Origin of the sequence: Pseudomonas guariconensis, from assembly GCF_015680235.1 — a bacterium.
GTDB classification, from domain to species: domain Bacteria; phylum Pseudomonadota; class Gammaproteobacteria; order Pseudomonadales; family Pseudomonadaceae; genus Aquipseudomonas; species Aquipseudomonas guariconensis_A.
The window spans coordinates 1-48984 of the sequence record NZ_JADLJL010000036.1 but is presented as its reverse complement, the minus strand read 5'-3'; the positions used below and the strand labels follow the sequence as shown (position 1 = coordinate 48984).

Below are 48984 nucleotides of genomic sequence, written 5' to 3'. Positions count from 1 at the left end.
ACGTGAGGGCAACCCTCCGGCGGTGCGGGTGTACTGCTTCGGTGGCGACGCCGTGCCCCAGGCCAGTTTCGAGCTGGCACGCCGGGCGCTGTGCCCGACCTACATCATCAATGGCTACGGCCCCACCGAGACGGTGGTGACGCCACTGATCTGGAAGGCCGGGCAGGGCACCGACTGCGGCGCGGCCTATGCGCCTATCGGCGAGCGCATCGGCCGGCGCAGCGCGTACGTGCTGGACGGCGAGCTGAACCTGGTGCCACAAGGCATCGCCGGGGAGCTGTACCTGGGCGGCGAAGGTCTGGCGCGGGGCTACCTGGGCCGTGCCGGCCTGAGCGCCGAGCGCTTCGTGGCCGACCCGTTCAGCACGGGCGGGCGGCTGTACCGCACCGGTGACCTGGTGCGCCAGCGCGCCGACGGGGTGATCGATTACCTCGGGCGGGTGGACAACCAGGTGAAGATCCGTGGTTTCCGTATCGAGCTGGGCGAGATCGAGGCGCGCCTGCTGGAGCAGGTTGGGGTGCGAGAGGCGGTGGTGCTGGCCCGTCCGGGGCTGAGCGGTCAGCAACTGGTGGCGTATGTGGTGCCCAGCGAGGCGGGCGAGCCGACGCTACGGGAACGCCTGCGCCAGGCCCTGCGTGCGCTGCTGCCGGACTACATGGTGCCGACCGCCTGGCTGCTGCTCGAGCGCCTGCCGCTGACCCCGGCCGGCAAGCTCGACCGTAAGGCCTTGCCGGCGCCAGACCTGGCCCAAGCCCAGGAAACCTACGAGGCGCCCCAGGGCGAGCTGGAAATGCGCCTGGCCGAACTCTGGGCGCAGGTGCTCAAGCTCGAACGGGTAGGGCGTACGGACAACTTCTTCGAGCTCGGTGGCGATTCGATCGTCTCTATCCAGCTGGTCAGCCGCGCACGTGCCCAAGGTCTCCATTTCACGCCCAAGGACCTGTTCAACCAGCAGACCGTGCAGGAGCTGGCTCAGGTCGCCCAGCAAGGGGGGGCGCCTGCAGTGATCGACCAGGCGCCGGCCCGTGGCGAGCAGCCGTTGCTGCCGGTCCAGCAGTGGTTCTTCGAGCAGGCGATCCCTGACCGTCATCACTGGAACCAGTCGGTACTGTTGCGCCCGCGGCAGACGCTGGACACCGAGCGCCTGGCGCAGGCCCTGCACGCCCTGGTCGCGCACCACGACGCCCTGCGCCTGTGCTTCAGCGAGCAGGCCGGTGGCTGGCAAGCCGAATACCGCAGCGCCGCGCAATTGCCACAGGACCTGTTGTGGTGCGTTCAGGTGCAAGACGCCCAGGCGCTGGAGCAGGCCTGCGAACAGGCTCAGCGCAGCCTCGACCTGCAGACGGGGCCGCTGTTGCGCGCCGTGCTGGCGACCCTGGCCGATGGCTCCCAGCGTCTGTTGCTGGTGATCCACCACCTGGTGGTCGACGGCGTATCCTGGCGCATCCTCTTCGACGACCTGCAAGCGCTCTACCAGCAACCGGATACCGCCTTGCCCCCACGCACCAGTTCGCTCAAGGCCTGGGCCGAGCGTTTGCAGGCCTGGGCCTCGGGGCCCGGTGCCGACGAGGTGGCGTTCTGGCAGACGCACTTGGATGGTGTCACTGGCCAACTGCCGTGCGATCACCCAGGTGGCAGCCTGCAAGGGCGTTTTGCCGCCAGTGTGCACAACCAGCTCGATGCCGACCTGACCCAACGCCTGCTGCAACAGGCGCCGGCGGCCTACCGCACCCAGGTCAACGACCTGCTGCTGACTGCCTTGGCGCGGGTCATCGCACGCTGGAGCGGGCAGGACCACGTGCTGGTGCAGCTCGAAGGCCATGGTCGTGAGGACCTGTTCGACGACATCGACCTGACGCGCACCGTCGGCTGGTTCACCAGCGTCTTCCCGGTCTGCCTGCGCCTCTGCGCGGACCTGCCGGGTTCGCTCAAGGCGATCAAGGAGCAGCTGCGGGCGGTGCCGGGCAAGGGCCTGGGCCTGGGCGTGCTCCAGCGGTTTGCCGCCGACGCCACCCGCGCGCAGCTGGCGGGCCTGCCGCAGCCGCGCATCACTTTCAACTACCTGGGCCAGTTCGACAGCAGTTTCGATCAGGAGCAAGGCGTGTTCGTTCCGGCCGAGGAAAGCGCCGGTCGCCAGGAGCACGCCGACGCCCCGTTGGGCAACTGGCTGTCGATCGGTTGCCGGGTATTCGCGGGGGAACTGGGCATCCACTGGACCTTCAGCCGCGACCTGTTCGACGTGGCCACGGTCGAGCGCCTGGCCACGGCCTTCCGTGAGGAACTGGCGGCCCTGGTCGCGCACTGCTGCGACGAAGCCCAGGGTGGCCTGACCCCTTCGGACGTGCCGCTGGCTGGGCTGAGCCAGGCACAACTGGACGCCTTGCCGGTGCCGGCGCGGCAGATCGAGGACCTCTACCCGCTGTCGCCCATGCAACAGGGCATGTTGTTCCATGCATTGGCCGACGCCCATAGCGGCGACTACGTGAACCAGATGCACGTGGCGGTCAGCGGCCTGGACGAGCAGCGCATGGCGGCGGCCTGGGACGCGGCGCTCGGGCAACACGAGAGCCTGCGCAGCCTGTTCCTCTGGCAGCTGGAGCAGCCTCGGCAATTGGTTTGCCGGCATGTGCCCGGCGGCCTGCAGGTGCTCGACTGGACGCACCGCGACGTATCGGACGCAGACCTTGCGCAACTGGCACGCCAAGAGCGCGAGCGCGGCTTCAAGCTGGACCAGGCGCCCTTGCTGCGCCTGTGCCTGGTGCGCCTGGGCCAGGGGCGCCACCACCTGATCTACACCAGCCACCACATTCTCATGGACGGCTGGAGCAATGCCCAACTGCTGGGCGAAGTGCTGCAGCGCTACAGCGGCGAGGCGGTCGCCGCGCCAACGGGGCGCTACCGCGACTATATCGCCTGGTTGCAGCGCCAGGACCTGGCGGCCAGCGAAGCCTTCTGGAAAGGCCGGGTGGCCCGGCTGGGCGCGCCGACGGCACTGGCCCAGGCGCTGCCCAAGCCTGCCGGCACGGGGCATGGCGACCACTACCGCACCTTGAGTGCAGGACACTGTGAGGGCCTGGAGCGGTTCGCGCGTCAGCAGAAAGTCACCCTCAACACCTTGGTGCAGGCCGCCTGGCTGGTGTTGTTGCAGCGCTATACCGGCCAGCAGACGGTCGCCTTCGGCGCCACCGTGGCAGGCCGACCACCGGAGCTGCGGGGTATCGAGCGGCAGGTGGGGCTGTTCATCAACACCCTGCCGGTGATAGCGACGCCGGATATCGACCAGCCGTTGTTGCCTTGGCTGCAGCAGTTGCAGCAGGACAACCTGGCGGCCCGGGAACATGAGCACACGCCGCTGTTCGAGATCCAGCGCTGGGCAGGCCAGAGCGGTGTGGCGCTGTTCGACACGCTGCTGGCCTTCGAGAACTACCCGGTGGCCGAAGCGCTGGCCCAGGGGCCGGACATCGGCCTGGCGTTCGGCGAAGTGCAGAACCAGGAGCAGACCAGCTATCCGCTGTGCCTGGCGGTCAACCTGGGGGCGCAGCTGTCGTTGCATTTCAGTTATGACCAGGCGTGCTTCGACGGCGCTACCGTGGCGCAGATCGCAGGCAGCCTGGAGACGCTACTGGAGCAATTGGTGCGCAGCGATGCGCAGACGCGCCTTGGCGAACTGGCCTTGCTGTCGTGCGCTGCGGCCGAAGATCAGCAGCTTGCCTGGAACTCGACGTCTGTGACCTATGACCTGGCGTGCACTGTGCACCAGCGCTTCGAACAGCAGGCCGCGACCCAGCCCCAGGCACCAGCCCTGACCTTTGCTGGCCGACAGCTGAACTACGCCGAGCTCAACGCCCGGGCCAACCAGCTGGCGCACCTGCTGATCGCCCGTGGCGTCGGCCCGGACGTGCTGGTCGGCATTGCCGCCGAACGTTCGCTGGCCATGGTGGTGGGCCTGTTGGCCATCCTCAAGGCCGGTGGCGCCTATGTACCGCTGGACCCGGAATACCCGCGCGAGCGCCTGGCCTATATGCTCGAGGACAGTGGCGTGAAGCTGCTGCTGACCCAGCGTCGGCTGTTGGCCGATCTGCCGGTGGAGGGTGTGGATTGCCTGCTGCTCGATGAGCTTCAGCTGGGCGCGCAACCGACCCATAACCCGGACGTGGCCGTGGACGGCGAAGGGCTGGCCTATGTGATCTACACCTCCGGTTCCACCGGCAAGCCCAAGGGCGCCGGCAACCGCCACGCCGCGCTGGTCAACCGCCTGTGCTGGATGCAGGAGGCATACGGGCTCACCGCTGCGGACACCGTATTGCAGAAAACCCCGTTCAGTTTCGACGTGTCGGTGTGGGAATTCTTCTGGCCGTTGATGGAAGGTGCGCGGCTGGTGCTGGCAGCCCCGGGCGACCACCGCGACCCGGCGCGCCTGGTCGAGCTGATCGAGGCCGAGGCGGTGAGCACGCTGCACTTCGTGCCGTCGATGCTGCAGGCCTTCCTGCAAGACCCTGGTGTCGAACGTTGCCGCAGCCTGCGCCGCATCGTCTGCAGCGGCGAGGCGCTGCCGGTGGATGCGCTGCAGCAGGTGCTGGCGCGGCTGCCCTGGGCCGGGTTGTACAACCTGTACGGCCCGACCGAGGCGGCCATCGACGTGACCCACTGGACGTGCGTGGACGAAGGCCGCGACAGCGTGCCGATTGGCCGACCGATCGCCAACCTGGCCTGCCATGTCCTGGATGCGAGCCTGGAGCCGGTACCGGCGGGCGTGCTGGGCGAGCTGTACCTGGCCGGCACCGGCCTGGCCCGGGGTTACCACCGCCGCCCTGGGCTGACCGCCGAGCGCTTCGTCGCCAACCCGTTCGTGGCCGGTGAGCGGATGTACCGTACTGGCGACCTGGCACGCTACCGGCCTGATGGCGTGATCGAGTACGCCGGGCGCCTGGATCATCAGGTCAAGCTGCGCGGCCTGCGCATCGAGCTGGGCGAGATCGAGGCACGGCTGCTGGAGCATGCGTGGGTGCGCGAGGCGGTGGTGATCGCCGAGGATGGCAAGCGCCTGCTCGGCTATGTGGTGCTGGTGCGCGAAGAAGCGGGTTGGCAGCAGGCGTTGGCCGATCACTTGGCCGGGCATTTGCCCGAGTACATGGTGCCGAGCCAATGGTTGGCCCTCGAACGCATGCCGCTGAGCCCGAACGGCAAGCTGGAGCGCCGTGCCTTGCCGAAGATCGAGGCGGGCGCCCAGGCAGCCTACGTGGCGCCGCAAGGCGAACGGGAACAGGCCCTGGCCGCTGTCTGGGCACAGGTGCTGCAGGTGTCGCAGGTAGGGCGTGACGACAACTTCTTCGAGTTGGGCGGCCATTCGTTGCTGTCGCTCAAGCTGCTCGATGCCCTACGTCGACAACTGGGCATCGAGGCGTCACTGAGCCACTTCATGGCCAACCCGAGCGTTGCCCGCCTGGCCGCGAGCCTGGCCGCGCCGGCCGCGCAGGCACCTTCGTTGCTGGTGCAGTTGGGGGGCGATCCGGTGCGCCAACCGTCGTTGTTCTGCTTCCATCCAAGCTACGGCTCGGTCTATTGCTACCAACCGCTGGCCCAGGCCATGCGCGATCTGTTCTGCGTGCAAGGCGTGGTGTGCGAGGCGTTCGTCCAGGGCCACTGGCAGCCCACCACCTGGGGCGGCATGGTCCAGCGCTATACCCGGCAGTTGCTCCAGGCCCAGCCTGAGGGGCCGTTCCACCTGCTGGGCTGGTCGCTGGGTGGCAACCTGGCGATGAGCGTGGCACGGCAGCTCGAGCTGGCCGGGCGGGACGTGGCCTTCCTTGGCATGCTCGACGCACCGCCACCGGCCGAGGTGAAGCCGTTCTGGGACCTGCTCGCCGAGGCCAAGGCCCAGGCGCCGCGTCATGAACAGGACGATCACGGCCAAGGGTGTGTGGCCTTGCTGTCGCTGCTGTTCCCCGAGTGTGAAGCCCAGTTCCGCGACCTGGCCGCCAGCCTGGTCGGCCAGCCGCTGGAGACGGTGCAGGCGCAGGTGCTGGCTTGGGCGCGTCGGGAGCTGCCGGAGCAGTTCGAGCTGATCGAAGGGCTGATCCTGCAGAACCGCGACCTGGACAACGCCCTGCGCATCAAGCCACAGCTCGATGCCTTGCTGCAGGCGTTCCGCTATGAACCAACCGAAGTCGCCCCGGCGTGCTGGTGGGCCGGCCGCGACAAGCCACAGGCGTTGGTCGAGGTCATCGAGGCGCACCTGAAGCAGGCCCTGGCGCCGGTGGCGTTGGCTCATTCGCAGGTGCTCGACAGTGACCATGACCAGATCGTCAACAGCGCGCAGTGGCTGGCGTCGCTGCGCCAGTTGCTGGAGCGCAGCTTGCAAAGCGCATGACCTTTGCCTCCTGTGAGAGCGGGTTTGTCCCGCCCTCACAGGGGGGCGCTGATTTAGCGATGGCCGCTGTCGATCAGTGCTTTTGTCGACTTGGACAATGCGTCGCTGAAGGCTTTGAGCGCAGGCGGCAGGTCGCCTTCGTGCGCGGCTACATGGTCGTTGATCACATCCTGGGCGCGCTTTAGCCGGGGGTTGCTGTTGAGCACGATTTCCCGAGCCGAGAGTTCCTTGAGCAGGTTCAGGCACAGGTGGCGCCCTTGATCGGAAATGCCTCTATACAGCGAGATGAGGTGCTCGTTGGTCTGCACCCTGATGAAATGCACGTGCTCGGCGAAAGTATGGAACCGCGGGTGGTACATCTCAGTGAAAGCGCCAGGTTGCGGATAGGTTTCCTGGCCCATTTTCTTTGCATCGGCCCAAACCGTGTCGGACTTGATCTGGTTGCAATCGAAGCAGGCCACTGCCAGGTTCCAAAAATGGAAAGTGTACTGGACGAAATCGGCACGCGGCAGGATATGTTCGATGGGCTTGGCGTGGGCGATGTTGACCAAGGGGCGCTGGCAGTAACAACACAGGTAGTTTTGTTCTTTTTCCAGGAAGCTGCGTAACGCCTTGCGGATCAACGGGCCGGTTACACCCGATGTCTGGCGTTGGTTGAATTTGCTCAGCTCGGTCCACAAGTCGACCGCAGAGGGTGCCAAGCCTTTTTTCCGTCGTTTGAACTCGGCGATGGCCAAGGCATTTTGCTCGACGAGATGCTGCCATGCCTTGGGCCGATGTATCTGCCGCTCATGACAGTCATCCTTGTAGCGGGCCTCTATGGCATCCATCTGCTTCTGGGTCAAATCAGCCATGCTGAGGCTCGCTTTGCGCACGCAGCATCAAGATCGCGCCCAAGGTCTTTTCGATCAGGTCGATATCGTTGGCCGGGCGTGTTTCGCTACCGATCTGGCCGCTCTTGCGAATGGTCGTCTTGAACGCTTCCAGCTTCTCGATGGCTTTGTTGGCCTGGTCGATGACGGTGACGCCGGCTTGTTCATTTTCATTCACCGCTTCGATCAGCGAGGCCACCAGCTTGGCGCAGCGTTCATGCACTTCCCGGTTGTGCGGGGTGTAGGTTTCGAAACCGTCCATCAACAGGGTTTCGACCGAATGGCGTTCCTCGACGGGGATCTCGTCCAGTACACCGACCCGGTATACGTAGCAGAGGTCCTGTGCGGCGGCATTGGCGATCAGGATCGGCGAGTGGGTGGCGACCACGAAGGCGGTCTGCAGGCGTTCGCTCAGCACGCTCAAGACTCGAGGGAGCCGTTGCTGCCAGCTGACGTGCAGGCTGATTTCGGGTTCATCGATCAGGAACGTCGCATCCCGGGCATCCGAAGCGATGATCCGAGTCAGCAGGTTGAGAATGCTTTGCTCGCCGGAACTCAAGTTTTCGAAGGCGATGGTGCGGTGGCCTTCACGGATGAAGTTCACGTCGTAATGCTTGATCAGGCCTTTTTCATGGTTGAGGTACGCCCGGTCATCGCTATCCGATAGATCGAGGGTATCGGGACGCCGGTCGCCATGTTGGTCATGGCTGAGTTCGGACTTCAGGGTCAGATAGATCTTGGAGTTGAACCCGATCAATTCCAGGCATTCGCTCAGCAGTTGGACGTGAGCGCCGTACTTCGTGATGGCGGCTGTTTCCTTGGCGATAGAGCTTTTGCGTGCACCTTTGTAGGTAAAGAGATGGCGTTCGTCAGGAAAGCGATCGGCATGGGACATGGGCAGGCCAATGGTACGCTTCTTGGCAGCCTGCAATTGGTACACGATGTCCCTGAGCAGGAAACTTTTGCCCTCGCCATTGTTGCCGATGACATAGATGCAGCGATGGCCATCGCTGCGCTCCAGTGCCTGGGCGATCAATCGGCTGTTATCCGACAGCGCCGGCCGAGAGGGCTCGCCAGGTGCGGCCTTGAGGTAGGGGCGGCTGGCCAGGCGTGTCCTGCTGAGGCGCTTCGGCCTTTTGTCCATGGCGTTGCACAGCCCGGTGATCGGTCGGAAGCCATCATGGAAGTAGCTGTTGACGAACTTCAATACATCGCGGGAAAGAAAGTCCAGATGGCTGTGCGCTGCACGGCCTTGCCAGAGATTGTAGATACAGCCGGCCACCAGCATGCGCTCGATACCGTCCAGCGGGGGCAGTGCGGTGTTCGAAACGGAGACATCAATGTAGAGCGTATCGTCCTGGAGTGGCTGCGTATTGATGATGATCGCGGTGCAATGATCCGAGGGCGAGGGCAGGCTGCTGAAATTGATCAGCGCCTCGATACGTGCGCGCCCCTCGGTCAAGGCGAGCAAGCGCTCCCAGGTGCCGGTCGTTTCTGCGTGGGTCCAGTTCACGATCAGCACGAGCCGGGCATTGCCGATGTCCAGTACGTTCTCGAGCGTTGACAGAAACGCTGTGTGGTCGGCTAGCGGCCAGTCCAGCAGAAAGGTCGGCTGGCCGAAGCGGTAGTCCACGGCTTGGGTGAACGTGGCATCGATTCCATTGGCCGCCAGGCGCAGACTGATGAGGTTTCGATGGCGGTCGGATAGGTTTTCGGACATGGGAAACGATGGCTTGGGCGACTGACCCAACAACCCGAGTGAGAGTTCGGCGGTGTTGGGGAGCGCTTCGAACAACGGGGTCGACAACGTCGCTTGCAGGGTGCCGACCAATGCGGCAACCAGTTTCGGGTGGCGGTAATCGATACCGACTACCTGCGAAATGGATCTGGCGGCCAGGTGTGTAATCAGGAACGCGGTATCTTTGCGTGATTTGAGAAGCCGTTCGGCCTTGTTCTTCAACTGATTGTGGATATCGATGGCGACCTGTTCGAGCAACGGGTCGTCCATCAGCCATGTCGCGAATTGGTATTGGTCGAAGGAAGGCACCCCGACACGGGCGACCGCAACCAGCATCAGTAGGAGTCGAGCATCCTGCGAAAGATCGGTAATCGCTTTCACGTCCTGTTCGAGCGCTTCGATCAACTTCTCTGCCGCGATTTCGCGGTCGTCATGGTACATGGTAGGTCCTGATCGGGTTGGAAAGAGCGTCCGTGGCGAGTGGTGGCGTGTGGCCATCTAGGCGCTATTTGATCAGGTTTGTCGGGTTGGATTCAATGACGCAGGGGCCGCTTTGCGGCCCTTTCGCGGCGCAAGGCCGCTCCTACAGGTGTATGCGAACCTCTGTAGGAGCGGCCTTGTGCCGCGAAAGGGCTGCGCAGCAGCCCCAGGTTTCGATCAGTAGCTGTACTTCAAAGTCATCAGCACGTTACGCGGATCGCCATAGAAGTTGTGGTCGTAGTCGATGGCCGAGTAGTACTTCTTGTCGAAGAGGTTGTTGACGTTCAGCGCCGCCGACAGGTTCTTGTCGATCTGGTAGGCGATGCGGCCGTTCCAGATCGAATAGCCACCCTGTTCGCGCCCGTAGTAGCCAAACCCTGCGGACGAGCTCTGGCTGTTGACGCCGGCACCCACCGAGAACTTGCTCCAGTCACCCGGCAACTGATAGTTCGCCCAGGTGCGCAGGATGTGCTTGGGGGTCTGGGTGTTGGCCGAGATGTTGCCGGCGGTCGCCGGTTCCTCGTCCTTGTATTTGAGCAAGTTCAGGGTATAGGCGGCATACAGCTGCAAACCCTCGGCTATCTCGCCGCTGACCTCGGCCTCGAAACCGCGGCTCAGGATGGTACCGGAGGGGCGATAGCAGGTGCCGCCGCAGGATGCGTTGGCCACATCGCTCGGGATGCTGGAATCCGGCATCGGGATATTGTCCTGCTCCATCTGGTACAGCGCGAAGGTGGTGATCAGGCGGCCTTCGTTGTGTTCGCCCTTCAGGCCGATCTCGTAGCTCTTGCCGGTGCGTGGGTCGAGCAGGCTGCCCTCGGCGGTGCGCTGGGTCTGTGGCTTGAAGATCTCGGTGTAGCTGGCGTACGCGTTCCAGGTCGGGTCGAGCTTGTACACAAGGCCGGCATAGGGAGTGACCTTGCCATGCTTCTGCGCCACGCTGCGGCTCGCGCCCCAAGGGCCGTCGGAGGTGAACACGGTGCGGAAGTCCGACACCCGGCTGCCGACGATCAGCGACAGGTCGTCGGTCAGCGCATAGTTGGCCACCCCGTAGACGCCTTTCTGGGTGGAGTCGTAGGCGTCGTCCCACTTGTTGGCCGCGTAGATCGACTCATCGCTCGGCGCCTCGCGGTTGGGCACGTAGTCGAAGATATCGATCGGCGTGACCCAGTTGTAGCGCGCGCCCCACACATCGTGGCTCTTGAGCTTGGAGGCGTTGGCACCGAAGGTCAGGCCGAGCTTGCGGCCGAACAGCTCGGTATCGCCGCTGGCATTGATATCGCCGCCCCAGTGTTCGGAGAAGTAGTCGAAGACATAGGCATCGCCCACCAGGGTATTGGGTGGGCCGAGGCGGCCACGGCGTTGCAGGTACTTGAAGTCGTTGAACTCACGGACATTGATGAAGGTGCCCTTGAGCTTCCAGTTGTCGTTGAGCTGGTGGGTGATGTCCAGGTAGTAGGTGTCCTGGGTCTTGTCCCAGTTGTCCCAGGTGGTGCCCAGGTAGGTCGAGCGACCCAGCTTGGGCATCGAGCCGTTGCTGTAGTTGGGGATGCCCATGAAGTTGGGGGTGGCATCCACGCGTTCGTGGCTGTAGCCGATGCCGACGGTGGTGTCGGGGGTCAAGTCGTAGTCGAGTGCTGCGTAGATCGTCTGGTTGTCGGAGCCGACGTAGTCGACGAAGGAATTGGCCGTATCGTAGTCCAGGACGATGCGTCCGCGCAGCTTGCGTTGCGCATCCAGCGCCCCGGCCGCATCGACCTGGGCACCATAGCGATCCCAGCTGCCGGCCTTGGCGGTGATGTTGAGCAGCGGCTCGGCAGTGGGGCGCTTGCGCACCAGGTTGACTGCACCCGAGGGGTCGCCACCGCCCTCGAGCAGGCCCTGCGGGCCGCGCAGCACTTCGACGCGGTCGAGGATGGCGGTCTGGCCGCCGAAGCTCGAACCTCGGGCATACAGCTGGCGTTCCAGGGGGACGCCATCGTATTGGAAGCTGTTGATGAAGAAGCCGCGGGAGTAGAACTGGTGGCCGGTGAACGACGGCACGGCAGTGACGCCGGGGGAGGCGAGCAAGGCCTCGGTGACATTGGTGATGTCCTGGTCTTGCATGCGCTGCTGGGTGACCACGCTCACCGACTGCGGGATCTCCTTGATGCTCTTCACGCCCTTGCCGATGGTGGTCATGGGCGAGGCGTAGGAGTGGGAGCCCTCGGTGGTGGCGGTCATCTGCCGGCTGCTGATCAGCACGTTGTCCAGGTTGACTACATCCGCTTCGGCCCGGGGCGTGTTGAGGATGACCGTGTCGCCCGTGATCTGGTAACGGATGTCGGTGTGCTGCAGCAGCCGGTCGAGCACCTGGCTCGGCTCCATCTCGCCCTGCACGGCCCCTACTCGCGCGTCCTTGATCGCTTCGGGGCTGTAGAGGATCTGCAGGTTGGCCTGGCGGCCCAGGTCCTGCAACGACTTCGACAGGTTCTGGGCCGGGATATCGATCGCCACCGGGCGCGCGTTGGCCTGGCAGGCATAGCCGAGCACGACAGCGGCGGCCAGGGTCAGCAAGGGGCGGCGTGGGGCAAGGGTAGTGGATCTACGGGGTGGGTTAATGCGCATGGATGCTATCCGTCAAGTGCTGGCGTATGTAATTGAGAATTGTTATTGGTAGTGAGACGCATGCCTGCCGAAAAGCCGGAAACTTTTTTTCAAATTCGTTGCGGGCAAGAAAAAGCCCCTGGGTGCGAGGCCAGGGGCTTGTCGGGTGAAGGTCAGGCCAGGGCCTTTTCGCTGACGACCTGCCCGCCGTCCAGCATCACCAGCTGGTCGGCGATGTCGAAGTAGCGGTCATCATGGGTGATCACGATGAGGGTCTTGCCCAGGCGCTTGAGCTCTGGCAACAGCTCGGTGTAGAAGATGCGCCGGAACGCCGGGTCCTGGTCGGCGGCCCATTCGTCGAACACCAGCACCGGGCGCTCCTCCAGCCAGGCGCTGACCAATGCCAGGCGCTTGCGCTGCCCGGTGGACAGGTCGGTGGTGGTGAAGGCGCCGTCCTTGACCGTTACCTTGTGGCTGATCTCCAGGCGCTCGAGGTAGCGGTTGGCATCCTCGGGTACATGCCGTTCGCCCTGGACCACGTCATCGAACAGGTAGTAGTCGGCGAAGATGGTGGTGAACAGCTGGCGATAGTCGTCCCTGTCGCCGCTGCCGACCGCCACCCCGTTGAGGCGCACCTCGCCGGACTGTGGCGTGTACAGGCCCAGCAGCAGCTTGATCAGCGTGGTCTTGCCGCCGCCGTTCTGGCCGACGATGAAGACGATCTCGCCCTGCTCGATACGCAGGTTGACCGGCCCCAGGCAGAAGGGCGTGCTGCCTTCGGCTGCCGGGAAGCTGTAGCGCACGTCCTTGAGCTCCAGGCTGTGCAGGGCAGTGGCGCCTGGGCGTGGGTCATCGAGCAACAGGTGTGGCTCGGGGGAGGAAAACTGCTCCGAGAGCTCGGCGATGCGGCGAAAGGCGATCTGCGCCCGGCTGATGATCGGCAGGGTCACCACCAGATGCTCCAGCGGGCCTTTCATGTACAGCAGAACCAGCACGAAGCCGCTCATCACCGCCTTGTCGCTCGACGGCCACAGTGATTGCAGGGCGAGCGCCAGGCCGATCACCACGAAGAACAGCATCGAGCCGAAGGTCTTGGCCACCACGAACACGTTGATTGCGCGCACCTGGATGTCGCGGATGCCATAGGCGGTGCGGCGGATGCGCTGGGTGTACATGCGCTGGCGACGGGGTCGGTGGATACGCAGTTCCTTGGCGCCTTCGGCAAGGGCGGCGTAGTGCTTCTGCAGCTCGTCTTCGGCGTCCCGAGCGGCCAGGAAGCCCTTGATGCCCTTGCGCCGGGCCAGGTACTGGATGCCGATGCCGATGCCGATGGCCACCAGGATCATCAGGAACATCGGCCAGGACAACAGCGCCAGGTAGCCCAGGCAACCCAGGGTCACCGTCAGCGAGATCGCCAGAGGCGCGAAGGCGAAGGCGAAGTCGCTGATGGTGTCCACGTCGTGGGTCAGCACCGGGATCAGGCGATGGCTGCGGTAGCGCTCGATCTGTGCGATCGGTGCCGACAGCACCTTTTCGCCCAGGGCCAGGCGCAGGCGGGCGATGATGTGCTGGCCGACATAGTTGGTGCCGATGTCCGACAGGATCGAACTGCTCAGCGCCAGCAGGCACAGGCCGGCGAACAGGCCCACCACCTGCCGGCTGAGCCCGCCTTCGGCGTGCAGGGCGCCGTTGATGGTCGCCAGCAGCACAGTGACGCTCAGCCCGCCGACCATGCCCAGCAGGATAGAAAGGCTCACCACCGTGCGAAACGGTCTGAGCAGGGCCAGCAGCTCGCGCAAGGCCCCGCGTGGTTGCTTGGTCATTGGCAGGCCCCGCTCAGACGCGGCTCAGGGCTGCGACCGGCTGTGCGCCGAGGTGGTGACGGCTCAGGTCCTGGTAGAGCGCCTGGCCGATTTCCGCAGCGCGTACCGGCAACACCGACAACAGCGTATCGCTCAGTCCGTGGGACGCCTCGCAGAAGCCCTGCAAGTACACCGAGGCACGCAGGTCGGGCGTCGCCAGGGCGCGGTAGTTGCGGTCGACTTCGAAGTCCTTCAGGTGCTGCTGCAGAGGCGCCAGTAGCTCGCGGTGGGAGCGGCGTTCGTAACCGGTGGCAAGGATCACCGCGTCGTAGCGGTGGGTCTGGCGCACGTCGCTGGCCAGGTCGCGCAGGGTCAGCTCGATGCCCTCGGGTGTGCCCACCACGTCTTCGATGGTGCGCCGGCACAGCACAGCATGGCGCGGGCTATGGGCGACCTTCTGGCGGTAGAGGATGCCATAGATGCGTTCGATCAGGTCGACATCGACCACCGAATAGTTGGTGTTGTGGTATTCGGCGATGAGCTTGTCGCGCTCCGGGCGCGGCTGGTTGAACACCAGGTCGGTGTATTCGGGGGCGAAGATCTCGTTGACGAAGGGGCTGTCGTCGGCAGGCTTGAGCGCCGAGGCCCGCAGGATCATGTCGACCTTGACCGAGGGGTAGCTGTCGTTGAGGTCGATGAAGGCCTCCGCGGCGCTCTGGCCCGAGCCGACCACGGCGATGCGCATCGGCTTGCCCTCGTTGCATGGCAGGCGGCCGAGTGCGCTCAGGTACTGGGAATGGTGGAACACCCGCGCATCGTCCTTGAAGGCGCGGAACGCCGCAGGGATCTTCGGCGTGCCGCCACTGCCGACCACCACCGAGCGGGCTCGGCGCTGGTGCTCGCGGCCGTGCTGGTCGCGCGAGACCAGGCGCAGGTGGTCGACCCGGCCCTCATGCAGTTCAGGCTCGATGCGCAGCACTTCCTCGCCATACACCGCCTGGGTGGCGAAGTGCTCGGCGGCCCAGCGCAGGTAGTCGTTGTATTCCAGGCGGCAGGGGTAGAAGGTGCCCAGGTTGATGAAGTCGGCCAGGCGCTGCTTCTGGTGCAGGTAGTTGACGAAGCTGTAGGGGCTGGTGGGGTTGCGCAGCGAAACCAGGTCCTTGAGGAAGGAGATCTGCAGCTCGCTCTGGGTGGCCAGGGTGTTGCCATGCCAGCGGTAGTCGCTCTGCTTGTCGATGAACAGGGCGTCGAGTGCATGGCCGTTGGTTTCGGCGAGCTCTTCCAATGCAATGGCCAGGGCCAGGTTGGAGGGGCCGAAGCCTACGCCGATGAGGTCGTGGATTTTTTCGGGGCTAGCGGTCTGGCTCATGGGTAGGGTTCCTTGGGTGGTCGGGTGGGGGCGCCGTGTGAGGCGCCCCGGGTCCTGCGCAAGTACACCGTTTAGGACGAGCTGGGCAGCGGGGAATTTACCGCCACAAAGCGCTACAGCTCGCGGATCACGCGAAAGCCCAGCCAGTCGCCCAGGCGTTCGGGGAAGTTGTTGTTGCGGTTGCCCGAGCGCGAGAAGATCGGCGCCTCGCCCCAGTCGTTGCCGCGGATCGAGACGATCTTGCAGCCGGCTTGGGTCCAGGCGCTGCCATCGCTCGGCGCGCCCTGGTAGCTGTTGTGGTAGCAGTCCTCCACCCATTCGTAGACGTTGCCGTGCATGTCATGCACGCCGAAGGCGTTGGCTGGGTAGCTGCCCACCGGCGAGCTGTAGCTGTAGCCGTCCTTGGGGCCATAGACGTTGGCGTGGCGGCTGATCTCCAGCCCGGTACCGGGGTCGACGGGGAAGGGGAACATGCCGGTGCTGCCGGCCCGGGCGGCATATTCGCGTTCGGCCTCGCTGACCATGCGGTAGGTCTTGCCCGTCTTTTTCGACAGCCAGGCCACGTAGTCTTTTACGTCGTAATAGCTCATGCACACCGCCGGCTGGCGCGGGCTCTGCTTGTAGCTGGGCTTGCTGGCGGTGCAGCGCCGCCCAGGGCGGTCGTCGCCATCCTTGATCTGCGCCCCGCTTTGCTGGAGGTAGGCGTCCCACTCGCCCGCGGTGACCTGGAAGCGGCTGATGGCGAACGGCTTGGCGAAGGTGACAGGGTGCAGCGGGCCTTCATCGTCCTGGCGGCCCTGTTCGTCGGCGGGGGTGCCCATCATGAAGCTGCCGGCGGGCAGCACGACCATCTCCGGGCAGGTGCCAGCGCAGTCTCGGAACACCGTCCCGGGTTTGTCGCTGGGGGCGGCGGCCAGCGCCGGCAGGCTGCAGCCGGCCAGCAGGGCGGCCAGGGTCAGGCGGTACAGGGTAGGGGTCATCGCAAGTGCCTTGCTCAGAGTTTCTGGGCGACCAGGGCCATGACCCGGTCGATCTGCTGCTCATCGTTGAGCAGGCTGGGGGCGAGGCGGATCACCGGGCCTGCGTCGCGGTATACCGCATCGCTCATCACCTTGTTCGTCACCAGGTGGGCGGCGATGGCGTCCGGGTCGCGATCCTTGATTCGGAAGAAGGTGAAGCCGGCGGAGAAGGCCTCGCTACGAGGGGTCACCAACTCGACCTGAGGGTGTTCGGCCAGGCGCGCCTTGAGCAGGCTGTTAAGCTGGTGGATGCGTGCCTGGATGTCGGCCTTGCCCAGCTGCAGGTGCAGCTTGAAGGCTTCACCCAGGGCCCAGCGGTATTCGAAGGCGTGGTAGCCGCCGGGGGTCATGATGGTGGCGAAGTCCTCGTCACGGGAGAAGGTGGCGACGCTGGGGGTGAGGTTGTCCATCTTGGTCGAGGCGGCGCAGATGATGCCGGTGCCTCGCGGGCCGAACATCCATTTGTGGGTGCCGGCGATGAAGTAGTCGCAGTTGAAATCGGCGAAGCGCAGGTTTTCCACGCCGAAGCCATGCACGCCATCGACCACGTAGAGGATGCGCTCTGCCTCGCTGCGCTCGCGATTGTGCCGGCGCACCAGCTCGCCGATCTGGCCCACCGGCAGCTTGACGCCGCTACCCGAGTGCACCCAGGTCATGCCTAGCACGCGGGTTTCGGGGCGCAGGTTCTGCTCGATCGTGCTCAGCACCTGGTCGGTGGACACCTCCCAGGGCTTGTCGAACAGGCGGATCTTGCGCACCGGTGTGCCTTGACGCTGGGTGCGGAAGGCCAGGGCTTTATGGGTCGAGTAGTGTTCATGCTCGGTGGTGAGGATTTCCTGGCCGTGGGCGAGCTTCAGGCCGCCGTAGATCATGGCCAAGCCTTCGGTGGTGCTGCCGGTCAGGGCGATCTGCCGTGGGCCGACCTCCAGGTAGCGGGCGGCCCAGTCGCGCACCTCGTCCTCGCGCTGCCATTCGTACTGGCTTTCCCAATCCATCAGAGCGGCGGGGTTGCGGTCCAGGTCGGCGCGGTGGCGGTCGATGGCCGCCTGCACTGGGCGCGGGTGGGCGGTGACCAGGAAGTTGGCGAAGTGCGCCACCTGCGGGTCCAGGGGGAACAGCGTACGCAACTGGCGCCACTTGTCCGGGCCGGTCAACACCGGCGATGCGGGCTCGGCCGCCAGGGCGCCGGGCAGCAAGGGCAGGGTGGCAGTGACCAGACCGGCCTGCTTGAGAAAGGTACGACGGTTGTTCATGGGGCGGCGTGCCTAGTGGGGTGGGTGGAAGCTCAGTGGCTGGCGGCGACGGGGCGGCTGGCGTCCTGTACCTGCTGCCAGACCCGCAGGAAATTGCCGGCCCAGAGCTTGGCGATGTCGGCTTCGCTGTAGCCACGGGTGAGCAGCTCGGCGGTGACGTTGCGGATTTCGCTGACATCCTTCCAGCCGTCCAGGCCGCCGCCTTCGTTGAAGTCCGAACTGATGCCGACGTGGTCGATACCGACTTTCTTCACCGTGTAGTCGATGGCGTCCACATAGGCCTTGAGGCTGGCCTTGGGTTCTTGCTCGAGGATGCCGTAGAGCCCGCTGGCGTATTCGCCGAAGCGTTTGTCCGGCCAGATGGTGATCGCCGGGTCACCCGGCATCAGGGCGTAGTTCAGGTCCTTGAGCGGGCCAAGGTCGAAGCGCGCGCGCAAGGCGTCGAGCTTGTCCAAGGTCGATTGGCTCGGGGGTTGCAGATAACCTGAGAAACCGACCACCTGGACCAAGCCTCCGGTGCCTTTGATCAGTTGCAGTTCCTTGTCGCTGAGGTTGCGGCGGATGTCCACCAGCGCACGGGGCGCCGAGTGCGAAGCGACCAGCGGCGCACGGGTCAGGCGCGCGACGTCCGCCAGGGCCTGGCTGGACATCTGCGACACGTCGATGATCACGCCCAGATCGTTCAAGCGCCCGACCGCCTGCTCGCCTGTCTGCGACAGGCCGTCCAGTGCATCGGCGGTGTCGTTGAAGAACGGCATCGGCCGGGAGGAATCGGCCCAGCTGTTATTGCCGATGTAGCTGAAGCCGAACATGCGCACGCCGCGCTTGGCCCAGAGGTCGAGTTGCGAGAGGTCGTCGCCGAAGGGGTAGGCATTGAGCATGCTGATGAACACGGCGAACTTGCCTTCGCCGTTGAGCCGGCGGAAATCGTCCGGGGTATAGGCGATGCCGACCTGCTCGGGATGGTCGCGGACCATGTTGCGGATCACCTGGTAGCGCACCTGCTGCTGGTGGCGGGCTTCGTCGACGAAGCCTGGCGTGGGCTTGTGCGGGGCATTGGGGCCGTTCCACATTTCCGGCCAGGCCAGAATGGTCAGTGCTGCGCCCGATAGCCGCCCTTTGCCGGCCTTGACCAGGTCGAAGGGGTGCGGGCCGTCCTTGTCCACTTCCTGGCCGTGGCTGCCGAAGGTCAGCGGCACGGTGATGTGGCCGTCGAACGAGAGCATGTGTTCGTGCATGTCCTTGGCCTGTTCGACGATCTTGCGTGGGTAGCCGGCGTTGGCCTTCCAATAGAAGTAGCCGGCGGCCGCGCCTCCCATGGCGAGTGCAAGGGCCAGGGGCAGGCCGATGTAAAGGGCTTTGCGGGAACGGGTCTTGGTCATTGCCATCTCGTTGCAGGGCTGATCGGGCGGCCTGGTGGCGCAGCGCTGCGCCGAGCCAGGCGTGGGTATCAGGTGGACGAGTGGCGGTGCGGCAAATTTATTGGCTGCGCGCGATTCAAGAAGTGCGCCCGGTCGCCGATAGCGAGGTCAACGCGAAGACTTATTGCAAGGAAGGTATGACATGGTCGCAATCACCGCCGCCACCCTCAATATTCACGCCGCAGCTAGCGCTGCCGCGAAGGTCCCCGAAGATGAGGGCACGGAAAAGCACGACTCGACCGTGCAGGTCGATCTCTCTGGTTTGAAAGCCAACGACCAGGCGAAGTCGACCCAAAGCAGCCAGGAGAGTAACGAACCGCCGCATATCAAGCAGTTGCGCGAGATGATCCGGCAGTTGCAGAAGCAACTGGCCGAGGAGCAAAAGCAATTGGCCGAACTGATGCAGCGCGACATGGACGAAACCTTGAAACTGGCTGCCGTGACGGGGAAGCAGGCCAGTATCGCGACCCTTTCCGGTGAGATCCAGGCGGCCATGGCCTTGTTGCTCGAGGCCCTGAGCAAGAGCGGCGGCAGCAGCGCAGGAGGAATGGTCAGCGCCAAGGCCTGACTAAAAGGCGGCTTGGCTGTCCTGTGGGAGATTACCCAGCCCTTCGGCTGCATTGTCACGCAGAGAACAAGCGGTTAGCGCCGCCCCGCCTGTGGGAGCGGGCTTGCCCCGCGACCAGGGGCGAAGCCCTTGCCAGGCGACGGTGATATCCGGCCCGGCCCAATCGCGGGGCAAGCCCGCTCCTACAGGAGCGTGCGATAGCTAAAAGTTCTGTAGGAGCGGTGCACTCAGTCCGACGCCAGACGAGCGCGGTTCTGGCGTTCGGCCTTGTACTGCATGGCCACTGCCGGTGCCGGCTTGGCTGTGCCGGTTTCCAGCCATTGGCGCATGCGGCTGGCGTCGGCGAAGTGGGTGTACTTGCCGAAGGCATCCAGGATCACCATGGCCACCGGGCGGTTGTCCATCTTCGTCAGCAGCACCAGACAATGGCCGGCCTCGTTGGTGAAGCCGGTCTTGGTCAGCTTGATGTCCCAGTTGCTTTTGTTCACCAAGTGGTCGGTGTTGCGAAAGCCCAAGGTGTAGTTGGGCTTGCGGAACGCCACAGTCTTCTCGCGAGTGGTGGAAAGGTCGCTGAGCATCGGGTATTTGCGCGATGCCAACAGCAACTTGGCCAGGTCTCGGGCAGTGGACACGTTCTGGGTCGACAGGCCTGTGGGTTCGACATAGCGGGTATGTGCCATGCCCAGGCTGCGGGCTTTGGCGTTCATGGCCTTGATGAAGGCGCTGTAGCCGCCAGGGTAGTGGTTGGCCAACGAGTTGGCGGCGCGGTTTTCCGAGGACATCAAGGTGATCAGCAGGGTCTCGTGCCGGTTCAACTGGCTGCCGAGCCGTACCCGGGAATAGACGCCTTTCATTTCCGGATTGTTGGCGATGGTCATGGTGAGCATTTCGTCCATGGGCAGCTTGGCGTCAAGCACCACCATCGCGGTCATCAACTTGGTCACCGAGGCGATCGGCACCACGCGGTCGGCGTGGCTGGCATACAGCTCCCGGTTGGTGTTCAGGTCGACCAGCAGGGCGCTGCCGGAGGCCAGGTGCAGCTTGGCGGGATCGCGTTGGACCTGGGCCGGGGGTTGTGCAGCAGCGGTCGACGGAAGGGTCGCGGTTCCTGTGAGCAACAGCAGCAGGCTGAGGATGGACAGGGAAGTTTTCACGTTGAGGCTCACTAAAAGTTGGTATGTCGTTGGCTGTGCAAGGGTTTCCCCCAAAAAACCGTTGCATTGTGGAGTATGGCCGAAGTGCTGTCGAATGCTCGTTGATGGCGGGCCGGGAAATGAAAAAAGCTTCATGCTGGAACGGTTCCGCGGCCACCATTTGTCGGTTGGCGCGCGGGGCGGACACGCTCCGCACACGATGAGGCGGCTGAAATAAAAAAAGCCCGCCTGAAAAGGCGGGCAAGGAGAGCGTCAAGGGAGCAAACGCACAACGAAATTCGGTCAGGCGAGCAGGCTGCCGGCCTGCAGGCGGTCGGCCAGGGCTTGTGCCGTGGCTCGGGAGGTCAGCGGCCCGCTGACGGTCTCGCCATTGCGGGTCAGGTACCAACAGGCCAACAGCCCTTGTTCGCGCAGAGTGGCGGGTACGGCGCTGCCGATGACGGACATGATCTGAATAGTGGCCATGGGTGCCTCCTGTGTGACATGGCGCTACCTTAATCGGCACGCCATGGCCAGGTGAAATCAACTGCTTCGATAGTGGTCATTAGCTTTATCAACTTTCATGTGCGGGCCCTGGTGATCCCTGGCGGTTGCGTCTGCTACGCTGCGCAATCGATTCAGCCCAATGAGGAGCAGGCAATGGCGATTCCACCGAACAGAGATACCGTGCTGTGCATGTCACTGGCCGGGCGGCCCGGTACGTTCGGGGTGCGCTTTCACAACCACCTGTATGGGCAGTTGGGCCTGGACTACTACTACAAGGCCATGACCACCCAGGACCTGCCGGCGGCAGTGGCGGGTATCCGTGCGTTGGGCATCCGTGGTTGCGGTGTCTCCATGCCCTACAAGGAGGCCTGCATGGCCTTGGTCGATGAAGTCGATCCGTCCGCAGCGGCCATCGACTCGGTCAATACACTGGTCAATACCGACGGCCATCTGAAGGCCTACAACACCGATTACCTGGCGGTGCGCCAGTTGCTGGAGCGGCACCAGGTGGACCCGAAGACGGCATTCGCCTTGCGTGGCAGCGGTGGCATGGCCAAGGCGGTGGCCAGCGCCTTGCGCGATGCGGGGCTGCGTGAAGGGATCATCGTGGCCCGTAACGAGCAGGCGGGTCGGCAACTGGCCGATATGTGCGGGTACCGTTGGCAGGCCGAGCTGGGCGACCTGTGCCCGCCGATGCTGGTGAACGTGACGCCGATCGGCATGGCTGGCGGGCCCGAGGTGGATCAACTGGCCTTTGCCGAGCATGCCATTGCCGCGGCCGAGCGTGTGTTCGACGTGGTGGCGATGCCGGCGCGCACGCCGTTGATCCGCCGTGCCGAGGCGTTGGGCAAGCCGGTGATCACCGGGCTGGATGTGATCGCCTTGCAGGCGCTGGAGCAGTTCGTGCTCTACACCGGGGTGCGGCCAACCGACGCCCAGGTGGCGCAGGCGGTTGCCTATGCGCGGCAGCCTTGAGCCTTTGGGGCTTCTGTGGGAGATCACCTGGCCGTTCTCGCGCAGAGAACAAGCGGCCAGTACTATCTCGCCTGTGGGAGCGGGCTTGTCCCGCGATCAAGGGCAAAGCCCTTGCCAAGCGACGGTGATATCGAGCCCGGCCTAATCGCGGGACAAGTCGAAGCGCCGCTCCCATCAAAGATCGCGCTACTGCCTCGATAGCCGGATTAGAACACCTGGTGATCGCCGTCCAGCTGCTGGTCCACCAGCCATCGGCCATGGGCCAGGGCGGCGTGCTGGGCGTTTTCAAGATCGGACAAGAACGCCATCTTCATCGGCAGCGACAGGCGCCTGCTGGTGTGACCTTCCGGGTCGGTGATCCGGCAACCGGCGGCAAACGGCAGGGGCGACCCTGGGTGGGTCATCACGCTGGCGGTGATGGTGTGGTCGCGGTATTCACAGTGAAGGGTTTGCATCGTCCTTACCTCGCTGTGGCTTGGAACAGGTCTATTCCATATACCACAGCGAGGGGCCGGAGGTTCCCGGCCCGACGAGCGTGCCTTGTCGGCGGGCTCAGAGTTCGGTCGGCTGGATGACTTCCACCCAGTAACCGTCGGGGTCCTTGATGAAGGCCAGGTGCTTCATGCGGCCATCGCTCAGGCGCTTCTGGAAGGGCACCTGGAGGGCTTCGAAGCGCTCGCACGCGGCGCGTACGTCCGGAACCGAAATGCAGATGTGGCCGAAACCGCGCGGGTCGGTGTTGCCGTCGTGGTAGGCGAATTCCGGGTCGTGCTCGGTGCCATGGTTATGGGTCAGTTCGAGGATACCGGGGATCGACTTCATCCACTGGTGGCGCTGGGCGTCGTCGGCCGGAATCTGTGCGGGGTCCACCAGGGCCAGGAAGTACAGGCTGAAGGCCGCTTCCGGGAAGTCGCGCTTGTCCACCAGGCTGAAGCCCAGGACGCGGGTGTAGAAGTCCAGGGACTTTTCGATGTCCTTGACCCGCAGCATGGTGTGGTTGAAGACGAAACGGTGGGTAGCGGCGTCCGGCTTGGCGGTCACGCCTGGCAGGGTTTGCAGATCGTGCAGACTCATGGGTGCTCCAGGAACGAGGCCAGGGCACAGGGCCCCGGCGGTAAAGACAGGTGGGCCATGATACGGCAGTGAGGCGTGAGCGCAAATGAAAGCGCCCTGCACGAGTGCAGGGCGCTGGAATTAGAGGCCCGCATGTGCGGGCGCGTGATGGGGTCGCTAGTCCTTTAGCTGGTTCGATACTGCGCGTGTCGATGTGAAAAAAGTGTGAAGTACGCGTTGATGTTTCATGTGCGTACCCAGCTTTCCACCGTCTTGGCACCGTATTGCTCTTTCCAGGCCTTCAACCCGCGGTGGTTGCCGCCTTTGGTCTCGATCAGCTCACCGGTGTGCGGGTTTTCGTACACCTTCACCACGCGGGGGCGGCGCTGCTGTTTGGGCGCCGTGGCCGGGGCCCGGGTGGCCGCCTTCGGATCGAGGATGGCGATGATGTCGCGCAGGCTCTTGTCATAGCTTTTCATCAGGCCGACTAGTTTCTGCTCGAATTCGATTTCGCGTTTTAGGCCGGCGTCCTTTTTCATCGCCTCCAGTTGCGCCATTTGTTCCTGGAGAGCTTTTTCGGCAGCACGAAACTCTGCAAGTCTGGACACTGTCATCACTCCTGTAAGTGCCGTGGCGGGGCGTGACGAACATACAAGAAAGCGATAAACGCCGGCCACGAGGATGGGTATAGCTGTTCGCTGATATCGAGTGTAGTCTTCGAATTCACGAGGGTAAACCGCAAACTTTTTATAAGTAATCGCGGAACTTTGCTAGTTTTTCGTACGGTATTCGCGGCGGTCTTCATAGTGCTCTTGAGGCCTACCTAGACCATGGTCCTATGGCTTGGGCTAGAGCGGTTGGGCGATCATCCAAGATGCTGGCCGGGGTATTTGCCAACGGTCTTGTAGTGCCAGGGTGGTGTGCTGCCCTGGGTCGTTTTCGCTTTGTTCTGGATGTTCCTTTCGCATGTTTCCCCCGTTTCCCCTTGCCCCCGGGCGCCGTGTTGCCGGCCTGTTCTTCCTGTGCGTCGGTGCCCAGGCCCAGGCGGGTGGTTTTCTTGAAGACACGACCGCCAAGGTCGAGGCGCGTAATGTTTATTTCAACCGGGATTTCCGTGACGGCCACAGCAGTTCCAGCCAAGGCGCGTCCAAGCGCGAAGAGTGGGCGCAGGGCTTTATCCTGAATGTGCAGTCCGGTTATACCCAGGGCCCGGTGGGCTTTGGCGTGGATGCCCTGGGCATGGTTGGCTTCAAGCTCGACTCGAGCCCGGCCGACAGCAACAGCGGCCTGTTGCCGGCGTCCGGCCATGACCCGCGCCGCTCGACCGACCAGTACGCCAAGCTGGGCGTGGCCGGCAAGGTCAAGGTGTCCCGCACGGTGCTGCGCTATGGCTCGATGATGCCGGACATGCCCCTGCTCAAGTACAACGATGGTCGCCTGCTGCCGACGATGTTCCATGGTGCCATGCTCACCTCCGAGGAGGTGAGCGACCTGAAGTTCACCCTGGCGCGCCTGAACCAGTACACCGCGCGAGACTCGACCGACCGCCAGGACATTCGCGTGCATTGCAAGAACAAGCGCTACGCCTGCGACACCGAAGCCGATCACTTCGACCTGGCCGGTGTCGACTACCGTTTCAACGATCGCCTCAGCGGCCAGTACCAGGTATCGCGCTTGGAGAACATCTACCGCCAGCAGTTCCTGGGCCTGGTGGGTACCCAGCCGCTGGCGCTGGGCAGCGTGTCGGCGGACCTGCGCCTGATCAAGAGCGACGACATCGGCAATGCCCATGCCGGCGAGATCGACCACCGCGCCTTCAGCGGCATGCTCGGCTACAGCCTGGGCGGGCACAAGATCAGTGCCGGCTGGCAGCGCATGTATGGCGAGAACGCCATGCCGTACCTCGACGGCAGCAACCCGTACCTGGTCAACTACGCCCAGGTCAACGACTTCGCCGCCGCCCAGGAGCGCTCCTGGCAGGTACGCTATGACTACGACTTCAAGGCACTCGGCGTGCCCGGCCTGACCTTCTTCACCCGCTACATCAACGGCGACCATATCAAGGTCCCCGGCAGCAACGCCGAAGGCAAGGAGTGGGAGCGCGATACCGAGCTCAAGTACCAGGTGCAGAGCGGCACCTTCAAGGACCTGAGCGTGCGCCTACGCAACTCCACCTACCGCAGCAACTACGAGAAGTGGGCACGGGACATGGACGAGACGCGGGTCATCGTCAGCTACAACTTCTCGATCCTGTAGGGTGCTTTGCCAAACGCCGGCGGCCGGCTGACAATGGCCGCTGGCATCCGCACGAGCAGGGCGATGAAACACCTTCTGCTGATTGGCATCGGGCCTGGCGACCCCCGCCAGGTCACCTTCGAAGCCGTGGAGGCGCTGCGGCGCGCCACGGTGTTCTTCATCCTGGACAAGGGCCCCGACAAGGACGAACTGGCACGCCTGCGCACGATGATCCTGGAGCGCTACGTGCCGGACGGTGGCTACCGCCTGGTGCAGGTGGCGGACCCGAAGCGTGATGGCCAGGCGGCGGACTATGTGGGGTCGGTGCAGCACTGGCACCGGCAGCGGGCGGCCTTGTATGGCCGTCTGCTCGTGGATGAACTGAGGCCTGGCGACGTGGGTGCCTTCCTGCTCTGGGGGGAGCCTGGTCTGTACGACAGCACTTTGCGCGTGCTTGATCTGGTCCGAGCGCGCGGCATGACCCTGGCATTGGAGGTGATCCCGGGCATCAGCAGCGTGCAGGCCCTGGCTGCTCGTCATCAGGTACCGTTGAACCGCATCGGCGAGCCGTTGACCGTGCTGCCGGGCAGATGCTTGGCCAAGCAGGCGCGGATCGACAATGTGGTGGTGATGCTGGACGGGCAGTGCGCCTTTGCTGACTTGGACGACCCGGCATTGACGATCTACTGGGGAGCGTATCTGGGTACCGAGGATGAAGTGCTGGTCGCCGGGCCGCTGCTGCAGGTCAAGGCGAAGATCCTCGAAGTGCGGGAGCGGCTGCGGCAGCGTAAGGGGTGGATCATGGATACCTACCTGTTGCGGCGTGGGCAGTGACCCGGTGTTTCATTTCCATGTCTCATCGCCGGCACCCCCTGTAGGAGCGGGCTTGTCCCGCGAACATCGGCGAAGCCGGTGCCATGCCGCGCGTTGAATGATGTGCGAGTGAACCCGTTCTTGCAGGGTTCGAGGGGTGGGGCTGCGATGCAGCCCATCGCGGCACAAGGCCGCTCCTACAAGGGCGGCGCTGGCTTCAGGGATCAGAAGGTGTAGTCCACCGTGGCGAAGTATGACCGGGGCGCGCCCAGCAGCCATTGGTCACTGGTATAGAGGTAGGAAGCGGCATATTCGCGGTCGAACAGGTTGTTCACCTGCAGCCCCAGACGCACAGCTGGCAAGACCTGCCAGCCGATAGAACCATCGACCACCGTATAGCCCGGGACGCTGCTCTGGTTTGCTGCGCTGTCGTAGCGTTTGTCCACGTAACGCAACCCTAGGCCGGCCTCGACATCCTGGCCGAAACCTTTGCTGACCCATAGGTTGGCCGTGCGCCGCGGCACGTTGGCCGGGCGGTTGCCGGCACGGTCCATCACGCCGGTGGCGGTGCGTTCGAGATAGTCGTCGAACCTTGCGCGTACCACCGAGGCGTTGGCCGAGACCTGCCACTGGTTGGCCAAGGCCAGCTCCACGGACGCTTCCAGGCCGTCGGAGGTCTGTTGGCCTGCTTGCTGTACACCGTGGTTCACAGGGTCGGCGACCAGCAGTTTGTTCTTGACGATGTGGTAGGCCGCCAGGGTCCATTCACCGCGCCCGCCCCAGAACCGTTGCTTGAGGCCCAATTCGGTCTGCTTGGCTTCGGTCAGGTCGTAGCGTTGCTCCGGACGCAGCGTCAGCAGGTCGCCCACGCCGTCTTCGCTGGTCGAATACTGCCCATACAGGGACAGATCCGGCGTGACCGCCAACACCAGGCCGGCACGCCAGTTGCCACCGCGCAGGCTGCGGTCGCTGCGGGTGTCGTTGACCAAATCGTCGCGGTCGATATGGTTCTGGTCGCGGCGTACCCCGGTCACCAGCGACAGGCGCTCGCTCAGCGCCGTGCGATTCTCGGCGAACAGCGAGAAGGTGTGGGTGGTGGACAAGGTTTGCGGGCGTGTCGGCGATAAGCTGTGGAACCGGCCAGGCGCCGGGTTCCAGGGGTCCAACACGTCCTGGCTGCCATCGTCGTACGGTGCGTTGCTGTCGACGTTGAAGCGGATCTTGTTGTACTCGGCACCGACGACGGTCTTGCTGGCCAGGCCGAACAGGCTGTGGTCGAACGTGAAGCTCTGGCGGTCGCCGAGCTGTTCCTGGTTGTGCTTGATCTCCAGGAAGCTGCCGCGCTCGAGGTAGCCGGCATCGGCGTTCCATGCGTAGGTCTCGGCGTTGCGCCAATGCCGACGGCTCTTGATGGAGTACAGCTGGTTGCTGGCGGTGATGCGGTCGCTGATGGCCCAGTCGGTGTTCAGGCGGGTCCACTCGTCGTGGTAGCGCTGCACGTCGTTCTGGATGTTGTAATTCTTCTTGCGCAGGCTGCTGCGGTAATGGCCGTCGATCAATGGGGTGCCGTAATAGTTGGCGGGCTCGGCATCGCCACGCTCGTGGGCGAGGGTGAAGCTCAGGTCGTCGGTGGCGTCGAAGCGCAGGGCGGCGCTCAGGGCCAGGCTGCGCGAGTCGGTACGATCGACCCAGCCATTGCCGGCTTGCTGGTTCAGGGTCATGCGGTAGCTGAGGCGTTCGCTGAGGCTACCGCCGCGGTCCAGGCCGAGCTGCTGGCGATCCCATGAACCATAGCCCAGGCGCAGATGATTGCGGATCTCGCCGGCGAAGGGCTTCTTGGGTATGGCGTTGACCACGGCGCCGGTGGCGCCTTCGCCATAGAGCACCGACGCCGGCCCGCGGATCACCTCGATGCGCTCGATCATCCATGGGTCGACCGGAAAGGTCAGTGTGCCGGCGCCGCTGTACAGGCGCGAGCCGTCGAACAGCGTCATCACCGAACTCTGGCCTTCGAAGCCACGGGCAGAGAGCCCGGTGCCGCCATCGCCCGGGCTGCCGGTGAAGGTGATGCCCGGTGAGCGGGTCACGGCATCCTGGACGGTGAGGTTGTTGCGCTGCTGGATCTGCTCGGCGCTGATGCTGCTGGTGCTGGCCGGCGTTTCCAGGGCGCTCAGGCCCAGGCGCGAGCCGGCCTGGGTCGGGGTAGCCAGGTCGATGGACGCTGCGTCGCGGGTGTCGGTGATGGCGGTCGAGGGCAAGGTCAGGGCCTGGCTGTCGAACTCATCGGACCATGCCGGCATGGAGACGGCCAGGCAGGCCGCCAGGGTGTGAAGCGTGTAGGTACGGGACATGTCGTTCCACTGCTGCAGGAATGAATGGATCCCGGTGGAAACAACGCATAGACGAGCAAGCACGCACGCAGGGGCGCACGCGAAACCGGCCTGCGCCCGCCCACCGCGGGTTTGCCAACGAAGCTCCAGGCCGGTCTCCGGGCTTGCGAGGGTCATGAACGCCTTCACCTTCCCATGCGCGAGGCACAGTGGTGTGTCGAAGGGTTCGCTCGCTTACCGTTGCGGGGGCAGCGCCGGACTTGTCCTGCAAAGGACGCACCGGCTTCCCGTTTCACCCTGCGCGCGGCGGCGCAGGACACCTGAAACAGGTGCGCATCTGACCATCGTTCGGCGCGGGAGTCAAATGCGCAAGGGGAGGGTTCAGCGACCGCGACGGCGCGATACGCGGGCCTCGATGTTCTTGCGCCCGATCAACAGCGGCGGCTTTTCCACCACCGGTTCATCGGCCAGCCACTTGTACATCACCAGGCAGTCCACCAGCCCCAGCTCGGCATGGCGATAGGCTTTGGGCAGGCGGCCCACGGTCTCGAAACCGAGCTTGTGCCACAGCGCCACGGCCACTTCGTTAGTGGCCACCACCGAGTTGAACTGCAGGGCCAGGAAGCCTTCCTGGCGTGCCAGTTTCTGTGAGTGTTCGCACATCAGCCGCGCCACGCCACGGCCACGGGCGGCTTCGGCGACCATGTAGCCACAATTGCCCACGTGGCTGCCGGGGCCTGCTGCGTTGGCCTTGAGGTAGTACGAGCCCAGCAGTTGGCCGTCGGCTTCGGCCACCAGGGTGCGCAGCGGCAGCGAAAGCCACAGGTGGCGGGCTTGCTCGAAGCTGAGGTCGGGGTCGAAGGCGTAGGTCTGGCGGGCCTGGACGATGGCCTGGAAGGTCGGCCAGAAGCGCTCGAAGTCTTCCGGGGTCATGGGGCGGATCTGGATCATGGCGGCTCCTGCGGGCTGAACCGCCAAGTCTGGGTGGCGTGGCGCCGTCGCGCAAGAGCGGCGGCGTCGTTCGCTCAACTGCCGGCCTTGCCCACCGCATCCATGACGCGGGCCGAGTACACCAGCGCGGCGCCCGCATTCATCGCCACGGCCACACCGAGGGCCTCGGCGATTTCCTCACGGGTGGCGCCTTGCTTGACCGCTTGCTGGGAGTGCACGGCGATGCAGCCATCGCAGCGGGTGGTCACAGCCACGGCCAGGGAGATCAGTTCGCGGGTTTTGGCATCCAGGTGATTGGTCTTGGCCCCGGCACCGCTGGCTGTCATGTAGCCGGCCACGGTGTCGGGGGACAATTGCTTGAGATCGCCGATGCCGGCCATCAACTGCTTACGGTAGGCGTCCCAGTCCATCATGCTCATCGCGTTCACCTCAAGAGGTTGGCAACAGGAGCTTTCAGGCTAGTCGAAGATCGTGATGGGGGATTACGCAGCCCGATGGGCTGCGGTGCTGTGCGGGCTTGCCCGGCGATCACGCGCGAAGCCCTTGCCAGGCGACGGTGATATCCGGCCCGGCCCAATCGCGGGACAAGCCCGCTCCTACAGGGGGGCGCCACCCCCACGCCGATCGCGCTGGATCCAAGGCCCCGCGATCTCAGATGTAGATGAAGAACAGTACCAGTGCCGCGACGACAGCCCACTTCTCCAGGTAGTAGCGGGTACGGTTGCGCTTCTTCATCGCCTTGCCGCGCTCGCGAATCTTGTAGATGCGGGTGAACAGACGGTTGATGCCGCCGGTCTTGTCGTTGGCATCGTTGGGCGCGGCGGCGGCGGCCATGACGTTGCGGCTGAACCAGCGGTTGAAGGCGGTCGCCCAGCGGTACTTGAGCGGGCGCTCCACGTCGCAGAACAGGATGATGCGGTTGTGCTCGGTGGTGTTGGCGGCGTAGTGGATGTAGGTCTCGTCGAACACTACTGCCTCGCCGTCGCGCCAGGAGTACTTCTGGCCGTCGACATCGATGTAGCAGCCGTCGTCGTTGGGTGTGTCCAGGCCCAGGTGGTAGCGGTAGGAGCCGGCATAGGGGTCACGATGGCGCACCAGCTTGGCGCCCGGCGGCAGGGTGGCGAACATGGCCGCCTTGACCGTGCCGATGCCCTGCAGCAGCTCGGTGGTGCGCGGGCACAGCTTCATGGCCGAAGGGTGGCTCTCGCCGTACCACTTCAGGTAGAAGCGCTTCCAGCCGGTCTTGAAGAACGAGTTGAAACCAACGTCGTCATAGTTGTCGGATTTCTTGATTTCACCCACGTGCAGCAACTGCTGGGCTTCCTCGCGGATTTCCTGCCAGTGATCCTTCAGCGGCTGCAGTTCCGGGAACGCCTCCACCGGCAGGTAGGGCTTGGCCGGGTGCCTGGAGAACAGGTACAGGAAGGCGTTGACCGGGGCGAGGAAGCTGGAGTGGTCGCCCAGCTGGCGGGTCAATTTATGGCGAACCCGACCGCGCAGGTGAACATAGGCGATCGAGAGGGCGAAGATCAGTACGAGTGCGATTTTCATGGACGGATGCTTGTCGAAATGGCCACGCGTCATGGCTTGAGCCCGCCAGCATAAACAATCATGGTGGCGCTTTGTAGGATTAATCTCAGATTGCCAGGCAGACATTGGTACGAGGTGGTGCCGGTCATGAGGGGTGAGGGTCAGGCGTGCCTGTGCGATGATGCAGCCATGCCCCTCGCAACAGGACGCCTGCCAATGCCAGTGGATGAACGGGAAACCGGGCAACCCTTCAAGCGGTTGTTCTTCGCCTTGCCGGTGGCCGACGCCCAGCGCCGGGCGATGGCGCTGTGGCGTCGAGGGCTGGGCTTGCGCAACGGCAAGCCGGTGCCGGCGGAAAACTTTCACCTGACCTTGCTGTTCCTGGGGGACGTGGACGCGGCCCAGGTGCCGGCGCTGTGCGCGGCCGTCAACAGCCTCAAGGGCCCCGAAACACCGTTGCGCCTGGCCTTGGACCGCCTGCAGGTATGGCCAAGGGCCAATGTGCTGGTGCTGGAGCCGCAGCACACGCCACCGGCCTTGCGCCGGCTGGTCTATGCCCTGGAGCAGGCCATGCTGCCGTTGGGCATCGCCCCGCAGGCCCGTGAATACCGGCCGCACCTGACCCTCTCTCGCGACTATCGCGCCCAGGTGCCGGAAGCTGCGGCGGCGCCGGAATTTTTCCTCGCCGCCCGGCATTTCACCCTCTACGAATCGCGCAAGGGGCGCTACTGGCCGTTGGCCGAGTGGCCCCTGGCAAATTGACCGTCAGGCCGGCAGCGCCTCGGCGGTAACGAACAGCTGGGCACCCAATGCACGGGCCTGGCGTAGATACGGCGCAGGATCCACCCCCTCGCTGTCAGCTAGCAGGGTCGAACTCAATACCTGTGCGCCGCAGTAGTCGAAGATGCCGTGCTCGATCTGCACGCGCATCGCTTCGCCGTAGCCGTGGCGCTCGAAGGTAGCTGCGTCGGCACCGGCAACGCCCACCAGGTGCACGGTAAGGCCGCGCAGTTTCTTGGTCATGGGGCCGTTTACCTGGTAGTCGAATGCCCAGCCATTGCTGAACACCCGCTCCACCCAGCCCTTGAGCAGGGCCGGCATGGACCACCAGTAGATCGGGTAGACCAGCACCAGCGTATCGGCCCGCTCGATGCGCGCCTGCTCGGCCAGCACATCGGCAGGTGGCCTGGCCTGGCGGCGGTGTACTGCATGGTCGGCCAGACCGAAGCGGGGGTCAAAGCCTTCCCGGGCGAGGTCAGCGAATTCGCTGCTGTGCCCAGCGCTGGCCAGGCCCTCGGCGACTTGATGGGCAAGGGCGTGAGTGAGAGATTCGGGGTCGTGATGACCGATGACGATCAAGGCATGCATGGCGACGCTCCAGATGGGGGATGCGCAGTTGGGGCGAGCGCTATATACTCGCAGTAAGTTACGATTGGTAAGTTACTTTTGGTAGGTAGCCGATGTCAAGCACCGAAAAACACCCACCGCGCAAACGCCTGTCCCGGGAAGATCGCCGCCGTCAATTGCTCGACATGGCCTGGCAGCTGGTGCGCGAGGAGGGCACCGATGCCCTGAGCCTGGGCCGCCTGGCCGAGCAGGCTGGTGTGACCAAGCCGGTGGTCTATGACCATTTCGAAACCCGTACCGGGCTGCTCGCGGCTTTGTACGAGGAGTACGACGCACGCCAGACCGCCATGCTAGAGGCTGCCCTGACTGCCGGCGAGGCAACCCTCGAGGGGCGTGCCGGGGTGATCGCCGCGGCCTATGTGGATTGCGTGATGAGCCAGGGGCGGGAGATCCCCGGGGTCAGCGCCGCACTGGCCGGCTCGCCTGAGCTGGAGTCGCTCAAGCGGGCCTATGAAGGGCCCTTCCTGGAAAAATGCCGCCAGGCGCTGGCGCCGTTTGCGCCGACGGGCACGGTTGGCACAGCTGGGCTGAGGGTACTGGTGGGGGCGGCGGATGCGTTGTCCCTGGCAGCTGCGGCCGGCGAACTGGAGCCTGGGGCGGCAAAACGGGAATTACAGGCCACTATCATTGCCATGGTCGCACGGCAGTGATCCTCCCCCGTCACGGGTTGTGAGGCCCAGGCGCGATGCGTACCATGCGGGCATTCCTTCCAATAAAAAACCGTGCGTCACCGGCCTTGAACCTGGGCAGGTGGTGGGCGGCCTATCGCCTTGTCTTCGGAGATCAACAACCCTTCCATGAACGGACCTACCCCTAATGTTCTGCCGCCAACCGCCGGTACCGGGAGCTGGCTGAGTGTCGTCGCCCTGGCCCTGGCGGCCTTCATCTTCAATACCACCGAGTTCGTCCCGGTGGCCCTGCTGAGCGATATCGGCCGCAGCTTCGACATGACCACCGCCCAGGTCGGCCTGATGCTGACCATCTACGCCTGGGTAGTGGCCCTGGCGTCGTTGCCGATGATGCTGCTGACCCGCAACATCGAGCGCCGTCGGCTGCTGCTGTTCGTGTTCCTGGTGTTCATTGTCAGCCACCTGCTGTCATGGCTGTCCCAGAGTTTCGCCATGCTGCTGGTCAGCCGTATCGGCATTGCCCTGTCCCATGCGGTGTTCTGGGCCATCACTGCCTCGCTGGCGGTGCGCGTGGCGCCACCCGGGCAACAGGCCAAGGCCCTGGGTTTGCTGGCCACCGGCACGACCTTGGCGATGGTCATGGGCATCCCCCTGGGGCGGGTGGTGGGCGAGGCTCTGGGCTGGCGCGTGACGTTCCTGAGCATCGCCGGTGTGGCGCTGGCGACCATGCTCTGCCTGATGAAATCGCTGCCGCTGTTGCCCAGCCAGAATTCCGGCTCCCTGCGCAGCTTGCCGATCCTGTTCAAGCGCCCGGCGCTGGTCATCACCTACCTGCTGGTGACCTTGGTGATCACCGCGCAATTCACCGCCTACAGCTACATCGAACCGTTCGCCCTGCACGTGGCGCAGATCGGTGGCGAGCGCACCACGTTGCTGCTGTTGCTGTTCGGTGGCGCGGGTGTATTCGGCTCGCTGCTGTTCAGCCGCTACAGCGATCGCTTCCCCCATGGCTTCCTGGTGGCAGCGATCGCAGCGCTGGCGTCTTGCTTGCTGCTGCTGTTGCCGTTGTCGGGCAACTTCTATGTGTTCGCCGCCTTGAGCATGGTCTGGGGGGTGGCGATCCTGAGCTTCAGTCTGTCGCTGCAATCGAAGACCCTCAAGCTCGCCTCGGATGCCACCGATGTGGCGATGGCGCTGTTCTCGGGGATCTACAACATCGGCATCGGCGGCGGTGCGCTGTTGGGCAGTATCGTCAGCAGCCAGCTGGAGGTGGCCTATATCGGCCTGGTGGGCGGCGTTGTCGCGGTGGTCGGCCTGGTGCTGGCGGCGGCCAGCACTGCGCGCTTCCGTGAAGCCCTGGGCAAGCAGCAGGCCTGAAACTTCATCGTTGCAGGCTATGGAAAGCACCGGGTGGCTGCAGTGCGGCGAAACGCTCGCGCAGCCACAGGTGCAGCTGCGACACGGCAGGTGACAGCTGCTTGCGGTGCGGGCATACCAGCGTCACCGGCGTCGGTTCGCCAAGGTGCTCGGGCAGCAGCACTTCCAGCTCGCCTGCGGCCACGTTGCCACTGACATCCAGCCACGACTTGTAGACGATCCCTTCGCCTTCCAGGGCCCAGCGCCGCACCACATCGGCGTCATCGCTGAACAAAGGGCCGCGCACCTGCACGCTGCGGTTGCCCAGGCGCCACCTGTCGTACACCCGGCCCATCTGCAGGTACAGAAGGCATGCGTGCTCTTGCAGTTCATCGAGTGTGCGCGGCCGGCCGTGGCGCGCCAGGTAGCCGGGCGAAGCCACCAGGACCCGGCGGTTCCACGGTGCCAGGGGCAGGGCGATGTAGTTGGCATCCTGGTTCAGGCCATAGCGGATGGCCACGTCCACCGGGTCACGGGCGAAGTCGGCGATCTGGTCGGAGAGAAAGAAGCGCAGGCTCAGGTCCGGGTGCTCGCGGCGAAAGGCGCTGAGCCAGGGCAGCAGGATATTGCGCCCCAAGTCCGAGGGTGCCGACACCTGCAGCACACCGCGCAGGGTGCTGTGGGCACCGTGCAGGTTGTCTCGGCCCTGGCGCAGGGTGTCGAGCACGCTGTGGGCCGTGGGCAGGTACAGTTCGCCTTCGGCGGTCAGGCGCAGGCTGCGGGTGGTGCGGGCGAACAGGCGTACGTCCAGCTCGCGTTCCAGGCGCTTGATCGCCGCGGCCACCTGGCCAGGCAACACGCCTGCCTCTAGGGCCGCAGCGGTGAAACTGCCCAGCGCGCTGCTGCGCACGAACAGTTCGAGATCGGTGATGCGCAGCATTTTCACTCCAGGGATGAAAGTGTTGCTGCATTGTGCCGCTTTTTCTTTTTCCCAGGAAAGATAAGATGCCCGCACATTCCGTTCCCCTGAGGAGTTTCCCTGATGGATACCGTTGCCCTGGCCAAGCGCCGTTACACCACCAAAGCCTACGATGCCAGCCGTCGCATTCCCCAGGCGACCATCGATGCGCTGCTCGAGCAGCTGCGCCACAGCCCGTCCTCGGTCAACTCCCAGCCTTGGCACTTCGTGGTGGCCGACAGCGCTGAAGGCAAGGCACGTATCGCCAAGGCCACCGAGGCCTTTGCCTACAACACGCCGAAAATCCTCAACGCATCCCACGTGATCGTCTTCGCCGCCCGTACCGACATGACCGAAGCGCACCTGGAGGCGGTACTGGCCCAGGAAGCCGCCGATGGGCGTTTCCCGACCGAGCAGGCCAAAGCCGGCCAGGACCAGACCCGTCGCGGCTACGTCAATCTGCACCGCTTCGACCAGAAGGACCTGCAGCACTGGATGGAGAAACAGACCTACCTGGCGTTCGGCACCGCGCTGCTCGGCGCCGCTGCCCATGGCCTGGACGCCACTCCCATCGAAGGCTTCGACAGCAAGGCGCTGGACGCCGAGCTGGGCCTGCGTGAGCAAGGCTTCACCAGCGTGGTGGTGCTGAGCCTGGGCTACCGCAGCGAGGACGACTTCAACGCTGGGCTCAGCAAATCGCGCCTGCCGGCGTCGCAGGTGTTCACCTTCCTCTGAGGGCGCCGCCGATCGTTGCATGAAGACCGGCCAGTTGCCGTTGCACCTGGCCGGTTACTCTTCCTGCGCCTGGGACAGCGGGCGCGCCACATGTTCAAGCGACTTGCGCTCCGCCGCCGTCCCCCATCGTGCCTGCACCAGTGCGGCCAGGACCATCAAGCCGGCACCGATCAGGTAGCCATACAGCACGTTCGTGCGTTCACCCGTCTCGATCAGGGCACCGAACAACATCGGCCCGACCAGCCCGCCCAAGCCCGTGCCGAAGGCGTAGAACACCGCGATGGCCAGGGCGCGGATCTCCAGCGGGAAGGTTTCGGCCACGGTCAGGTAGGCGGAACTTGCCGCGGCGGAGGCGAAGAAAAAGATCACCATCCAGGCCAGCGTCTGCTGGGTGACGTCGAGCAGCTGTTGCTGGAACAGGTACCCGCTGATGCCCAGAAGCACGCCGGACACCAGGTATGTGGTACTGATCATCAGCCGCCGCCCCCACACATCGAACAGCCTGCCCAGCAGCAAAGGCCCGCAGAAATTGCCCAGGGCGAAGGGCAGCACGTACCAGCCGATGCGCTCGGATGGGATCCCATAAAAGTCGGTGAGCACCAGCGCATAGGTGAAGAAGATGGCGTTGTAGAAGAACGCCTGGGCGCTGAGCAGGGTCAGGCCGACCAGCGCACGGCGCCGATGAATGCCGAACAGGCAGCGCCACACCTCGCCCAGCGGTGTATGGCCGCGGGCATGCAGGCGTATGGGTGGGCCATCGACGGCGGGTAGTGCGATGCCCCGCAGGCGGTACTGGCGCTCGATGGCGGCGACGATACGTTCGGCCTGTTCCGGCTGGTTATGGATCAGCAGCCAGCGTGGGCTCTCCGGGATCCACAGGCGCATCAGCAGGATCGCCAGGCCCAGCACCGCACCGATGCCGAAGCACAGGCGCCAGCCCAGCTCGCCGCCCACCAGCGCCGGGTCGAGCAAAACCACCGATCCCACCGCGCCAAGGGCGGCGCCCAGCCAGAAGGTGCCGTTGATGGTCAGGTCCACCCAGCCGCGACAGCGGGCCGGGGTGAATTCCTGGATGGTCGAATTGATCGCGGTGTATTCGCCGCCGATGCCGGCGCCGGTGAGAAAGCGAAATAGCAGGAAGCTCCACAGGTTCCATGAAAACGCCGTCGCCGCCGTGGCGCCTATGTACAGGAACAGGGTGACGAAGAACAGCCTGCGCCGGCCCAGGCGGTCGGTCAGCCAGCCGAAGAGCAGGGCACCGAGCACCGCGCCGGCGATGTAGCTGGCGCCGGCCAGGCCGATTTCGGTGTTGCTCATCTGCAGCGCCGGGCTGTCCTTGAGCGCGCCGGACACCGAGCCTGCCAGGGTCACCTCCAGGCCATCGAGCAGCCAGGTGATGCCAAGGGCCAGGACCAGCAAGGTGTGGAAGCGGGTCCAGGGCAGGCGGTCGAGGCGGGCGGGGATATCGGTATGGTAGGTGCGTCCGGTCTGGAGGTGGGGCACGAGGGGCTCCTGTCTGCTGGCGAGTGTGCGCATGGCAGTTGAGCCACTGGAGGGCGGAAGAGTTCAAGGCGTTCGGCATACTGGCTTTGGTGCCTGTGAGACCGAGCGCCGCCCGCGCGGCGCTCGGTCTCACAATCACCACCCACCTCAAGGCCTGCCCCAATCTCACCACAACGCAGCCGAAGCCGCTGTGACCGCACGGCCAACTACCTCGATGGCCTTGTCGACCTCGTCCTCGCGGGTAAAGCGCCCCAGGCTGATCCGCACGCACTTGCGCGCCCGCGCTTGGTCCAGCCCCAGGGCCAGCAGCACATGGGAGGCGGCGTTGGCCGCCGAGTTGCAGGCCGAGGTCGAGGACACGGCCAACTCGCTTGCCAGCGAGGCGCTGTTGAAGCCCTTGGCGTCGATGCACAGGTTCAACGTGTGGGGAATGCGTTGCTCAGCGCAGCCATTGAGGCTGACCCCCGGCAGGGCCAGAAGCCCTTGGCGCAGGCGCTCGCTGAGCCGCTGGATACGCTGGTGCTCGCTGTCACCAGGCGCACCGGCCAGGGCGAAGGCGCTGCCCATGCCGACGATCTGGTGGGTGGCCAGGGTGCCGGAGCGCAGACCACGCTCATGGCCACCACCATGCATCTGCGCGTGCAGCAGCGCGCGGGCCCGAGGGCCGACATACAGCGCGCCGATGCCTTTGGGGCCGTAGGCCTTGTGCGCCGAAAACGACATCAGGTCCACCGCTTGGCGAGCCAGGTCGATCGTCACCTTGCCCACGGCCTGGGCGGCGTCGACATGCAGGAGCGCGCCATGGGCCCGTACCCGTTCGCCGATGGCAGCGAAGTCGGTGACCGTGCCCAGTTCATTATTGACCGCCATCAGCGACACCAGGCGGGTGTTGGGGCGCAATGCCGCCTGCACCGCCTCTGGCTGGATCAGCCCGGCGTTGTCCGGCGCCAGGCGCGTGACCGCCCAGCCCAGGCGCTCCAGTTCGGTCGCGGTATCGAGCACCGCCTTGTGCTCGAGCTGGCTGGTGATCAGATGGCCCGGTTGCTCGGCACCCTGTGCGATGCCCTTGAGCGCCAGGTTGTTGGATTCGGTGGCACCGGAGGTCCAGACCAGCTCGGCCGGTTCCGCGCCCACCCGTTCGGCTACCTGGCGACGGGCCTGCTCCACCAGCTCGCGGGCGGCCTGGCCGTAGGCGTGGCCGCTGGAGGCCGGGTTGCCGAAATGGCCGTCCTGCCCGAGGCAGGTGACCATGGCCTCGATGACCCGGGCGTCGACAGGGGTGGTGGCGGCATAATCGAAGTAGAGCGGGGCGCTAGGCATATTGGCGAGTCCGTGCTTGTCGCCTGACAGTGGCGATCGATGGAGCCATCGTAGCTAGCACGGCGGAAACGTTTTTTGCCTTGTGAGCGCCTTGTGTTGCCCATGGGGGAAAATTTTTCTAAGTGTAACGGATTAAATAGAAAGGATTTGTGGTTGTTGCGGCAAGAACCCCAGCCGTCGACTGGATCAAGCAGGTTCGGGGGCGGCTTCTTCCTCCGCCAGTACCCGGTCGCACAGCTCGGTGATCTGCTCGCGCATCCAGCGGTTGGCCGGGTCCTGGTCGGTGCTCTCGTGCCAATACAGATGGGTTTCCAGCGGTGGTACTTCCACCGGCAGTGGCAGGTGACGCAACTGGTGCCGGCGGGCGAAGCGCTCAGGCACGGTCATCACCATGTCGGTCTGCTGCAATACCTGCGAGGCCATCAGGTAGTGCTGCGAGCGCAGGGCGATCTTGCGTTGCACGCCCATCTTGCCCAGGGCCAGATCGACGTAGCCCAGGCCGTTGCGGCGGCTGGAGATATGGATATGGGTCATGGCCAGGTAGTGGTCCAGGGTCAGCTTGCCTTCGGCCAAGGGATGGCCCGGGCGCAAGGCGCAGACGAAGCGGTCCTGCATGAGCTTGACGTGGCGCACCTGTGGGTCGGTGTTCAGCGGCGCGTCCACGGCGAAATCCAGGCGGCCGGCGGCCAGTTCCTTGGTGGTCTCGCGGCGCTTGCACAGGAAGCTTTCGATCATCAGGGCAGGGGCGAGGCGACGCAGGCGCTGGAACAAGGGGGGCAGGATCACCGCCTCGGTGAGGTCGGTCATGCTGATGCGGAAGGTCTTGGTGGCCTGCTGAGGGTTGAACACGCGGCTTTCCTGCACCGAGGTGCGCAGTAGGGCGAGGGCGTTACGCACCGGGCCGATGATGTTCTGGGCCATGGGCGTAGGCACCATGCCCTGGGCGGTGCGCACGAATAGCGGGTCGTTGAAGGTCTCGCGCAGGCGCGACAGGGCATTGGACACCGCCGGCTGGGTGATGCCGACGATTTGCCCGGCGCGGGTCAGGTTGGCTTCGGTGTAGATGGCATCGAAAACGATGAACAGGTTGAGGTCGACCTTGCTGAGGTTCATGGCGGCGCTCTTTGTTGGTGTTATGGGGCGATCATATATTGGTTATGAATGTTTATACACGCTGAAAATAGACTAGGTGGATGACAGGCTGTTGCTCTAGGCTCAGGCCTATGTTCTCCAGCCCGTGAAGGTAGCCCCGATGGATTTCGCCTATTCGCCCAAGGTCCAGGCATTGCGCGAGCGTGTTACTGCGTTCATGGACGCTCATGTCTACCCCGCCGAGCCGGTGTTCGAGCGCCAGGTCGCCGAGGGCGACCGCTGGCAGCCCACCGCGATCATGGAGCAGCTCAAGGCCAAGGCCCGCGCCGAGGGGCTGTGGAACTTGTTCCTGCCTGAGTCGGCGTACGGTGCGGGCCTGTCGAACCTGGAATATGCGCCGCTGGCTGAGATCATGGGCCGTTCGTTGCTGGGGCCCGAACCGTTCAATTGTTCAGCACCGGACACCGGCAACATGGAAGTGCTGGTGCGCTACGGCAGCGAGGCGCAGAAGCGCCAGTGGCTGGAGCCGCTGCTGCGCGGCGAGATCCGCTCGGCGTTCGCCATGACCGAGCCGGACGTGGCTTCCTCGGATGCCACCAACATGGCGGCCACCGCGGTGCGTGATGGCGACGAGTGGGTCATCAATGGGCGCAAGTGGTGGACCTCCGGAGCCTGCGACCCACGTTGCAAGGTGATGATCTTCATGGGCCTGTCCAACCCGGACGGGCCACGCCACCAGCAGCACTCCATGATCCTGGTGCCCACCGATGCCCCCGGGGTGAGGATCGTCCGCCCGCTGCCGGTGTTCGGCTATGACGATGCACCCCATGGCCACGCCGAGGTCCTGTTCGAGCAGGTGCGGGTGCCTTACGAGAACGTGATCCTAGGCGAAGGCCGTGGTTTCGAGATCGCCCAGGGACGGCTTGGGCCTGGCCGCATTCACCACTGCATGCGCTCGATCGGCATGGCCGAGCGGGCCCTGGAGCTGATGTGCAAGCGCTCGGTGGCGCGCACCGCCTTCGGCCGGCCGTTGGCGCGGCTGGGCGGCAACATCGACAAGATCGCCGATTCGCGCATGGAGATCGACATGGCGCGGCTGCTCACGCTCAAGGCCGCCTACATGATGGACACTGTCGGCAACAAGGTGGCCCGCAGCGAGATCGCGCAGATCAAGGTGGTGGCACCGAACGTGGCGTTGAAGGTAATCGACCGGGCGATTCAGATGCATGGTGGGGCAGGGGTCAGCGGCGATTTCCCGCTGGCGTACATGTACGCCATGCAGCGCACCTTACGCCTGGCTGATGGGCCGGACGAAGTGCACCGGGCGGCTGTCGGCAAGTACGAGATCGGCAAGTATGTGCCCAGGGAGATGCTGCGGGGCGGGGAGTGAGTTGCCTGCTCGACCGCGGAGCTTGCTGTGGCTGCGTAGCAGCCCCATGCGCGACTATTGCGCAAAGGGGGTTCCAAGGCCGCCTCAGGGCGCGCTGGTTTTTTCTTTGCGCGGCGCCTGGGTATCGGTCTGTCTTGGCGGCTTCGCGTCGCCGCCTTGTGCCGACGGCGCTGGCTGATCGTCATGAGCGCTGCGGGTCTTGAACAGCGACAGCAACACCCCGCCGAGCAGCAACCCGAACGTCACGCCCAGCGACAGCAACGCCGGTACCTTGCCCACCATGCCGTGGTAGAAGATCTTGCAGCCGATGAAGATCAGTACCAACGCCAGGGCGTACTTGAGGTAGACGAAGCGATGCATCAGCGCCGCGAGGGCGAAGTACAGCGAACGCAGCCCGAGGATGGCGAAGATGTTCGAGGTGTAGACGATGAACGGATCCTGAGTGATGGCGAAGATGGCCGGCACGCTGTCCACGGCGAACACCAGGTCCGCCAGCTCGATCAGTACCAGGGCCAGGAACAGGGGCGTGGCATGGCGCAGGGCAGTGCTGTGGCCGGGCGGGGTGAGGCGCACGAAGAAATGCGGGCCGTGGATTTGCTCGGTCACCCGCATGTGCCGGCGCACGAAGCGCAGCACCGGGTTGTTGGCAAGGTCGGGGTGGCTTTCCTCCTTCGACAGGGCCATCTTCACCCCCGTGAACAGCAGGAAGGCGCCGAACAGATACAGTACCCAGGCGAAGTGTTGCACCAGCGCCGCGCCCACGCCGATCATGATCGCCCGCAGGAAGACCACGCCGAGGATGCCCCAGAACAGCACCCGGTGCTGGTAGCGGCGGGGAATGGCGAAGAAGCCGAAGATCATCGCCATGACGAACACGTTGTCCATCGACAGCGACTGCTCTACCAGGAACCCGGTGTAGAACTCCAGCGCCGACTGAGCACCGAGCTCGTACCAGACCCACACCCCGAACAATACGCCCACGCTGAAATAGCCCGCATAGAGCAGCAGGCTTTCGCGCATTTCGATTTCCCGGTCTTTGCGGTGCAGCACGCCAAGGTCCAGCACCAGCAAGGCGATGACGATGGCGACGAACACCAGCCACAACCAGGCGCTGGTACCGAGGAACGGGGTGGTGAGGAATGTGTGCAGAGCCGTCATGAGCCCCTCCTTGAATGTCGACGTTGCATGGCAACAGTGATCCGACATGGCGGCTCGGCAGCCGTCAGAGGGGCCCGGTATCACATGGGTTTGAGCCTAGTCCGGTTTTCCGGCGCTGCCGAATGGCAGGCTGTTACATTTTTTTGCGCCGCAAGGCCAGGCTTCAATACACCCATACTTCGACCCGCTGGTTTCGCAAACGTCCCTTTTGCTGATCGTTGCCGGCCACCGGCAACTCGTCACCCAGGCCAGTCACCTCCTTCACCTCGACGCTATGGCGGGCCAGCGCGCGGCGCACGGCCATGGCCCGCAGGCGCGAGAGCAGGGCGGCGCGCCCGGGCGTTGCCTTGGGGTCGCCAAAGCCGACCAGCACGACCTTGCGCTCGAGCTTGCCGGTCTGGCGCAGGTAGTCGGCGACCCGCTGGACATCGCGCAGGGCCTTGTTGTCGAGGTTGGCGCTGCCGGCCTGGAAACGGAAGCTGACGGTCAGGCGCTGGGCCTGGCTGGCCAGGGTGCGGTAGCGCGCGGGCATGTCCGCCTGGGCGGGAACCGGCAGGGCCTTGACTTGCTGAGAGACGAAGCCCTGCCGGGCGACGATCGCCTGGCCCGCCGGGCTCTGGGTGAACTCGGCCAGGGCCCGTGCCAGCGGGGCAGGGTGGGCGGGCAGGTAGAAGAACAGGCGCCGCGACAGCGGGTAGTCTTCGCTGGCTACCCGGGCACGGGTCGGCAGCAGCGCCGGGGCGTCACCCTCGGCAATGGCCAGGACCTTGGCGCCATGCACGGCGGTCAAGGAGCTGAAGCCTATGGCCTGGCGGTCGGCCTTGACCCGCTCGGCCAGTGCTTCGCTGGATTCGAAACGCTGGGCCTGGGGCGCCAGGCCGTGGTGGCCTGGCTCCAGCACCAGGGCCTTGAAGGTTTCGAAGGTGCCGGAGCGGTCATCGCGGGTATACAGGCGGATCGCGCCGCCGGCCACGCCCAACTGCTCCCAGCGCTGTACCTGGCCGGAAAACACCTGCGCCAGTTGGGTAATGGTCAATTGCGACAGGGGGTTGCCAGGGTGGACGATCACCGCCACGCCATCCAGGCCGATGATCTGCTCCGAGGCCTTGTCACGCAGGTCGCCCACCGCCTGCAGGCGCTGGGCCTCGCTGTCGGTGATGGGGCGCGAGGCGGCAGCCAGGTCGGCCTCGGCGTTGCCCAGGGCGGCGAAACCGGTGCTGGAGCCGTGGGCGGCGATGTCGATGAGCAGGGGCTGGCCTTGGGCGTTGATGGCGCGGATCCGGGTTTCGTTGGCCTGATCGCCCGGTGCCCGCTCGATGGCGGTGGCGCCTTGGGCCTCGAGCAGACCCAGGACCAGGGCCGGGGCCAGGGTGGCGCCGATGGTGTTGGAGCCCTGAATGCGCAGCTGCAGGGGTTCGGCCAGGGCCAGCAGGGGCAGCAGGCAGCAGAGCAAGGCAAGGAGGCGGGGCATCCTGGGAACCTGTGGCATGACGTTGGGCCGCAGATTACGACAGGGCGGTGACTGGAAGATGACAGACAGGCCGCCTGTGCGGCCCCATCACGGGGCAACCCGGCTTCTATAGGGGACGCATATAGTTATGCGTTGTTCTATGAGAGCGGGCTCGTCCCGCGATTGGGTTTAGAACGTAGGTGGCGTGATCACCCAGATCACCACGGCATCCTCGTCCCCGGGGTTGCCATAGCGGTGCGGTTCCTGGCTGGAGAAGCTGAAGCTGTCGCCCTCGTTCAGCTGGAAATACCGCTCTCCCACCCATAATTCGAAACGGCCCGACAGCAGGTACCCGGCTTCCTCGCCTTCATGGCTGTAGCTCTCCTGGCTGTAGGTACCAGGTGGAAAGCGCGAGTGGAGGATTTCCAGCTGGCGGTTGGGCTGGGGCGTGAGCAACTGGTCGACGATGCCGTCCTCGTAATGCACGCTCAGGCGGCTGTTGCGGCGCACCACATAGCCTTGATCTTCAGGGGCGGTGCTGGCTTCGCTGGCGAAGAACCACTGGATGGTCACGCCCAGGCTGCGGGCGATGTTGAACAGCGCTGGGATCGACGGGTAGGAGAGGTTGCGCTCCAGCTGGCTGATGTAGCCGGCGGTCAGTTCGCTCTGCTTGGCCAGCTCTGCCAGGGTCATGCCGCGGCGTTTGCGCAGGCCGCGGATGCGTGTGCCGAGAAAATGCGGGGCCGCGCCACCTGCTTCGGCGGCGGGCGTCGGCGTCAAGGGTTGCTCGCTCATTGCGCGTCGATCCATCGGGAAAGCGGCAGTATGACCAGCCTCAGAGCGCCCAGGCAACCGTCAGCCCGTCATGGATCGCCTCCTCGACGGTACGGGGCGCCAGGCAGTCGCCGACGCGCCTGACCTCAACCAGCCCGGCCAGCTCTTCGGCCAGGGTGTCCTGGGGCTGGTGGCCCAGGCACAGCACCAGGGTGTCGATGCCTTCGAAGATCATCGGCTCGCCGCTGGCGGTGTGCAGCAAGTAGACGGTGTTGTCGTCGCAGCCGTAGAGGCGGGCATACGGCGTGATGGCAATACCCAGGCGGTGCAGCTCGCCGGCCATTTGGTCGCGCACGTACAGCGGCAGGCTTTCGCCGCAGTGGGTGCCGTTGACCGCCAACTGCACCTGGTGCCCCTCGCGCACCAGGCGCTCGGCGATGCCCGGGCCGATCCAGTCGCTGCGCCAGTCCACCACCAGCACCGAACGGCCCAGGGTGGCCTGGTTGCGCAGCACCTGCCAGGCGTCCACCACCTGCATCTGGCCGTCGCGCTCGAATGTAGGCCAGTAGGGCGTCGCTCCAGTGGCGGCGATCACCAGGTCCGGGCGCTCGCGTTCGACCAGGGCGCGGTCGACCCGGGTGTTGCGCATCACGCGCACACCAGCCAGTTCCATCTCCCGTTGCAGGTTGGTGCTGGCGCCTCCGAATTCGCTGCGCCGGGGCAGCAGTTGAGCCAACAGCACCTGGCCGCCCAACTGCGGGCCGGCCTCGTACAAGGTCACCTCATGGCCGCGTGCGGCCGCTACTGCGGCGGCCTTCATGCCGGCCGGGCCACCGCCGGCGACCATCACCCGTTTGGGCGCGGTGGTGCGTTGCAGCGTGCCGTATTGCAATTCCCGGCCAGTTTCCGGGCGCTGGATGCAGGAGATCGGCAGGCCGCGGTGGAAGTGGCCGATGCAGGCCTGGTTGCAGGCGATGCAGGCACGCACGTCCTCGACTTGGCCACGCTCGGTCTTGATTGGCATCTGCGGGTCGCAGATCAATGCCCGGGTCATGCCGCAGACATCGGCCTGGCCGCGGGCAAGGATCAGTTCGGCCTCCTGGGGCTGGTTGATGCGGCCGGTGACGAACAGCGGGATGTCCAGGCGCGCCTTGAAGGTGCCGGCCTCGCGGGCCAGGTAGGCCGGCTCGATGGCCATGGGTGGGACGATATGCACGGCGCCGCCGAGCGATGCGGAGGTGCCGGCGACGATATGCAGGTAGTCGATCTCGCCTTGCAGGGCCTGGGCGGCCAGCAACGACTCGTCCTCGGTCAGGCCCTCGGGGTCACGTTCGTCGGCACTGATGCGCAGGCCGACGATGAAGTCCTCGCCGGTCGCCGCGCGTACCGCCGCCAGCACCTCGCGCACGAAGCGCAGGCGCTGCTCGAGGTCACCGTTGTAGCCGTCGGTACGGCGATTGACTCGCGGGTTAAGGAACTGCGCCGGCAAGTAACCGTGGCTGGCCACCACCTCAACGCCATCCAGGCCGGCCTGGTGCAGGCGGCGGGCCGCGTCGGCATAGCCCTGGACGATCTCATCGATCATCGCTTGGTCCAACGCCCTGGGCATCACTCGGAAGCGTTCGTTGGGCACTGCCGAGGCCGAATAGGCCACCGCCAACATGCCATCGGCGGTTTCCATGATCTCCCGGCCGGGGTGGAACAGCTGCGACAGCACCACGGTGCCGTGCGCATGGCAGGCCTCTGCCAGGCGCCGGTAGCCCTCGATGCAGGCATCGTCGGTGGCCATCAGCACATGGGAGGTATAGCGCGCGCTGTCGTGTACGCCGGCCACTTGCAACACGATCAGGCCGGCCCCGCCCTCGGCGCGGGCGAGGTGGTAGGCGACCAGCTTGTCGTTGACCAGGTTGTGGGTGGGCAGGCAAGTGTCATGCCCGGTGGACATGATGCGGTTCTTCAGGCGTTTGCCACGGATCTGCAGCGGCTCGAACAGGTGGGCGAAGGCGGTCGACATGCGCGCAGCTCCGGTGAGTTGTTGTTTTTATCCATGAAAGTGTAGCGCAAGTAAAAAATCAACTTGTTTTTTTACTAGCGCGCGACTAGCGTTCCCATCGACCCCTCATGCAGGGGCGCCTCACAACAACAAGAAAGCAGGGCCTTGGCTGCACCGGCCAGGCACCGGCAGGAGGAACCAGCGATGAATGCATTTCCCCGCAGGACCGGCGTTTGCGCACTGCTGTTGGCCCTAGGCCTGGGTAGCGCGCAGGCGGCGCCGCAGATGGTCGTGGTCGGCTATGGTGGCGCAGGTCAGAAAGCCCAGGATGTGGCGATCTTCCAGCCTTTCAGTGCCCAGGACGGCAGCCAGCTGATCCAGAGCGAATACAACGGCGAGATGGCCCGCATCCAGGTGATGGCCGATACCGGGAATGTCGATTGGGATGTGGTGCAGATCGAAGGCCCGGACCTGATGCGCGGGTGCGACGAGGGTATCTACGAGCGCCTGGACTGGCAGCAGTTGGGCGGTACCTCGCAGCTGTTACCCGATGCGGCCCAGGATTGCGGTTCGGCGGCGCTGGTGTGGAGCGTGGCGATTGCCTACGACCGTGACAAGCTGGCCCAGGCGCCGACCTCCTGGGCGGACTTCTGGGACGTGAAGAAGTACCCCGGCAAGCGCGGCCTGCGCAAACGCGCGGTGTACAACCTGGAGTTCGCCTTGCTGGCCGATGGCGTCAAGGTCGAGGATGTGTACAAGGTATTGGCCACCCCGGCGGGTGTCGAGCGCGCCTTCGCCAAGCTGACCGAGCTCAAGCCGTACATCCAGTGGTGGGATGCCGGCGCCCAGCCGCCCCAGTGGCTGGCCGCGGGCGATGTGGTGATGACGTCCACCTACAGTGGCCGCATCGCCGTGGCCGCCCAGCAGGGCAGCCCGCTGGCGGTGGTCTGGCCGGGCAGCCTGTATGGCATGGACTACTGGGCGATCATCAAGGGTTCCCGGCATGTCGATCAGGCGCGGCGGCTGATCGCCTATGCCAACCAACCCGATACCCAGGTGCGTTACGTCGAGCAGATCCCTTATGGCCCGACCAACACCCAGGCCGCGGCCAAGCTCGACCCGGGGCTGGCCAGCTGGGTGCCGACCTCGCCGGAGAACCTCAAGGGCGCGCTGGCCATGGACGTGGCGTTCTGGGTCGACCATGGCGAAGAGCTGGAGCAGCGGTTCAACGCCTGGGCCAGCAAGTGATGGTTTGATATCCGGGGGCGCTGTGTGCCCTTCTCGCGACGCAGCGACTCCATCGATCGCACATCAGGACAATGCCAATGACCCCTACCGAACGGACCCTGCGCCAGGAGCTGGCGGCCTGCTACCGGCTGATCGCGCATTTTCGCATGACCGACCTGATCTTCACCCATATCTCCGTACGCCTGCCTGGCCCGGACCACCACTTCCTGATCAATCCCTACGGCTTGCTGTTCGATGAGATCACCGCTTCGAAGCTGGTGAAGATCGACCTGCAGGGCAACCCGGTCGAGCCTTCGCCCTATCCGGTCAACCCGGCCGGTTTCGTCATTCATGGTGCGATCCATGGTGCCCGCGAGGACGCGCAATGCGTGCTGCACACCCATACACGTGCTGGCTGCGCAGTCGCTGCGCTGGAGTGCGGGCTACTACCGCTCAACCAGATCGCTATGGAGTTCTACGGCCGCGTCGGCTACCACGCCTACGAGGGGATCGCGCTGGACCTGGACGAGCAGCAGCGGCTGGTGGCGGACCTGGGGCAACACACGGTGATGATCTTGCGCAACCACGGCCTGTTGACCGTCGGCAGCACCGTGGCCGAGGCCTTCCTGCGCATGTACTACCTGGAGAAGGCCTGCGAAATCCAGTTGGCGGCGTTGCAGGCCGGGCAGGTGATCGTGCCGCCGCATGCAGTATGTGTGCACACCGAGCGGCAGTTCAACGAGCCGGCGCGACCGTTGAAGGCAGGTGAACTGGCGGATCCTGATGGCAATACCCTGGCGTGGCAGGCGCTGTTGCGGTTGCTGGAACGAGTGGCGCCTGATTATCGCGATTGAGCGAGATGCTTGGTTGCCGGTGCTGTCCCAATCGCGGGCAAGCCCACAGAGGGTCAGCACTGGCCGTTTGTTCTTTGCTCGACAGCGCAGCCCAAAGGGCTGGGTGACCTCCCGCAACAAGCGTACACAGGGC

At 64.8% G+C, this 48984-nt stretch carries 38 protein-coding genes and 1 riboswitch; of the genes, 12 read left to right on the top strand and 26 right to left on the bottom strand.

Annotation, left to right across the window (positions count from 1 at the left end; all coding sequences use genetic code 11):
• Positions 1–6370 (top strand): non-ribosomal peptide synthetase (locus IRZ56_RS19765; RefSeq protein WP_196146486.1); only part of this gene is annotated, 6370 nt, incomplete at its 5' end.
• Positions 6371–6423: 53 nt separating this feature from the next.
• Here the strand turns inward: IRZ56_RS19765 and IRZ56_RS19760 are convergent.
• From IRZ56_RS19760 to pvdM, 8 genes are all read right to left on the bottom strand, one after another.
• Complete coding sequence (locus IRZ56_RS19760) at positions 6424–7224, bottom strand: HNH endonuclease (protein ID WP_196146485.1); 801 nt, start codon at positions 7222–7224, stop codon at positions 6424–6426.
• A complete protein-coding gene (locus IRZ56_RS19755) occupies positions 7217–9421 on the bottom strand; it encodes an AAA family ATPase (RefSeq protein WP_196146484.1) in 2205 nt (734 codons plus the stop codon). Before IRZ56_RS19755 ends, IRZ56_RS19760 begins: the two co-directional genes overlap by 8 nt.
• Before the next feature lie 216 nt (positions 9422–9637).
• Positions 9638–12067 (bottom strand): TonB-dependent siderophore receptor, encoded by a 2430-nt coding sequence (locus tag IRZ56_RS19750; RefSeq protein ID WP_196146483.1) that lies wholly within the window; start codon positions 12065–12067, stop codon positions 9638–9640.
• A gap of 152 nt (positions 12068–12219) precedes the next feature.
• A complete protein-coding gene (locus IRZ56_RS19745) occupies positions 12220–13869 on the bottom strand; it encodes a cyclic peptide export ABC transporter (RefSeq protein WP_196146482.1) in 1650 nt (549 codons plus the stop codon).
• 13 nt (positions 13870–13882) lie between these two features.
• Positions 13883–15217 (bottom strand): lysine N(6)-hydroxylase/L-ornithine N(5)-oxygenase family protein, encoded by a 1335-nt coding sequence (locus IRZ56_RS19740; RefSeq protein WP_196146481.1) that lies wholly within the window; start codon positions 15215–15217, stop codon positions 13883–13885.
• 113 nt (positions 15218–15330) lie between these two features.
• Positions 15331–16197: a formylglycine-generating enzyme family protein gene (locus tag IRZ56_RS19735; protein ID WP_196146480.1), complete on the bottom strand. Its 867-nt coding sequence runs from the start codon at positions 16195–16197 to the stop codon at positions 15331–15333.
• Positions 16198–16211: 14 nt separating this feature from the next.
• Positions 16212–17489: an aminotransferase class V-fold PLP-dependent enzyme gene (locus tag IRZ56_RS19730; RefSeq protein WP_196146479.1), complete on the bottom strand. Its 1278-nt coding sequence runs from the start codon at positions 17487–17489 to the stop codon at positions 16212–16214.
• 32 nt (positions 17490–17521) lie between these two features.
• Positions 17522–18871: a pyoverdine-tailoring dipeptidase-like protein PvdM gene (pvdM, locus tag IRZ56_RS19725; RefSeq protein ID WP_196146478.1), complete on the bottom strand. Its 1350-nt coding sequence runs from the start codon at positions 18869–18871 to the stop codon at positions 17522–17524.
• Between the two features lie 181 nt (positions 18872–19052).
• Between pvdM and IRZ56_RS19720 the strand changes: the two genes are divergently transcribed.
• Positions 19053–19478: a hypothetical protein gene (locus IRZ56_RS19720; RefSeq protein ID WP_196146477.1), complete on the top strand. Its 426-nt coding sequence runs from the start codon at positions 19053–19055 to the stop codon at positions 19476–19478.
• 227 nt (positions 19479–19705) lie between these two features.
• On the opposite strand, the gene pbpG is transcribed toward IRZ56_RS19720, so the two are convergent.
• Positions 19706–20632, bottom strand: a complete 927-nt coding sequence (gene pbpG / locus IRZ56_RS19715; protein WP_196146476.1) for a D-alanyl-D-alanine endopeptidase — start codon at positions 20630–20632, stop codon at positions 19706–19708.
• 282 nt (positions 20633–20914) lie between these two features.
• Complete coding sequence (locus IRZ56_RS19710) at positions 20915–21097, bottom strand: hypothetical protein (RefSeq protein WP_196146475.1); 183 nt, start codon at positions 21095–21097, stop codon at positions 20915–20917.
• A 174-nt stretch (positions 21098–21271) separates the two neighbouring features.
• Here IRZ56_RS19710 and IRZ56_RS19705 point away from each other — a divergent pair, with 174 nt between their 5' ends.
• A complete protein-coding gene (locus tag IRZ56_RS19705) occupies positions 21272–22093 on the top strand; it encodes a shikimate 5-dehydrogenase (RefSeq protein ID WP_196146474.1) in 822 nt (273 codons plus the stop codon).
• Positions 22094–22299: 206 nt separating this feature from the next.
• Here IRZ56_RS19705 and IRZ56_RS19700 read toward each other — a convergent pair whose 3' ends face one another.
• The 3 genes from IRZ56_RS19700 to IRZ56_RS19690 form a co-directional block, all read right to left on the bottom strand.
• Positions 22300–22548, bottom strand: coding sequence for a hypothetical protein (locus IRZ56_RS19700; RefSeq protein ID WP_196146473.1), 249 nt, complete (start codon positions 22546–22548; stop codon positions 22300–22302).
• A 97-nt stretch (positions 22549–22645) separates the two neighbouring features.
• Positions 22646–23167 (bottom strand): lactoylglutathione lyase, encoded by a 522-nt coding sequence (gene gloA / locus IRZ56_RS19695; RefSeq protein ID WP_196146472.1) that lies wholly within the window; start codon positions 23165–23167, stop codon positions 22646–22648.
• 224 nt (positions 23168–23391) lie between these two features.
• Positions 23392–23754 carry a histone-like nucleoid-structuring protein, MvaT/MvaU family gene (locus IRZ56_RS19690; RefSeq protein WP_196146487.1) on the bottom strand — a complete coding sequence of 121 codons (363 nt, stop codon included), beginning with the start codon at positions 23752–23754 and terminating at the stop codon, positions 23392–23394.
• A 358-nt stretch (positions 23755–24112) separates the two neighbouring features.
• On the opposite strand from IRZ56_RS19690, the gene IRZ56_RS19685 reads away from it, so the two are divergent.
• Positions 24113–25402 (top strand): OprD family porin, encoded by a 1290-nt coding sequence (locus IRZ56_RS19685; protein ID WP_196146471.1) that lies wholly within the window; start codon positions 24113–24115, stop codon positions 25400–25402.
• Positions 25403–25465: 63 nt separating this feature from the next.
• Positions 25466–26215 carry a precorrin-6A synthase (deacetylating) gene (cobF, locus tag IRZ56_RS19680; protein WP_196146470.1) on the top strand — a complete coding sequence of 250 codons (750 nt, stop codon included), beginning with the start codon at positions 25466–25468 and terminating at the stop codon, positions 26213–26215.
• Positions 26216–26418: 203 nt separating this feature from the next.
• On the opposite strand, the gene IRZ56_RS19675 is transcribed toward cobF, so the two are convergent.
• The 4 genes from IRZ56_RS19675 to lpxO form a co-directional block, all read right to left on the bottom strand.
• Entirely contained in the window at positions 26419–28545 is a 2127-nt protein-coding gene (locus IRZ56_RS19675) for a TonB-dependent receptor (RefSeq protein ID WP_196146469.1), read from the bottom strand.
• Positions 28546–28655: 110 nt separating this feature from the next.
• A riboswitch (cobalamin riboswitch) is annotated at positions 28656–28863 on the bottom strand.
• Between the two features lie 42 nt (positions 28864–28905).
• Positions 28906–29475, bottom strand: coding sequence for a GNAT family N-acetyltransferase (locus tag IRZ56_RS19670; RefSeq protein ID WP_196146468.1), 570 nt, complete (start codon positions 29473–29475; stop codon positions 28906–28908).
• A 74-nt stretch (positions 29476–29549) separates the two neighbouring features.
• Positions 29550–29894, bottom strand: coding sequence for a carboxymuconolactone decarboxylase family protein (locus IRZ56_RS19665; protein ID WP_196146467.1), 345 nt, complete (start codon positions 29892–29894; stop codon positions 29550–29552).
• 232 nt (positions 29895–30126) lie between these two features.
• A complete protein-coding gene (gene lpxO, locus IRZ56_RS19660; protein ID WP_196146466.1) occupies positions 30127–31026 on the bottom strand; it encodes a lipid A hydroxylase LpxO in 900 nt (299 codons plus the stop codon).
• A gap of 195 nt (positions 31027–31221) precedes the next feature.
• Here lpxO and thpR point away from each other — a divergent pair, with 195 nt between their 5' ends.
• Complete coding sequence (gene thpR / locus IRZ56_RS19655) at positions 31222–31767, top strand: RNA 2',3'-cyclic phosphodiesterase (RefSeq protein ID WP_196146465.1); 546 nt, start codon at positions 31222–31224, stop codon at positions 31765–31767.
• A gap of 3 nt (positions 31768–31770) precedes the next feature.
• Here the strand turns inward: thpR and IRZ56_RS19650 are convergent, their stop codons facing one another.
• On the bottom strand, positions 31771–32373 hold the full coding sequence (locus IRZ56_RS19650) for an NAD(P)H-dependent oxidoreductase (protein WP_196146464.1): 603 nt from the start codon (positions 32371–32373) through the stop codon (positions 31771–31773).
• 92 nt (positions 32374–32465) lie between these two features.
• Between IRZ56_RS19650 and IRZ56_RS19645 the strand changes: the two genes are divergently transcribed.
• Both IRZ56_RS19645 and IRZ56_RS19640 read left to right on the top strand, forming a co-directional pair.
• Positions 32466–33062: a TetR/AcrR family transcriptional regulator gene (locus IRZ56_RS19645; protein WP_196146463.1), complete on the top strand. Its 597-nt coding sequence runs from the start codon at positions 32466–32468 to the stop codon at positions 33060–33062.
• A gap of 147 nt (positions 33063–33209) precedes the next feature.
• A complete protein-coding gene (locus IRZ56_RS19640; protein WP_196146462.1) occupies positions 33210–34418 on the top strand; it encodes a sugar transporter in 1209 nt (402 codons plus the stop codon).
• A 4-nt stretch (positions 34419–34422) separates the two neighbouring features.
• On the opposite strand, the gene IRZ56_RS19635 is transcribed toward IRZ56_RS19640, so the two are convergent.
• Entirely contained in the window at positions 34423–35337 is a 915-nt protein-coding gene (locus tag IRZ56_RS19635) for a LysR family transcriptional regulator (RefSeq protein WP_196146461.1), read from the bottom strand.
• Between the two features lie 102 nt (positions 35338–35439).
• Between IRZ56_RS19635 and nfsB the strand changes: the two genes are divergently transcribed.
• A complete protein-coding gene (gene nfsB, locus IRZ56_RS19630; protein WP_196146460.1) occupies positions 35440–36090 on the top strand; it encodes an oxygen-insensitive NAD(P)H nitroreductase in 651 nt (216 codons plus the stop codon).
• Positions 36091–36144: 54 nt separating this feature from the next.
• Here the strand turns inward: nfsB and IRZ56_RS19625 are convergent, their stop codons facing one another.
• The 3 genes from IRZ56_RS19625 to IRZ56_RS19615 all read right to left on the bottom strand — a co-directional run bounded on the left by IRZ56_RS19625 (position 36145) and on the right by IRZ56_RS19615 (position 40026).
• Positions 36145–37593, bottom strand: a complete 1449-nt coding sequence (locus IRZ56_RS19625; RefSeq protein ID WP_328311906.1) for an MFS transporter — start codon at positions 37591–37593, stop codon at positions 36145–36147.
• 165 nt (positions 37594–37758) lie between these two features.
• Positions 37759–38913, bottom strand: a complete 1155-nt coding sequence (locus IRZ56_RS19620) for an aminotransferase class V-fold PLP-dependent enzyme (protein WP_196146458.1) — start codon at positions 38911–38913, stop codon at positions 37759–37761.
• Positions 38914–39099: 186 nt separating this feature from the next.
• Positions 39100–40026 carry a LysR family transcriptional regulator gene (locus IRZ56_RS19615; RefSeq protein WP_196146457.1) on the bottom strand — a complete coding sequence of 309 codons (927 nt, stop codon included), beginning with the start codon at positions 40024–40026 and terminating at the stop codon, positions 39100–39102.
• Positions 40027–40165: 139 nt separating this feature from the next.
• Between IRZ56_RS19615 and IRZ56_RS19610 the strand changes: the two genes are divergently transcribed.
• Complete coding sequence (locus IRZ56_RS19610) at positions 40166–41395, top strand: acyl-CoA dehydrogenase (RefSeq protein WP_196146456.1); 1230 nt, start codon at positions 40166–40168, stop codon at positions 41393–41395.
• A gap of 84 nt (positions 41396–41479) precedes the next feature.
• Here the strand turns inward: IRZ56_RS19610 and IRZ56_RS19605 are convergent, their stop codons facing one another.
• The 4 genes from IRZ56_RS19605 to IRZ56_RS19590 all read right to left on the bottom strand — a co-directional run bounded on the left by IRZ56_RS19605 (position 41480) and on the right by IRZ56_RS19590 (position 46791).
• Complete coding sequence (locus IRZ56_RS19605) at positions 41480–42553, bottom strand: TerC family protein (RefSeq protein ID WP_230390459.1); 1074 nt, start codon at positions 42551–42553, stop codon at positions 41480–41482.
• Positions 42554–42716: 163 nt separating this feature from the next.
• Positions 42717–44024: a substrate-binding domain-containing protein gene (locus tag IRZ56_RS19600; protein ID WP_196146455.1), complete on the bottom strand. Its 1308-nt coding sequence runs from the start codon at positions 44022–44024 to the stop codon at positions 42717–42719.
• Positions 44025–44192: 168 nt separating this feature from the next.
• The gene (locus IRZ56_RS19595; protein WP_196146454.1) at positions 44193–44798 is read right to left on the bottom strand and encodes a cupin domain-containing protein; all 606 of its coding nucleotides are present in this window, start codon (positions 44796–44798) and stop codon (positions 44193–44195) included.
• 40 nt (positions 44799–44838) lie between these two features.
• A complete protein-coding gene (locus tag IRZ56_RS19590; RefSeq protein ID WP_196146453.1) occupies positions 44839–46791 on the bottom strand; it encodes an FAD-dependent oxidoreductase in 1953 nt (650 codons plus the stop codon).
• A 183-nt stretch (positions 46792–46974) separates the two neighbouring features.
• Here IRZ56_RS19590 and IRZ56_RS19585 point away from each other — a divergent pair, with 183 nt between their 5' ends.
• Both IRZ56_RS19585 and IRZ56_RS19580 read left to right on the top strand, forming a co-directional pair.
• Positions 46975–48018, top strand: a complete 1044-nt coding sequence (locus IRZ56_RS19585; RefSeq protein WP_196146452.1) for an ABC transporter substrate-binding protein — start codon at positions 46975–46977, stop codon at positions 48016–48018.
• A gap of 71 nt (positions 48019–48089) precedes the next feature.
• Entirely contained in the window at positions 48090–48851 is a 762-nt protein-coding gene (locus tag IRZ56_RS19580; protein ID WP_268868151.1) for a class II aldolase/adducin family protein, read from the top strand.
• Positions 48852–48984: the final 133 nt, after the last annotated feature.

What these genes read in the sequence shown, in the direction of transcription:
- IRZ56_RS19685 (WP_196146471.1), top strand. Translation starts at nt 24,113, where the DNA reads ATGTTTCCCCCGTTTCCCCTTGCCCCCGGGCGCCGTGTTGCCGGCCTG.
- cobF (WP_196146470.1), top strand. Translation starts at nt 25,466, where the DNA reads ATGAAACACCTTCTGCTGATTGGCATCGGGCCTGGCGACCCCCGCCAG.
- IRZ56_RS19650 (WP_196146464.1), bottom strand. Translation starts at nt 32,373, where the DNA reads ATGCATGCCTTGATCGTCATCGGTCATCACGACCCCGAATCTCTCACT.
- IRZ56_RS19750 (WP_196146483.1), bottom strand. Translation starts at nt 12,067, where the DNA reads ATGCGCATTAACCCACCCCGTAGATCCACTACCCTTGCCCCACGCCGC.
- IRZ56_RS19710 (WP_196146475.1), bottom strand. Translation starts at nt 21,097, where the DNA reads ATGGCCACTATTCAGATCATGTCCGTCATCGGCAGCGCCGTACCCGCC.
- IRZ56_RS19675 (WP_196146469.1), bottom strand. Translation starts at nt 28,545, where the DNA reads ATGTCCCGTACCTACACGCTTCACACCCTGGCGGCCTGCCTGGCCGTC.
- IRZ56_RS19605 (WP_230390459.1), bottom strand. Translation starts at nt 42,553, where the DNA reads ATGACGGCTCTGCACACATTCCTCACCACCCCGTTCCTCGGTACCAGC.
- IRZ56_RS19665 (WP_196146467.1), bottom strand. Translation starts at nt 29,894, where the DNA reads ATGAGCATGATGGACTGGGACGCCTACCGTAAGCAGTTGATGGCCGGC.
- lpxO (WP_196146466.1), bottom strand. Translation starts at nt 31,026, where the DNA reads ATGAAAATCGCACTCGTACTGATCTTCGCCCTCTCGATCGCCTATGTT.
- IRZ56_RS19700 (WP_196146473.1), bottom strand. Translation starts at nt 22,548, where the DNA reads ATGCAAACCCTTCACTGTGAATACCGCGACCACACCATCACCGCCAGC.
- IRZ56_RS19620 (WP_196146458.1), bottom strand. Translation starts at nt 38,913, where the DNA reads ATGCCTAGCGCCCCGCTCTACTTCGATTATGCCGCCACCACCCCTGTC.
- thpR (WP_196146465.1), top strand. Translation starts at nt 31,222, where the DNA reads ATGCCAGTGGATGAACGGGAAACCGGGCAACCCTTCAAGCGGTTGTTC.
- IRZ56_RS19740 (WP_196146481.1), bottom strand. Translation starts at nt 15,217, where the DNA reads ATGAGCCAGACCGCTAGCCCCGAAAAAATCCACGACCTCATCGGCGTA.
- IRZ56_RS19585 (WP_196146452.1), top strand. Translation starts at nt 46,975, where the DNA reads ATGAATGCATTTCCCCGCAGGACCGGCGTTTGCGCACTGCTGTTGGCC.
- IRZ56_RS19705 (WP_196146474.1), top strand. Translation starts at nt 21,272, where the DNA reads ATGGCGATTCCACCGAACAGAGATACCGTGCTGTGCATGTCACTGGCC.
- pvdM (WP_196146478.1), bottom strand. Translation starts at nt 18,871, where the DNA reads ATGACCAAGACCCGTTCCCGCAAAGCCCTTTACATCGGCCTGCCCCTG.
- IRZ56_RS19600 (WP_196146455.1), bottom strand. Translation starts at nt 44,024, where the DNA reads ATGCCCCGCCTCCTTGCCTTGCTCTGCTGCCTGCTGCCCCTGCTGGCC.
- IRZ56_RS19730 (WP_196146479.1), bottom strand. Translation starts at nt 17,489, where the DNA reads ATGAACAACCGTCGTACCTTTCTCAAGCAGGCCGGTCTGGTCACTGCC.
- IRZ56_RS19670 (WP_196146468.1), bottom strand. Translation starts at nt 29,475, where the DNA reads ATGATCCAGATCCGCCCCATGACCCCGGAAGACTTCGAGCGCTTCTGG.
- IRZ56_RS19615 (WP_196146457.1), bottom strand. Translation starts at nt 40,026, where the DNA reads ATGAACCTCAGCAAGGTCGACCTCAACCTGTTCATCGTTTTCGATGCC.
- nfsB (WP_196146460.1), top strand. Translation starts at nt 35,440, where the DNA reads ATGGATACCGTTGCCCTGGCCAAGCGCCGTTACACCACCAAAGCCTAC.
- IRZ56_RS19595 (WP_196146454.1), bottom strand. Translation starts at nt 44,798, where the DNA reads ATGAGCGAGCAACCCTTGACGCCGACGCCCGCCGCCGAAGCAGGTGGC.
- IRZ56_RS19635 (WP_196146461.1), bottom strand. Translation starts at nt 35,337, where the DNA reads ATGCTGCGCATCACCGATCTCGAACTGTTCGTGCGCAGCAGCGCGCTG.
- IRZ56_RS19735 (WP_196146480.1), bottom strand. Translation starts at nt 16,197, where the DNA reads ATGACCCCTACCCTGTACCGCCTGACCCTGGCCGCCCTGCTGGCCGGC.
- IRZ56_RS19580 (WP_268868151.1), top strand. Translation starts at nt 48,090, where the DNA reads ATGCCAATGACCCCTACCGAACGGACCCTGCGCCAGGAGCTGGCGGCC.
- IRZ56_RS19760 (WP_196146485.1), bottom strand. Translation starts at nt 7,224, where the DNA reads ATGGCTGATTTGACCCAGAAGCAGATGGATGCCATAGAGGCCCGCTAC.
- IRZ56_RS19610 (WP_196146456.1), top strand. Translation starts at nt 40,166, where the DNA reads ATGGATTTCGCCTATTCGCCCAAGGTCCAGGCATTGCGCGAGCGTGTT.
- IRZ56_RS19755 (WP_196146484.1), bottom strand. Translation starts at nt 9,421, where the DNA reads ATGTACCATGACGACCGCGAAATCGCGGCAGAGAAGTTGATCGAAGCG.
- IRZ56_RS19745 (WP_196146482.1), bottom strand. Translation starts at nt 13,869, where the DNA reads ATGACCAAGCAACCACGCGGGGCCTTGCGCGAGCTGCTGGCCCTGCTC.
- IRZ56_RS19640 (WP_196146462.1), top strand. Translation starts at nt 33,210, where the DNA reads ATGAACGGACCTACCCCTAATGTTCTGCCGCCAACCGCCGGTACCGGG.
- IRZ56_RS19720 (WP_196146477.1), top strand. Translation starts at nt 19,053, where the DNA reads ATGGTCGCAATCACCGCCGCCACCCTCAATATTCACGCCGCAGCTAGC.
- IRZ56_RS19590 (WP_196146453.1), bottom strand. Translation starts at nt 46,791, where the DNA reads ATGTCGACCGCCTTCGCCCACCTGTTCGAGCCGCTGCAGATCCGTGGC.
- IRZ56_RS19645 (WP_196146463.1), top strand. Translation starts at nt 32,466, where the DNA reads ATGTCAAGCACCGAAAAACACCCACCGCGCAAACGCCTGTCCCGGGAA.
- gloA (WP_196146472.1), bottom strand. Translation starts at nt 23,167, where the DNA reads ATGAGTCTGCACGATCTGCAAACCCTGCCAGGCGTGACCGCCAAGCCG.